This is a genomic window from Bradyrhizobium sp. USDA 336 (assembly GCF_044908355.1).
GTDB lineage: Bacteria > Pseudomonadota > Alphaproteobacteria > Rhizobiales > Xanthobacteraceae > Bradyrhizobium > Bradyrhizobium yuanmingense.
The window spans coordinates 5,470,161-5,527,020 of the sequence record NZ_JBIYDC010000002.1 but is presented as its reverse complement, the minus strand read 5'-3'; the positions used below and the strand labels follow the sequence as shown (position 1 = coordinate 5,527,020).

Below are 56,860 nucleotides of genomic sequence, written 5' to 3'. Positions count from 1 at the left end.
GGTGGTGCGCGGGCGCAGGCCGGGCTGACGAAGATCATCTTCCCGTTTGCGGCCGGAGCCGGCGGCGACACGCTGTGCCGGCTGCTCGCGCAGGAGATGGCCCCGCTGCTGCAGCGGACCGTCGTGGTCGAGAACCGCACCGGCGGCGACGGCCTGATCGGCATCAAGGCGGTGAAAGGCGCGAGCCCCGACGGCAGCATGGTGCTGGTGACGACAGGGCCGACCATGTATCTGCTGCCAATGGTGGAGGCGACGCCGAGCTTCGACACGGCCAAGGATTTCCTGCCGGTGTCGCTGCTGGCGCGCTTCGAGTTTGCGCTCGTGATCGGCCCGGGCATTGATGCTGCCGATTTCAAAGCGTTCGTAGCGTGGCTGAAATCGCATCCGGACAAGACCTCGTTCGGAGTGCCGAGCAACGGCACCATTCCGCATTTCACCGGCTCCAAGCTCGAGAAGGATCTCGGCATTCCCCTGACCCGCGTGCCCTATCGCGGTAGCGCGCCGATCCTCAACGATCTCGTCGGCGGCCATATCTCGTTCGGCATCACGACACTGGCGGACGCGCTGCCGCAACATCGCGCCAAGGGCGTGAAAATCATCGCGGTCGCGAGCGCGGAACGTTCACCCTTCGCGCCTGACGTGCCCACGCTGAAGGAGAGCGGCATCGATCTCGTTGCCGACGCCTGGTACGGCATGTGGCTTCCCGCCGGCAGCCCGCCGGAGTTTGCGAGCAAGCTCGGGGCGGCGGCGAGCGCGGCGCTTGCCAAGCCGGAGGTGAAGGAGAAGTTGACGGCGATCGGGCTGATTCCGATCGGCAGCAATGCGGATGGATTGACGAAGGAGCTCGCCGCGAACATCGCGTTGTGGCAGCCGATCGTGAAGGCGACGGGCTACAAGATCACGAATTGAAGGCTGCCTCTTCTCCCTCTCCCCGTTCTTACGGGGAGAGGGTTGGGGTGAGGGGCTGTCTCCGTGAAACCGCTGGCAATTGGACTCGCGGAGAGTCCCCCTCACCCGGAATTTGCTCTCGCAAATTCCGGCCTCTCCCCGCAAGCGGGGAGAGGCGAAGTGCTTCACATCTTCGCGCGCTGGGCGATGCCGTCCTTGATCGCCGCAAGCTCTTTCTCGTCCCAGATGCCGATCAAGACCCCACCCTTCACCTGGAGCTGATTATCCGCATAGGCGGCGATCTTCTCGCGCGGCGTGGTGATGTGATCGTTCGGATGCAGCGCCCACTCGAACAATTCGGCCTGGAGCCGTGCGATAATGCCGGCGCATTCCGGATCGTCGCCGCGATCGACGTACTCCTCCGGATCGGTTTCGAGATCGTACAGCATCGGGCGGAAGCCGGAGGCGTGGATGTATTTCCAGCGGCCGTCGAACACCATGAACAGGCGGCAGCGCTCGATCGGCTGGTTCAGCTTCAGCCGCACGTCCTGCATGGAATAGTCGTATTCGGAGAACGCCACCTTGCGCCAATCTGATGGCGTGGGCCCGCGCAGCAGCGGCAGCAGCGAACGTCCTTCGAGAATGTGGCCCGGCACCTTGCCGCCGAAATAATCGACGAAGGTCGGCGCGAGATCGATTGCCTCGACCAGCGCGTCGCTGCGTGTGCCGCGCGTGGCGTCGGCTTCCCTGGAGGGATCAATGATGATCAGCGGGATCTTCGCCGATTGTTCGTGGAACAGGTCCTTCTCGCCCATCCAGTGATCGCCGAGATAGTCGCCATGATCGGAGGTGAACACGATCATGGTCGTGTCCAGGAGATCGCGGTCCTCCAGGAACTTCATCAGCACGCCCATCTGATCGTCGATCTGCGTGATCAGGCCCATATAGGTCGGGATCACCTTCTCGCGGGCCTCATCGCGCGCCATGTTGCGGGAGTAGCGCATGTCCATGTAGGCGCCGAACACCGGATGCGGATTCTGCCGTTCGCGCTCCGAGCGGATCACCGGGATCATGTCATCCGTCGAATACATGCTGGCATAGGGCTCCGGCGCGATATAGGGCCAGTGCGGCTTGATGTAGGACAGATGCAGGCACCACGGCCGGCCGTCGGTCTCGGCCTCGCTGATGAAGTCCATCGCGCGCCGCGTCATGTAGGGCGTCTCGGAATGCTCTTCTGGCACGCGCGCGACCTTGTCGGCGTGCACCAGCAGCCAGCCGTTCTGCAAGCTGCCATCCTCGGCAGCGCCGGAATTGGCCCAATGCTCCCAGGGGTTGGCGGCTTCAAAGCCGTGCTTTCGCAGATATTCGTCGTATTTCGGCCGCGGCCGTCCGGTCGGGTGCAGGCCGTCGTCACGCTCATATGGCTCGAAGCCGCATTCGGCGACATGCACGCCGATCACCGATTCCGGAGGAATGCCGAGCGCCTTCATGCCTTCGATATCAGGGGCCATGTGGGTCTTGCCGACCAGCACGTTGCGCACGCCGATCTTCTTGAGGTGATCGCCGAGTGTCGGCTCGCCGACCCGCAGCGGCCAGCCGTTCCAGTGCGAGCCGTGCGAGCGCATGTAGCGGCCGGTGTAGAACGACATCCGCGACGGGCCGCAGATCGGCGATTGCACATAGGCCTTACTGAACAGCACGCCGCGCCTGGCCATGGCGTCGATGTTCGGTGTCTTCAGCGTGGGATGACCGGTGCAGCCGAGATAATCGTAGCGAAGCTGGTCGCACATGATCCAGAGAACGTTCTTCGCGCGCGCCATGCCTTGCCCTTTCCGCACATTCGCCGTTCGATGCTGCGATATAGAAGCGGCGATGACAACCTCTCCCGTAGCAGGGCTATCGCATATGGGATGTGGCTATGGGCACCGACTATCCCCACAGCGTCATGGCCGGGCTTGTCCCGGCCATCCACGCCTTTCCACGCAGCACAAAGAACGTGGATGCGCGGGACAAGCCCGGGCATGACGACCTCTGCAACATTCAAATGCGATTGCCCTGCTACGGGAGAGGTGTCAGGATTGGCGCTGCGTTGTCACATTATCCGAATCAAGCCGACCACGGCTCCGCTTCGGCCGCGCTCTTGGCCTTGGCGGAGACCGGGCTTTCGCCGATCACATCGGCCAGCGCGCGCAACGCCTCCTTGACGCCCTGGCCGGTGGCGCCCGACAGCAGCAGCGGCGTCTTCTTCGCGGCGCGCTTCAGCCGGTCCTTCTGCTTCTTCAGCTCGTCCGGCTCGACCGCGTCGATCTTGTTCAGCGCGACGATCTCGATCTTGTCGGTGAGCTGGCCGCCATAGGCGTCGAGCTCCTTGCGCACGGTCTTGTAGGCCTTGCCGGCATGCTCGCAGGTGGCGTCGATCAGGTGCAGCAGCACGCGGCAGCGCTCGACATGGCCGAGGAAGCGGTCGCCGAGGCCGGTGCCTTCATGCGCGCCTTCGATCAGGCCGGGAATGTCGGCGAGCACGAACTCGCGGCCGTCGGCATTCACGACGCCGAGCTGCGGATGCAGCGTGGTGAAGGGATAGTCGGCGATCTTCGGCCGCGCTGCGCTGACCTTGGAGAGGAAGGTCGATTTGCCGGCGTTGGGCATGCCGACGAGGCCGGCATCGGCAATCAGTTTCAGCCGCAGCCAGATCCAGCGCTCCTCGCCGGGCTGGCCGGGATTGGCGTTGCGCGGCGCGCGGTTGGTCGAGGACTTGAAATGCGCATTGCCGAAGCCGCCATTGCCGCCTTCGGCCAGCACGAATTTCTCGCCGACCTTGGTGAAGTCGTGGATCAGCGTCTCGCGGTCCTCGTCGAAGATCTGCGTGCCCACGGGAACCTTCAGCACGATATTCTTGCCGTTGGCGCCGTGACGGTCCGAGCCCATGCCGTTCTCGCCCTTCTGGGCCTTGAAGTGCTGCTGGTAGCGGTAGTCGATCAGCGTGTTGAGGCCGTCGGCGACCTCGATGATGACGTTGCCGCCGCGGCCGCCATTGCCGCCGGAGGGACCGCCGAATTCGATGAACTTCTCGCGGCGGAACGCCACGCAGCCGTTCCCGCCGTCACCGGAGCGGATATAGACCTTTGCTTCGTCGAGGAATTTCATGGGCCATAGGTAGGCCAGCCGGCCCCCTGCGGCAACCCGGATCGGTCCGCAAATCGGCTGAATTCCGCGAATTGGACCCCTTGCTTAACCCGCCGGCCGCCGCCGGATCAGGAATTTCTGCGTGCCCTCCAGCACCAGCTCCTTGCGCTGGTTGAACACGGTGCTGCGCAGCGTCACCACGCCGGTGCTGCGCCCCGGCACCAGCTCGGTGACTTCGAGCGCGGGATAGATGGTGTCGTCGGCGAACACCGGCTTGAGGAACCGGCTCGACTGCTCGAGGAAGCCGACCAGGGAGTCCTCGACCATGAACGGAAACAGGCCGGCGCCGGGCGCGGTATGGATCAGGGTCTGGAAGCCGTGGGCGAGCAGATGCGGCATGCCGCGGGCGCGGCAATATTCCAAGTCGTAATGCACGGGATGGGTGTCGCCGCTCGCGGTCTGGAATGCGGCGAACACTGCCGAGGTTTGGGTGCGGCTCGGCAGCACGAAACGTTCGCCAACGACGAAATCCTCAAACCAGCGTTGCGTCGGGATCATGCGATGCCGGGTGGGATCGAAGTCGGTCATGTCAAAGCTCTCTTTTCGTCGCTGGGCGCTTATCGCTACCGCGATGCAAACAATGCGACAATCCGTTCAATTCGGCTTGCGCGGGCTTGCCGCGGCGGCTGCCGTCATTAAAACGACTGCAAGCGACTCTATTCGCCTGCTTTCGCCGCTCTCTCCCCGTCATTGCGAGCGCAGCGAAGCAATCCAGAATCCCTCCCCGGAAAGATTCTGGATTGCTTCGTCGCAAGAGCTCCTCGCAATGACGAGCCCCCGAACCTGCAACTCGTCGCAATGCCCCTGTTCAAGAATCTCTCCACCTATGACGATCGCTCCGCGCGCCTCGCCGGCATCGGGCTCATGGTGCTGTCGATCTTCATGTTCTCGTTCGGCGATGCCATGGGCAAGTTCCTGGTCGGGACCTATTCGGTGGGGCAGCTCTTGTTCCTGCGCGCCTGCGCTGCGCTGCTGCTGCTGTCGCCGCTAATCTGGACGCAGCGTCACCTGTTCCTGCATCTGGAGCGGCCGGGGCTGCAGCTGGTTCGCGTCGTGCTGTCGACGCTGGAAGTCGCGGCCTTCTTTCTCGCAACCGTCTATCTGCCGCTCGCCGACGTCATCACCTATTATCTCGCCGGCCCGATCTTCGTCACCGCGATGTCGGCAATCTTTCTGGGCGAGAAGGTCGGCTGGCGGCGCTGGACCGCGATCCTGATCGGCTTCTGCGGCGTCTTGATCGCGCTGCGGCCGTCGGCGCAGACCGTCAGCCTGCCGGCGTTGATCGCGCTCGGCGGCAGCCTCTCCTTTGCAACCCTGATGCTGATCACGCGCAGCCTGCGCAAGACGCCCGACATCGTGATGGCGTCCTCGCAATTCGTCGGCACCTTTTCGCTGGGCGCGGTGCTGTCGGCGTTCAACTGGGTGCCGCCGACGCCCGGCAGCCTCGTGATCTTCGCGCTCGCCGGATGCGTTTCGGTGACGGCGCTGTTCTGCGTCAACCGCTCGCTCAAGCTGGCGCCGGCCAGCGTCGTGGTGCCCTATCAATATTCGATGATCGTATGGGCGGTGATCTTCGGCTTCGTCGTGTTCGGCGACGTCCCATCCATCGCAACACTCGTCGGCGCCGCAATCATCATCGGCGCCGGGTTCTACATCTATCTTCGGGAGCGCGATCTGGGACGTGAGAGCGACGAGGTCAATCCGCCGGCGTAGCCACCCTCACAACGTCATCCCGGGGCGCGCAAAGCGCGAGCCCGGGATCCATACCCACAGGGAGCAGTTGAACGACGACCGGGAGTGGGCGCTTTGCCCCGCACTGCGCTCCGGGATTATGGATCCCGGGCTCGCGCTACGCGCGCCCCGGGATGACAATTGCGAGTGCGGCGCCTTCGCCTACCGCACCCGCCTCGCACTGCTCCAGCTCTTCAGCGAGGCCCACACGCCGCGCGAGAGGCGGAAGCAGTCGACGGGCGTCGAGGAGCCCAGCGCCAGGAAGCGGTGCAGCTGCACGCCGCTCCACTGGAAGCCGCACTTCTCCAGCACCTTGCGCGAGGCCGGATTGGTGACGCGCGCGCCGGCATAGAGATGCTCGTCCTCGAACTCCTCGAAGAAGAAATCGATCGCGCCGCGCGCCGCCTCGGTGGCAAAGCCCCGGCCCCAATGCTCGACGCCGAGCCAGTAGCCGAGCTCGGCATTGCCGGGCTTGGAGCAATCGATGCCGACCATGCCGACCGGCCCGCTGTCGTGCTCGATCAGGAACACGGTCTCAGCTCCGAGTTCGGCGGTGGCGCGGATGAATTCGGCGGCGTCGTCCTGCGAATAGGGATGCGGCAGGCGGCGCGTGTTCTCGGCGACACGGCGGTCGTTGGCGAGCCGGGCGATGGTCCTGACGTCGGCCAGCGTCGGCCGCCGCAAGGTCAGCCGCTCGGTGGCGACGACGCTGGGTCTCGCCTCGGCCAAGGTCACGCTCGAGAAATCCTGCAACATGTCCGGCTCCGTGAAAGTCACTAAGTCAAAGTGCAAAGAACAAAGTGAGCAAAGAAAAGGGGAGGCTGGTTTCCCGCCTCCCCTTGGAGCCTTCGATCTCTTGCGATCTCTAGGACTCCGCCGGTTCAGTCGGGACCGGCGGACTCCGTTTTTGTCCACCGTCTATTCAGCAGCCTCGGCAAGCGGGAGCACCGATACGAAGGTGCGGCCGTTGGCTTTGGCTTGGAACGCAACGCGGCCCTCGATCTTGGCGAACAGAGTGTGGTCCGTACCCATGCCGACATTGAGGCCGGGGTGCCAGGTCGTGCCGCGCTGACGCGCAATGATGTTGCCGGGCGTGACGATCTCGCCGCCGAACGCCTTGATACCGAGGCGCTTGCCCTTGGAATCGCGACCGTTGCGCGATGAACCGCCTGCTTTTTTGTGAGCCATGGCTCGTCTCCGAAATCCTGCGTAGTTCTAGGTCAATTCCTTGACGGAATCATTTCAAAACGTCGCACGCATCAATTCGTGAATTGGCGTGATCGATTTCCGTTACTCGGCGGCTTCCGCTGCCGGCTCCTTCGCCGCCTTTTCCTTCTTCGGACGCGGGCCCTTGGTGGGCTTGGCGCCGTCCGTCAGAATCTCGCTGATGCGCAGAACCGTGATCTCGTCGCGATAGCCGCGCTTGCGGCGCGAGTTCTTGCGGCGGCGCTTCTTGAAGGCGATGACCTTCGGTCCGCGCTTGTGGTCGAGCACCTCGACCGCGACGGACGCGCCTGCGACCGTCGGGACGCCCAGCACCGGCGTGTCGCCGCCGACCACGAGCACTTCATTCAGCTGCACGATCGAGCCGACTTCGCCTTCGATCTTGCCTACTTCGAGAACATCATCCGGCACGACGCGGTATTGCTTGCCGCCGGTTTTGATGACTGCGAACATCGTTCTTTCTCCGTGTTCAATCCCGGCCTCGGGACGAGCGTCGTCCGGGCCGGCTTTTTGTCAGTCGCTATGGTTTATGCGAGTCTGCGTGGGCGGGAATTATCCCTTTGAAAACCCAAGCAAAAACAAGCGGCGCGAGAAACGCCCCGCGCCGGCTGTGGGACTTATAGCGGCCAACAGCCGCAAGTCAAGGAAAACTGGGCGAAAACCGCCCGGATTTGAAGGCTTTGGCCGCGCTGAAAGCGCGCAGCCGAATCTCGGGTGGGCTTTGCAACAAACGGGTTCCCCCGCAGTTGTCCCGGCCGGAACAAGCAAGCGGGGCAAGGGCTCTCATGGCAACAGACGAACTGGTCAAAACAACGGGCATCGCCCAGCATGGCGCCGAACGGCTGCCGTCGGTCGACGTCGACAGCTTCAACATCGAGATCAAGGACGAGGACGGCTTTCTCGGCGACCGCGCCAGCAAGGGCGCCTTTCGCGACATCCTCGAGGAATGGCGCAAGCCGTTGCGCAAGAGCGGCGAGGATCCGTTCGGCGACGAGCCGTCCGACAAGATCAGCAAGAAGGTCTTGGATGCCGTTCTGGTCGGCGACGATACCGAGGCGACCGCCGTCGTGCACAGCGCGATCGAGGACTTTGCGCAGGAGCTCGCCTACGTCACGCGGCGGTTTCTCAAGACCAAAGCCTGGGCCAAGACCGAATGCATCGTGGTCGGGGGCGGCTTTCGCGCTAGCCGGCTCGGCGAGATCGCCATTGCCCGGGCCGAGATCATCCTGAAATCGGAAGGCTTCAAGGTCGACCTGGTGCCGATCCGCTTCGATCCTGACGATGCCGGCCTGATCGGAGCCCTGCACCTCGCGCCGTCCTGGATTTTCGAGGCCTATGACAGCATTCTCGCTGTTGACATCGGCGGGACCAACATCCGCTGCGGCGTCGTCGAGACCGGCTGGAAAAAGGCCCAGGACCTGTCGAAGGCCAAGGTGGTGCATTCGGAGCTGTGGCGTCATGCCGACGACGAGCCGACCCGCGAAGGCGCGGTGAAGCGGCTCACCAAGATGCTGAAGGGGCTGGTCACGCAAGCCGAAAACGAAGGCTTCAAGCTCGCACCCTTCATCGGCATCGCCTGTCCCGGTGTGATCGCTGCCAACGGCTCGATCGAGAAGGGCGCGCAGAACTTGCCCGGCAATTGGGAAAGCAGCAAGTTCAACCTGCCGGCGAGCCTCGTGGAGGCGATTCCCCAGATTGGCGGGCACGACACCGCGATCCTGATGCACAATGACGGCGTGGTGCAGGGTCTGTCGGAAGTGCCGTTCATGCAGCATGTCCAGCGCTGGGGCGTGCTCACTATCGGCACCGGACTTGGCAACGCGCGCTTCACCAACCGCCGCAAGGAAGGCAACGGCAAGGACCGGGATTCCACGGAGAACGGGAAGAAAAAAGGTAAAGCGGACAAGGAGTAACCTTGACCGGTTAGGTTAAGGACCGGATTGCGTTGCGGACCGCCCGCCGCACGCTAGGGTCGAATCGTCGCTTCCACTCGGCCGGCGAAGCCGCCCTTCACGGCCAGTATTTCAATGAGCGGCACGGGACCGCCAGTGTTTACCGCGTCTGGCGGTCCCACCCCGTTTTGCTCCTCAGCTCCACCCCACACGCTGAAAGAACGCGGCGATCTCGCGTGCCGCGCGATCCGGATTTTCCCGATGCGGGAAGTGGCCGACACCGGGAAACATCTCGAGGTCGAGATCGCTGAAGGTTTCGGACAGCCGGTCGGTCCAGCCAACGGGAAACAGCGGATCGTGCTCGGCCCAGCGCACGCAGGTCGGCACCGCGATCGGCGGCAGCCTGGGCGCCTCGCCTTTCATCATCGCCACGCGCCCGGCATGCGAGGCGCGGTAATGCGCAAAGCCGCCGGCGAGGTTGCCGTCTTTCAGGAAATTGTCCGTGAAGGCGTCCAGCACGTCGTCGAAGGCGTTTGTCCGGTGCGCCCAGCCTTTGAGGAAATGGCTGATATAGAGCCGGCAGCTCTCCCGGCTCGCACCGATGAGCTGTGGGGCCATCTCCATCTGGTGAAAGGACTGGTACCAGATGTGGTTGAGCCGATCGGGTGCCGCCATCCGCGCTCCGATCCCGGGATAGACGAAATCGAAGAAGAAGAGGCCCGTGAGCCGCTCTGGCGCCTGCCGGGCCAGCGGCTGCATGACAGCGCCGCCGACATCGTGGCCGACCACGCCGAATTGGTCGATGCCGAGCCGGTCCATCAGCGCCAGCATGTCGGCGGCATGGCCGTCCGGCCCGTAAGGTCCACCGGGCTTGTCGCTGTCGCCGAAGCCGCGGAGGTCGGGCGCGACAAGCGTGAACCGGTCCGAAAGCCTCGATATCACCGGCTCCCAGGTCAGCCAGAATTCGGGCCAACCATGCAGCAAAAGCAGCGGTTTTCCCTGTCCGGCGCGGACCAGGTGGAAATCGGCGCCATTGGCCGTGACAGTCAGGTGCTCCATGGCGGTTCCTCATCGCTTGAAAGGCCAAGGGGACGACAGGCGGGACGACAAGGGCTGAACCAGGCAGCGGATTTTGCTCTTTCGCGCCTTGTCTGGCCCGCAATCCTCGCCTATTAACGCCCCCAACCACAGGGGCCCAGCTCCTAATACGGCGCCTTCAGGAGAGGTGGCAGAGTGGTTGAATGCACCGCACTCGAAATGCGGCATAGGTGCAAGCCTATCGGGGGTTCGAATCCCTCCCTCTCCGCCAGCTCAACGACCAGCTTCCCGCAATAGCTCCGTCAAGTCAGCCTGATGCCGGTGCCGTTCGGCCCGCCAGCACCATCCGCGCCGTCGCCACGAAGGCCTGCGCCGCCGGCGACAGCGTCCGGCCCTGGCGCTGTAGCAGCGACACGGGCCGGGTGAGGGCGGGGCGCACGAGCGGTCTTGCGATCAGTGTCGGGAACTGGTCGGCTGGCAGCATCGTCGCGGGAAGGATGGCGAGGCCGAGGCCCTGCGCCGTCATGGCGAGCGCGGTGTTGATCAGGGTCACTTCATAGGTCGGATCGAGGCGCTTGCCCTGCGCGCTCAGGGCCTGATCGATCTGCATGCGGATGCGTGTCTCGCTGCGCATCGCGATGGTCGGCAGTTGCACCAGCTCGTCCCAGGTCAGGGAACGCCGCGCGGCGAAGTCCGCGGTGCGACGGCCGATTGCGCTGAGGCGGCCGCTCGTCAGCGTCTCGATCGTCATGTCCGCGAATTCGCCTTCCACGCTGCCGATCGCGAATTCGGCATCGGTCGTGCTCAGCCGTGGCACGAGATCGTCGGCGGCGACATCGCGCATGTCGATCTCGATGTCGGGATATGCGGCGCGGAATTTCGCCAGCACCGGGGGCAGCAGCGCCGATGCGGTGCCGGCCGAGGCGAGAAACACCACCCGGCCGGCACGGGCCTGCGCGAGATCGCGCATGCGGCGCGACAGGCCTTGCGCATCGCTCAGCATGCGCTCGGCGGCGGCGAACGCCTCGTCGGCGGCCAGCGTCGGCTGCACCGAACGCGTGGAGCGGTCGAACAGCTTGACGCTGACCTCGGCCTCGAGCTGCTGGATCAACAGGCTCGCCGCCGATTGCGTGATGCCGAGCTCGCGGGCGGCCCGCGTGATGCTCCGCGTCCGATACACGCCGGTGAAGACCCGCAACTGGCGCAAGGTGACATTCATAGGGAGATCTCATGAATTGATGAGTTCTTTCCGACTTATCGCATAAACGGACCTGCAATAAAATGCATGCTGTGCGGGCAACGAATCCCGCGGCGATGAAGGAAACAAGCATGAGAGCGCAAGTGCTGGTGGTGGGCGCCGGGCCCGTCGGATTGACCGCCGCGATGGATCTCGCATCGCGCGGAATCGACGTCGTCGTCGCGGAAATCCGCCACGCCGGCGATCCGCCCAGCGTCAAGTGCAATCACGTGTCGGCGCGCTCGATGGAGATTTTTCGGCGGCTCGGAATTGCCGCCCGCTTACGCGATGCGGGGCTCCCTGCGGACTTTCCCAACGATTGCTCCTATCGGACCACGGCGACCGGGATCGAGCTTTGCCGCATCGACATTCCCTCCCGCGCGCGCCGCTACAGCGCGACCGGCGGCCCCGACACCTGGTGGCCGACGCCCGAGCCGCCGCACCGGATCAACCAGGTCTATCTCGAGCCGATCCTGTTCAGCCATGCCGCGGCGCAATCACGCATCAAGATCCTGGCGCGCACGGAAATCACAGACATCGCGCAGCACGACGACCATGTCGTCGCGCTGGCGCGCGATCTCGACAGCGGAAATTCGCTCCGCATCGAAGCCAGCTTCGTGATCGGCTGCGACGGCAGCCGATCCCTCGTCAGAAAAGCCATCGGTGCCAGCCTGTCCGGCACGCCGGTGATCCAGCGCGTGCAGTCGACCTTCATCGAAGCGCCGCAGCTGAAAGAGCTGATGGGGGCGCACAAGCCGGCCTGGATGGTGCTCTCGCTCAATCCGCGCCGCTCCGGCACCGTTGTTGCCATCGACGGCCACGACCGCTGGCTGATCCACAATCATCTGAAGCCGGACGAGCCCGAGTTCGACTCGGTCGATCGCGACTGGGCCATCCGTGCCATCCTCGGCGTCGACGAGCGCTTCGAATACCGCGTGCTCAGCAAGGAGGATTGGGTCGGACGGCGCCTCGTGGCCGACCGCTTCCGCGACCGCAGGGTCTTCATCTGCGGCGACGCCGCGCATCTGTGGATGCCCTATGCCGGCTACGGCATGAATGCCGGCATTGCGGACGCCGTCGATCTCTGCTGGCAATTGGCGGCGCATCTGAACGGCTGGGCGCCGGCTGCGATTCTCGATGCCTATGAGGCGGAGCGCCAGCCCATCACCGAGCAGGTGTCGCGCTTTGCGATGGACCATGCGATGAAGATGATGGCGCAGCGCGGCGGCGTGTCCGCCGAGATCGAGGATGACACGCCGCGCGGCCACGCGGCGCGCGCGGCACTGGCGAAAGCCGCCTACGATCTCAACGTGCAGCAATATTGCTGCGCCGGCCTCAACTTCGGCTACTATTACGACGCCTCGCCGATCATCGCCTATGACGGCGAGACGCCGCCGCCTTACGCGATGGGCAGCTTCACGCCCTCAACCGTGCCGGGCGCCCGCGCGCCGCATTTGTTCCTGCGCGACGGACGCTCGCTCTACGACGCCTTCGGCCCCGGCTACACATTGCTGCGCTTCGATCCGGCAATCGATGTGACGCAGCTGCAAGACGCTGCAAGGGCGCGCGGCGTGCCGCTCGCGCTGGTCGACATTGCGCCGGAGGAGGCGAACGGCGCCTATGCCGAGAAGCTCGTGCTGGCGCGGCCCGACCAGCACATCGCCTGGCGCGGGCAGTCCGCGCCGGAGAACCCGGTTGGCCTGCTGACGCGCATCACTGGCGCTGCGGCGTAAGACGACGAACAAACCGACTTACAAGAACAGAATCGCAAGGAGGAGACCGTGTTTCACGTTGCAAGACGCCGCATCCTGGCCGCGCTGACGGCCGCTTCTTTCGCGATGTTGCCGCTGGCGGCCCAAGCCGCCTATCCCGAGCAATTGATCAAGATCATCGTGACCTTCCCGCCCGGCGGCAGCGCCGACACGGTCATCCGCGCGCTCGAGCCGCTGGTCACCGCCGAGCTCAAGCAGGGCCTCGTCATCGAGAACCGCGCCGGCGCCGGCGGCAACATCGGCATGGCCGCGGTCGCACAGTCAAAGCCCGACGGCTATACGCTCGGCGTGGCGCCGGCCGGCGCGCTGACGGTGAATCCGCACCTCAATGCCGCGATGCCGTTCGCGCTGAAGGATCTCGCGCCCATCACCCTGCTCGCGGAAATCCCCTTCGTGCTGGTCGCATCCGCGAACATCCCGGCGCGCACACCTGCGGAGACCATCGCGCTCGCCAAGGCGAAGCCGGGTGGGCTGTCGATCGGGCATGGCGGCAACTCGACGGCGATGCATTTGACCGCCGCGCTGTTCACGCACAGAAGCGGGATTGCGATGGAGCTGGTGCCGTATCGGGGGACGGCGCCCGCGGCGGTCGATGTTCTCGCGGGCCACGTCCCCTTCGCGGTGCTGGATATTCCGGCATCGCGACAATTGATCCTCGAGGGCAAGCTCAACGCGATCGGCGTGTCCTCGGCGCGCCGCCTTGCGTCGCTGCCCGATGTGCCGACTCTGGCCGAGAGCGGCCTTGCCGGTTTCGAATCCGTCGGCTGGTTCGGGCTCGTTGCTCCCGCCGGCACGCCTGCGGATGTCATCGCCCGGCTGAACGATGCCTTCACCAAGGCGCTGAAGGATCCTGTCGTGGCGGAAAAGATCCGGACTCTCGGCGCGGAGCCTGCGCCGACCTCGCCCGAGCAGTTCGGCCGCTTCATTCAGGACGAAAGCGCGAAATGGGGCAAGCTGATCAGCGAGGCCGGCATCAAGGCAAACTAGAGCTGACTGGCCTTAGGAATCGATCGCCACCGGCTCGGTGCAACCTCTCCCGCTTGCGGGAGAGGTCGCGCCGCAGGCGCGGGTGAGGGCTTTCTCCTCTTGGGGGCTATCCCATTGCGGAAACACCCTCTCCCCGGCCCTCTCCCGCAAGCGGGAGAGGGAGCGCACCTTCGTCCTTGCAGCGATCGAGCCTCGCTTCATCCAGACGCTAGCGCTTTCCGCCCGGCCGATAACGCACGTGATCGACCAGCGCGCGCAGCTTCGGCGGAAGATTCCGCCGATCCGGAAAGTAGAGGAAGAAGCCGGGGAAGAACGGGCAGTATTCCTCCAGCACGGATACCAGCTCTCCTCGCTCGATATACGGCTTGAACGTCTCTTCCATGCCGAATGTCAGGCCGCCTCCCGCGCAGGCGGTCCGCACCATGACCCACATGTCGTTCGTCGTGATCCTCGGCTCCACCGCGACGTCGAACTCGCGCCCCCCTTCCGCAAATTCCCAGCGGTAGGGAGCGACGTGCGGCGCCGGCCGCCAGCCGATGCAGCAATGCTGTGAGAGCTCGCGCGGGTGCGAGGGCGCGCCGAACCGCTCCAGATAGGCGGGAGCTGCCACGACCAGCTGGCGCTGGTCGCCCGAGACAGGCACGGCGATCATGTCCTGCTCGATCACTTCGCCGAGCCGGACGCCGGCATCAAAGCCCTCGGCCACGATGTCGAATTCCTCATCGGTCACGGTGACGTCGACCTGCACGCCGGGATGAGCCTGCGTGAATTCAGCCAGCAACGGGCCGCGGATGAATCGCTCGGCGATCGATGAGACGGCGAGGCGGAGCTGCCCGGTCGGCTGCGCGTCCCGGTCGCGGGCGCCATTGATCGCCTGTTCGACCTCGGCGACCGCCGGCGCCACACGCGCGTGCAAGCGCATGCCGGCTTCGGTCAGACTGACGCTGCGCGTCGTTCGCTGCACGAGAGCTACGCCCAGCTGGTCTTCCATGCGCCGGATGGCCTGGCTCACGGCGGATCGGGTCACCCCCAGCCGCTCGGCGGCGCCACGGAAGCTCTTGGCTTCCGCGACCGCGATGAAAACGGCGACGAGGTTCAGGTCGGTGGTCATTGGTTAGTTATGTTTACCACCCCAGTCATCATTGGCCAACTTCTCCTACCCCTCACCGGGGACTATCTCCGGGCCATACGAAGGAGGCTCTGATGACGTCGCTGGATCAATACCGCCTGCTCGGCCGCTCCGGCCTGCGCATATCTCCCCTTGCCCTGGGCACGATGACCTTCGGGACCGAGTGGGGATGGGGCGCCGATGCCGCCGAGGCACGGCGGATCTTCGACCTCTATGTCGACCGCGGCGGCAATTTCATCGACACCGCGGTGAACTACACCAACGGCGCGTCCGAGCGCCTGGTCGGTGAATTCGCCCGCGGCAAGCGCGAGCGTCTCGTGCTCGCCACCAAATTCACCATGGCGCGCGACCCCGGCAATCCCAATTCCGGCGGCAACCACCGGCTCAACATGGTTCGTTCCGTGGAGCAGAGCCTGCGGCAGCTCGAGACCGACCGCATCGACCTGCTCTACCTCCACGCCTGGGACGCGACGACGCAGCCCGATGAGGTGATGCGCGGCCTCGACGATCTCGTGCGCAGCGGGAAGGTCCAATACGTCGGCATCTGCAACACGCCGGCTTGGCGCATTGCGCAGCTGCAGACGATGGCAGACCTGCGCGGCTGCTCGCCCTTCGTTGCCCTGCAGATCGAATACAATCTGGTCGAGCGCACCGTCGAGCACGAGCTCATCCCGCTCGCGGCGTCTCTTGGCCTCGGCGTGCTGCCCTGGTCGCCGCTCGGCGGCGGCGTGCTCACCGGCAAGTACACAAGGGCCGATCTCAGGGATTCCCAGGAGAGCGCCGTCGGAACGACACGCGCCTCGATCATCGCGTCATCAGGCCTGCTCAACGAGCGGTCGCTGGAGGCGGCCGAGACGGTGCGATCCGTCGCCTGGGAGCTCGGCGCGACGTCGTCGCAGGTGGCGATCGCCTGGACGCTGGCCAATCCCGCGGTCACTGCGCCGGTGATCGGGGCCCGCACGCTGGAGCAGGCGGAAGACAATTTTGGCGCGGTCGGAATCACGCTGTCGCCTGAGCACATGGCGCGCCTCGACCAGGCCACCGCGCCCGATCCTATTTTTCCCGGCCGTTTCCTGCGCCGCCCGATGGTCGAGCAGCTCATCTTCGGCGGCGCCGCCGTCGCGCGGCGCGGCTAGGCCGAGCGACAACGCGACCAATGGCGCGTGCATCACTTCGGGGCAGACGACATGTTGCACCAGAAAGGGAGACACCAATGGCAACCCTGCTTAATCGCGCACTTGCGTCCTGCGTCTACGCGGTCATCGTCACGGCTTCCACCCTGACGACGGCCGCACCTTGCGGACAGGCCAATTCGGTGCAGGACGACAACAAGCGGATCGTCACCGACGCCTTCGATCGCTGGGCGGCGGGAGGAACCACCTTCTTCAACGACCTGCTGCACGACAACGTGGTCTGGCGCATCAGGGGATCCGGTCCAAGCGCCGGCGAATTCCGAGGCCGCGATGTCTTCATTGATCGCGCGGTCCGCCCGTTCGCCAGCCGGTTGTCGACACCGGTCCGTCCCACAGCCGTGAGGATTTTTGCTGATGGCGACCACGTCATCGCGCATTGGGAAGGCAGCGGCGTGGCGCGCGACGGCAAGCCTTACGCGAACAGCTATGCGTGGATCCTGCTCATGCAGGACGGCAAGGCGGCGGAGGTCACCGCCTATCTCGACCTCGCACCCTATGACGACGTCCTGCGGCGCATTCCTGCGCCGGCGCAATAGCCCGGCTGCGGGGAGGGGAGTCATCGCAAACGAGAGTGATATCGCTTGTGGCCATCCTTCGAGACGCCCGCCGTTGGCGGGCCCTCAGGATGAGGACCGAGTGCGTGGCGCTGGTTTCAGCGGGCTCCGATGCCCGCTTAGCCTCATCCTGAGGAGGCGCGTCAGCGCCGTCTCGAAGGACGAGGCGCGCGCTCAGCTCGCGCAAGGAGCCCTATGCGATAGCCCCGCCGCGAGCAGGAGCTTGAACCCATCGCCCGCACGATCCGACCTAGCATTGCCCCGCCATCCGGCGGGCGCCAGGTGATCCCAGGACGATGTTCGACAAATCCTACCGGCAGCGCCTCGAAGCCGATCTTGCGCGATGGGAAGCCGACGGCGTGATCGCGCCGGCGGCGGCCGCCGCCATCCGCACTGCGCTGCCGCCGCTTCCGCCCGGCATCAGCATCGCCGTGGTCGTCGGCATCCTCGGCGGTCTCCTGATCGCCGCCGCGTTCCTCGCCTTCGTGGCGGCGCATTGGACCGAGATCGCGCGCCTCGTGCGGTTTGCGATCCTGATCGCCGGCATGGTCCTCGCCGGCGGCCTCGGCGCCTGGTTTGCCACGCGCGGCCGCAGCGTTCTCGCCGATCTCTGCGCCAGCGTCGGTGCCATTATCTTCGGCGCCGGCATCGCGCTGGTCGGCCAGATGTATCATCTCGGCGAGGATTTTGCCGGCGGCATGCTCTTGTGGTCGATCGGCGCGTTTGCCGCGGCCCTGCTGACCGGCTCGCGCGGCGCGCTCGCGGTCGGCCTCGTCGCGGCCTCGATCTGGACCTGCATGCGGACCTATGATGCGCCCGACATCCTGCATCTTCCGTTCCTCATCGTCTGGCTCGTCGCCGCCGCAACGGCCTTCGCCTGGAATTCGCGCGTCGCGGCCCATCTCGTCGCGCTCGCGCTGCTGCCGTGGTGGATCGCGACCTCGCTTCGCTTCGAACTGGATGGCGCCCAGCCGTCGTTCCTGCTCGCCAACGGCGCGGCGCTGGTGTTCGGCGCGGGCCTTGCGATCGCCGCGTCGTCGTCGCCGCGGGCGTTCCGCCTCGGCAGCGTGCTGTCGGTCTATGGCGCGCTGTCGCTGGCTGCCGCCGCCTTCCTCGAGGTGACGACGGTCGACGACATCATCCGCTTGCGGACCGCGAAGGCATCGGCCCAGCCGCTATGGGCGATCCTGTGCGGCGCTGCCGGCGTGATCCTTGCGCTTGCGTCCGCCGCGTTCACCCGGCGCCCCGGTGAAGTGCTGGCGGCCGGCGCGATCGCCCTGGTGCTGCTCGCCGCGCCGCTGTGGCCGGCGCCTGCGGCGGGCGAGCCCTGGCTCGCCTATGCCGCGCTGCTCTGCGCCATGCTGTGCCTCGTCGTATCAGGCATGCTCGACGATGTGCGCCCGCGCATCGTCGCCGGCTGGCTCGGCATCGCCGGCGTGGTCGCGGGCATCACCTGGGCCGTGAAGGGCTCGCTGCTGCACCGCTCGGCCTTCCTGGCCGTGGCGGGCGTCGCGGCCGTCGCCTTTGCCACCGCGCTCAACCGCATGCTGCCGAGGGCCGCGCGATGAAAGGGCTGATCACTTCGCTCACCGCGTTCTGGCAGCGCATCCCGAAAGCCGTGCTGTTCGGCACCGCCGTCCTGCTGCAATCTGCCTTGCTGGCGCTGATGGTGGCCGACCGCATGCAGATCCTGCGCGAAGGCGTCGAGGTCACCTTGCAGACGCAGCCGGTCGATCCCCGCGATCTCCTGCGCGGCGACTATGTCGTCCTCAGCTACGACATCTCGCAAGTGGCGGCCGGCAGCCTCAAAGGCAAGGTCGCGGACGCGCGCCATCCTGATGTCTTCGTCAAGCTCGCGCCCAATGCGAACGGGCTCTATCAGGCCGTCTCGGTGCATGCCGAGCCCGTCCCCGTCACCGCGCCCGAAGTGCTGATCCGCGGCCGCGTCGGAAATTACGGCGGATCCTGTGGCGACGACCGGCGCCGCTTCTGCGACAAGCTGCCGATCAAATACGGCCTCGAAAGCTATTTCGTGCCCGAAGGCGAGGGCAAGAAGCTCGAGGACGCCCGCAACCAGCAGAAGCTCCGCATCGTCGCCGCCGTGCTGCCCTCGGGACGGGCGGCGATCAAGCGGCTGCTGCTCGACGGCGAGCCGGTGTACGAGGAGCCGTTGTATTAGGGCGGGATGCAATTGGCGCCGGGCGCCTCTTCATCTGTCGGGTTCCCTTAAGCGCCTCTAGAATGCTGTTGTAAATTGCCCTCTTCGACATTTACAGAGAGGCCTTGTCATCGCAGATTCGTAGCCCTCGATCGGTGACGTTTAGAAAGCCTTGGTATTTCCGATGCATGATCCGAATTGCAAGCGCTTTACCTCCAATTCTGAGAAAGCCGTGCTGCTGAAAGAAGCCCATCTGAAGTGCGCTTTCCTAGAGCACCTTCGTCGTTTGGGACGGCTCAATGCCTCTTCAGTGCTAGCTTCAGAGTTCGCACTCGGCGGCGCCGGCCGCAGGATCGACCTAGCCATTTGGAGCGGCGAGTTCGTCGGCGTAGAGTTCAAAAGCAAGTTTGACACGCTAAGACGGTTGTCTTGGCAGCTCGAGGCCTACTTGAAGTGCTTCGACCGCGTCGTCTTTGTCGTGGACCAAAAACACGCCTCTAAGGTCGCGGCGCTCCTTCCAGCCCAAGTCGAATTGTGGGTGGTTGAGCCGACGGGCAATTTCGTTCTGAAAAGCGCTGCCGGCGTGTTGCGTGGCCAGACAACAGAAGCGTTGGCAAATCTCTGCACGCTAGCCCGGCTACGCCAACTCTCTAATGCGGGAAGATCTGATGGCGCCTACAGGGGAAGGCGCAGCGTGTTGGCTAGCGGCCTGAAGCTTGAGGACGTTTATGAGTCCGCAGTCGCAAGATTCAGGAAAAATTTCGCCGCCTCAAGCCGCGCATTCTGGGACGCGGTGGGGGATCAGGCTATCCATCAGGATGCACTTCCCAGCCTAAGCCGATTCACCAAACAGAGAACGCGGCTTGCTTCCATCCAAGAAGCCGAAGAAAACTTTTGGCGAGATTGGGTCATGCCGATATCGAACAGCGCAGGGACCCCGACGGAACCAATGTTTTAGTCTGTCCAATCATCCTCGACGTCTGGCGCCGGAAGCGCGCCAAAGTTGGCTTGTTGATGTAGGTGGATGTTTATTCGTGCAGCCGTAGAGCGTTGTGGCGAGATGATTGCTGCGGCCCCGTTTGCAGTGTTTATTATTTGGGTCGTGCCCCAAATTCCCAGGTTCGCCCACCCATCCGAGCGTATCGCGCGTGCAGCTGCTCGCTGGTATGCCGCATCACGATCAAGATCATCGTCGTCCACTCTAAAGAATGCCCATTCACGTGGCATTGCATTGTCGATGCGCGGGGGAGGTGGGCCGCTCGCGCCCGTTTGCCGCTCTTTCCTCACTGAGCCTGTGTCAGAATAAATCACTTTGCGTGCTTGAACATGTCGGATCACTTCTTCGTAGAAGAGGCGTTCAAAGATCTCTTGGCGATGAATGCCAACAAAGCTTGACGGGAATGTTGAAGCCGAAACTGAGACAAAGCATTCAGGCAGAATTCTTCGAATCCCGTTGATTAGCCCAATTGCTCCGGCGGCGCGGCCCAAGAGTTCGCGATTCTGCCGCTGATAGTCGAGGATGAAATAAACCTCCTCCTGATCCATGCCGGCGAGCAGCTCGGCAATTTCAGCCGAGGCGCCGAAACCTGGCTCCGTCAATCTGACTACGATCCCTCGACCAAGCGCACGAGCTCTCAGAATCTGCGCCGGCATTTCTCTTCGAGAGGCTAGCTGAAGTGTGGGCACGAAGTTTTCGTGGTCCTCGACGAAGGCGTAAAAACTTGCGTAACCATCCGTTGGATCGCGCAAAGCCTCGAGTGAGTCGTGAACGGGCTTGCGGCCGTCGCCCGAAACGAAAGGATCACGAGTTACATCAACGATCACTGCCCTATGCCCGACCGCAGCTTCAATCTTGGCGATCACGGGCTCAATGTGATGAGCTGACAACCAAGGCCTCAGCGTAATATGAGGCAAGAGACGATCTTTGTCGGCGGGGACAAGCTCCTCCATCGCCGTCATCTCCGACGGGCGGACCTCTAGGATTGGCACATACGAGAATTCGCTAAAATCGACCAACCGTCTCCCCCCAAAAAACGTTTACTCAATTCCTAGGCGGATTTTCATCGCGGCAGCTGAAACATTGAATTTGTCGGCGAGAAACGAAACAACATCTTCTTCGCCAAGTTTAGCTGCTCTATCCTTCCAGAACGCGAGCAGGCGATCTGGCATCAGTAAGTCGGCAGCCAGCCGATTAGCTTGCGCTTCTCGACTGTCTGACAGCGACGATCGATATAATACATCGTCTGTAATACCATCGCCGATCTCATCGCGGTGCAGCAGATAGTGGCCGATCTCGTGCGCCACCGTGAACCTTTGGCGTCGGGCTGGATCATTCTTGTTAACGCGAATGGAAAAGCCTGCTGGCGTTTGGGGATCGGGTCGGATTTCCCCGGAGATGCCGCTCGGTAGTTGGGCTGAGATGACGCGCAAACCGAGAGCCGAGGCGAGCGCCGACAAGCGCACAGGCGCATCGCTCAAGAACGGATCAATGATTGCGCGTTCCGCTCCAGCCACGCGTGAAAGCTCATAGCTCACCATATCTTCGAATCGCCTTTTCGGTTCAACGGCTTGGGCTCAGACATCTTCGCCAGCTCGCTCTTGCGCGTTGGTCAACAACTGCCGATCTACGCGCTCTTCCAGTATCTCTCGTAGTGATCCGGCTCTCAGCTGTGCGGACACGTGTTTGATAATTATCTCCTCGACCTCTTTGCGGAGAGGGCCATCCTTGAGCAGTTTCTCTAAATGCTCGGCGGATGCCATTCGTGTCATCGATTGAAACTGAGCATAACCCCAAACTGCAAGGGCGCCGATGAAGAGCGCCAGCGTGGCAAGTATGACGCCGATTCCCGTAAGGAGGACGGAAATCAGTTCGTGATAGGCCATTTTAACTTGGCCCCCCTCGGGCACCAGTTTCCATTCGGCCATGGCGGAGACGATGCACATGATGCCGAAAAGCGCGCCGACGCCGAATATCAATATCCAAGCTGGCGATCCGCGGTTCATCATTTTTGATTCGGGCGAAATAGATACTCGAATAGGGGCATACCATAGCGACGGGAACCCTCCGCGCAATCTTATACGGCGGACAAGGTTCTGCTACCTTAGACCCATGCAAGCAAGGAGCACACTATAAGGATGCAACGCGATTGTGTAGCAACGAATTGGCAGTACTGGAAAAACGCTATAATAATCAGTAAGTTGTGAATCGATCCATCCTATCCTTTCCTGGGCACTAGTCGTTGAAGTTTCGGGGGAAACAAACTCCATAGCATCCGATCTGCGCAAGCGTTCGCGCGCTATGTGTCAATCGACTTGCAGATCTGAAAGCCAATTGTCGTTCAACTCTGGCAATAACGTCTGCTAACAAAGAGAGCTCAACCGCCGAGCTCGAGCTGAGGATAGGCCCCAGCCTAACGTTCATTCGATCGTCAGAGTTACGGTGAAAGTCCATTAGGACCGGCAGTGTCCAGCGGCAAAAATTCGAACCTGCGTAGGCCGCGCAACTGGTGTTACGGTGACAGTGCACTCTATCAGCGCCGCAGCATCGCAATCATTGCGTGTCACCAGCGTCAGATCGTGCGCCAACGCGGTTGCCACGAGCAGGCCGTCGTGCCGTAATCGCCCTCCCGCAGATCTTGTCAACACGCGAATTCATCAGGATGATCGCTGCGTCGTAGCATCGCTCGCGAGGCCTTCATGCGAAAATGCGAAGTCGCCGTGCTGGGTCTGGGGCTCATGGGCGGAGCAGCGCTTAACGCATTGCTGGATGCCGGCGTCGATGCGCTCGGCTTCGACCCTGTCGCAGCAGGTTCGGATCGCGGCTCGTCACATGGGTCATGTCGCATTTTCCGTCGCTTCAATTTCGAAAACCCCAACTACACCAGTCTGAGCGACGAGGCTCATGCCGGCTGGATCCGGCTGCAGAGCGAAAGCGGTCAAACGGTTCTGACGGAAACCCCTGTTTTGGAGGCCGGCCGCCCCGGCTCCGCCATGGTGGCGTCCTCGCGCGCGGCCGCGATCGCGAAAGGGCGGCCGGATCCGATGTTGACCGCGGCTCAAGCGAACAAGGAATTTCCGGCTTTCACCCTGCCTGACGACTGGGACGTCGTCGTGCAGGACGGCGGCGCGATCCTGCACACCGAGGTCGTCATGAAACTGATGCGCGCACGCGCCGGGAACCGCGTGATTCCGGAACGCGCGAGCTTCACGCCGCACCCCAACGGCGTGTCGATCCGCACGGCGACCCAGGAGTTCTTCGCCGAGCGCGCGATTCTGGCGCTGGGCCCATGGCTCGGTCGCGCACTCCCGCGACTAGGCGCGCTGCTTAACGTGACCCGACAGGCGGTCGGCTGGTTCGATCCGGCCCGCCCCGACACTGTGGCGCTCGGTCGTTTCCCGATCTTCATTCTGGACCGAGGTCCTGATGACATCGTCTACGGCTTTCCGGACTTCGAACAGCGCGGCGTCAAAGCTGCGCCTCACAACCACGGGCCCCTGGTCGGCCCCGACGACTGGGGTCCGCAGGCCACCGATGCCGAGCTCCGCCCGATCGGCGAAGCCTTGGCCGCCCTCGTCCCCGGCGCGGCCGGGCCGATCATCGATCGCGACGTCTGCCTCTACACCAATAGTGCGCCCGCCGACCGCCTGCTAGACGCGGGCGAGGAATTCATCATCGATCGCTGGCCGGATTCCCGCCTGATCGTCTGCTCCGCGTGTTCGGGCCACGGTGCGAAATTCGCGCCCGCCATCGGGCAAAGGCTTGCTCGCCTTGCCACCGATCCGTCCTATCAGGCAGAACCCTTCTTTCAGCTTTCGCGCTATTCTCAATTCGCCTGAGCGGGTGCTGGATGTTGCGGTGACAGTGCACAAAACGCGCACCGTCCGGCGGCAAACGCCTTCAAGAGACCCGGGCTAAAGCTCTGCCTGTCCGACCTCCTGCGATGATGCCACTATGCTCCTGTTTTGCCCGACGAAGCAAATGACAGGAGACGTCATTCGGAATGGGCGACACCGCTCGCCACCAATCTCGTCGGCTCGCCAAGGCGCGCCGGACAGGCGCGTCAAACCACGCTCCCTCGACTTTTTGGCTCCCGAAACCCCGTCCGACCAGCACTCCATCCCACCCCCCACCTAACCCATTGATCTTGCAACCCCCGTCTACTGTGCATGGGGTTGTTTTCGCACCTTTGTTATTCCATGCCTTCACGCGGAGCGTTCACCCGCCCCGGCACCAGCTCACCCGCCCCCACCAAGCGAGACCAACATGCACTCTTCGGCCAGCGGCTGGGGCAACGGGCTTCTCGGCGTCATCATCTTCAGCGGCTCGCTGCCGGCGACGCGGGTGGCGGTCGGCGGCTTCTCGGCGCTGTTCCTGACCTCGGCGCGCGCGGTCATCGCGGCGCTGATCGGGGCGGCGGTGCTCGCCGTGCTCCGGCAGGCGCGGCCGCAGCGCCGTGATCTCGCCTCGCTCACCATCGTCGCCATCGGCGTCGTGGTCGGCTTTCCCCTGCTGACGGCGCTCGCGCTCCAGCACATCACGTCGGCGCGCTCCATCGTCTTCATCGGCCTGCTGCCGCTGTCGACCGCGATCTTCGGCGTGCTGCGCGGCGGCGAGCGGCCGCAGCCGCTGTTCTGGCTGTTCGCGGGTCTCGGCAGCGCCACGGTGGCCGGCTTTGCCCTCACAGGCGACAGCGCGGCCTCGCTAAAAGGCGATCTGCTGATGGTCGCGGCGATCGTGCTGTGCGGCCTCGGCTATGCCGAGGGCGCCGCGCTGTCGCGCCGCCTCGGCGGCTGGCAGGTGATCTCCTGGGCGCTGCTGCTCGCGCTGCCCTTGATGCTGGTGCTCGCGGTGTTGACGTGGCCGCCGACCTGGAGCGGCGTCAGTGTGCCCGCCTGGATCGGGCTCGCCTATGTCTCCGTCTTCAGCATGTTCGTCGGCTTCATCTTCTGGTACCGCGGGCTCGCCATCGGCGGCATTGCCCGCGTCGGCCAGCTGCAGCAGCTGCAGCCGTTCTTTGGCTTGGCGCTCGCCGGTCTCCTGCTCGGCGAGCCGGTCGCAGGCAGCATGATCGCCGCGACGGCCATCGTGGTCGCCTGCGTCTTCTTCGCGCGGCGGTTTGCGTGAGGGCAACCGTTCGCTTTACTTCCTGCCGGATTGAGGCCTTTCGATCCCGGGTAATCGCGCGATCTGCTCGGCGAGGAAATCGACCAGGAGGCGCACGCGCGCAATGCCGGACCGCTCCGGCACGATCAGCATGTTCAGCGGCACCGGCGGCGGCGAATAGTCCGGCAGCACGCGTTCGAGGCTGCCGTCCGCGAGCAGGTCGCTGACCAGCCACAGATGCGCCGGCGCAATGCCGCGGCCGGCCGCGAGCGCCTCACGCGCGGCGAGCCCGTGATCAAGGCGCAGCCGCCCCTCGAAGGGGATCGCATGGCGGCCACCGCGGCGCCCCTGCAGCACGAGGACATCGCTGCCGGCGATGTTGGACATCCGAACGCCCTCGTGCTTGGCGAGGTCTTGCGGGCGCGCAGGCCGGCCACGCGCGGCAAGATAGCCGGGTGCGGCCACGAGCAGCCGCCGCGACTGCCCGAGCGACTTCAGCTTCATCGAGCTTTCGGCGAGCGGTCCCAAACGCAATGCGACATCGACGCCCTCTCTGATGAGGTCGATCCGCTCGTCGGTCAGGCTGAGGTCGACCGACACCTCCGGATAAGCGTCCTGGAAGGCGAAGATCAAGCGACTGACGTGGAGCACGCCGAACGCCGCGGTGCAGGAGACCCGCACCGTTCCGGCCGGCGCGCCGCGCGTCGAGCGCGCTTCATCACCGGCCTGCTCGACCAGACGCAGGATATGCACGCAGCCCGCGTAGTAATTGCGGCCCTCCTCCGTCACGGTGACCCTGCGCGTGGTCCTGGTGAGCAGCGGCACGCCGACCGCTTGCTCCAGCTCCCGAATGTGCCGAGTCACCGTGGACTGGCCGACCCCGAGCTCGCGCGCGACCGCAGACAGGCTTCCGCGCTCGGCGACGCGCACGAAGCTGCGCATGCGCTCGAGCGTAACCTCCGACCTATCCATTTTCCGGCACAATCTTATCCATCGGCTACGTCTACCGGATCGCGGGCCACCGCGCTATCTGCCGAGCCACAATCCTCAATCCAATGGTGCCCGAACATGAAAGTGTTGATCGTCTATGCTCATCCTGAACAGCGCTCGCTCAACGGCTCGCTCCAGGATGTCGCCGTCAGAGAGCTCGAGGCGCAGGGGCACGAGGTGCGGGTCTCCGACCTTTATGCCGAGGGCTGGAAGTCCGAGGTCGACCGCGGCGACTTTCCGTCGCTGCCGGTCGATGCGCGTCTCGCGGTCGCCGCGGCATCCAAGCAGGCGTTCGAGGCGGGCACGCTGACCGCCGACGTCAAGGGCGAGATCGAGAAGCTGCTGTGGGCGGATGCTCTGATTCTGCAGTTTCCGCTGTGGTGGTTCAGCATGCCCGCGATCCTCAAGGGCTGGGTCGACCGCGTGTTCGCCTACGGCTTCGGCTATGGTGTCGGCGAGCACAGCGACAAGCGCTGGGGCGACCGTTACGGCGAAGGGACCTTGGCGGGCAAACGCGCGATGCTGATCGTGACGGCCGGCGGCTGGCAGGACCATTATTCCGCTCGCGGGGTCAACGGGCCGATCGACGACCTGCTGTTTCCGATCAATCACGGCATTCTCTATTATCCCGGCTATGACGTCCTGCCGCCGTTCGTGGCCTATCAGGCCGACAGGTTCGATGAAGCCGCTTTCGGCGCGACGGCCGAACGCCTGCGCGAGCGCATGAGAACGCTCGCGACGGCTTTGCCGATTCCCTATCGGCGCCAGAATGGCGGCGATTACGTCATTCCGAGCATGCAGCTCCGCGCCGGGCTCGAGTCTCCCGGAGCGCGCGGCTTCGCGCTCCACCTCGATCAGGCTGACGAAAGCGGCGCGCCCAGCAAGCCAGCGGCGATGCGGTCGACGGCAGATCTCCGCGCGGAAACGGCGTAGCGAACGCGCTCATCCCATCACCGTCCGCGTCAGCGCGGCCTTCGCGAACTTCTTCAGCGGCATCGGCTTGCCGAACAGAAAGCCCTGCACGACATCGAAGCCGATCTCGCTCGCCGCGATGAGGTCGGCGCGACTTTCGACCCCTTGCGCCACAGCGCGCGCGCCAAAGGTCTGCGCCAGCTCGACGATGTGACGGCACACCGTGCGCTTCAGCCGATCGCCACCGCTGCCGGTGACAAACTGCCGATCGGCCTTCAGCTTGACGAAGGGAATCTTGTCGAGGTCCATCAGCGACGGCCAGTTGGCGCCGAGATTGTCGATCGACAGGCCGATATTGTGCAGGCCGACCTCGCGCGCGACCTCGGCCAGGAAATCGAGCTCGCGGATCGCCTCCTCGCTGTCGATCTCGACCGTCAATCCGCCGAAGGCCGGATGCGTCGGCACGCGGCGGCAGAGATCGCGCACCGCCTGCGGCTCCCTGAGATAGGCGGCGGGAAGATTGATCGAGAGATCGACCGGACTTTGTTGCTCCAGAAGATAGTGCCAGTCCTGCATGGCGCGATCGATCACAAACTCCGACAGCTCGCGAAAATGCGGATCGTGCGGCTCCGGGATGAAATAGGCCGGCGGCACCACGCCCCAGGTCGGATGCCTCATCCGCACCAGGGCCTCGGCGCCGTTGCGCACCAGCGTGCGCGCGTCGATCTTGGGCTGGTACCAGAGCTCGAGCCAGCCGGCATGCAAGGCCTCGCCGACATGCACGGCCGGGCTCGGCGCCGGCTCCTCCGGCAGCAGCATCGCAACGCGCTCGCGCAGCGTCTCCGCGGCAAAGGGCGTGGTCAGCGGCGGCAGCATGGCAAGACCATATTCGTCGCCGACCTGCCGCACGGCCTTGACGATGATCGAGTCGCGGGCGCCGACGGCGAGAACCTTGCCGGCAAACGCCTCGCGCACCAGCACTTCGAGGAATCGTCCCGGCTCGATGCCGTCGGCGGCGACGCCGAGCAGGATCAGGTCCGGCAATTCGCTCGCGAGCACCGTCTTCAGCTCCTCGGCGCTGGCACATTCGCAGGTGACGAAGCCGAGATCCTCGAGGATCTCGCTGAGGAACGCGCGCAAGTGACGCTTGCTGTCGGCCACGCAGGCGCGCGGCGTCACCTTTCGCCGTCCGAAGGTCACAGGCCTTCGTCCGACGAGTTCAATCATCCCATCGTTCATCGTACACCACTCCCGTTCCGTGACGGTTTCATAAACGCGGAGCGTGGGTTCAAATAAGGAGAGCTTCACTTCGTTCTTGAATTATCTGAGTAACGTTAAGCCCTGCAATTCGAGCTAATTTGTCGACGAAATCTTCCCCGCGCGTGCGCGGTTGTCGCGAGGCGGCGATGAAGCCGGCGCAACGTGAATCAGCGGCGGCTTTCACGCTTGCGTCTTCCCGCGATGCGCGCACCGCCGCCTTTCGCTCGCGACAGTTCTGCGACAACGGGTCCGCGTCGGCGGCCGAGAATGTGAAGCACATCACACGCGCGTTGCCGCACTCGCGCTAAAGCTCCCCCGAGCCGGTGGAGGGCTGTCGAGGATTACAGCTATGTCGATGCGGCGAATGATGTATTGGTGGTTCAGGTTCGTGCTGTCAGGGCGATTCATGGATCGCTTCCTGTGCCTGCCGCGCTAGTCGCGCGGCGCAGCGTGGTTTTTCGCGGCCGAACCGGATTTAGGTTTGCCCGATCAATTTGCGGAACGCCGCCGCACCGTCCTGCATCGCGTCGCGTCCCTTCCAGGCCAGATAGGACAGCTTGCCGCCGAGCGTATCGTGGCTGCGCAGCCGCCGCGAGCCGAGAATGTGGCCGACATTGGCAGGGAAGCGGCTCACCTCGGCGGAGACCAGCGCCGCGATCGCGTCCATCAATTGCTGGAGGCGGGCGCCCCATTCGCATTGCTCGATGCCGTCGATGCGGACCTTGAGCGCATATTCGGTGTCGTAGATTTCGGCGAGCAGGTCGCGGGCGATCAGCACCCGGTTGTGCCGGAGTGCGACACGAAGCGCGAGGCGCTTGTCGTCGAGCCGGTCGAGCACCATGTGAACGACGCAGGCATAGGGGGTGGCGGCGACGTCTGCGGCGGCCTTGCTCGCAGCGGCTCGGGTGGCAAGCCGCACCAATTGCCAGGACGTCCTGAGGCGTCGCGCCACCAGCGTCAGCGCGAAGGGCAGCGCCTGGGGATGGGCCTTTTTGAAGGCGTCGAGCTGCGCGGTGATCTGAGCGACCTGGCCGTCGTCGAACTTCGCGATCTTGTCGGGCAGCTTCTCGTTGAACTTCGGCAGTGCATCGCCGGCGCGCAACACATGCAGCATCTTCAAGACGTCGTCGAAGGCGGTGCGCGAGGCCGTGTATTGCCCGAGCTTGGCGCGCGCGGCATCAGTGCTCTCGGGCGAGGCGAGGGTGCTCTCGAGGACCTTGACGACCTTGATCTGGAAGGTCGAGGCGATCTTCTGGACCTCCTTCGGGTTGTTGGCCGCGACCTGGTCGCCGATCGCCTTGATGTAGTCGCGCGCCATCGTCGGCAGCAGGTCGCGGCAGATCCATTCCCAGATCGGGATGAGGGTATTGCGCGAGATGCGCCCCATATTGGCATGCTCGGGCGCGCCGTCGATCAGCAGCAGCTCGAGCGGCGCGAAGAAATAGCGCGACGGGCTGGTGGCGCGCACCTGGGTCGATCCGTCCTTGCGGAATTCGGCGCGCAAGCGGGCCTGGATGTCGGCCGAACCCGGCATGTCGATGCCGCACAGCTCGAGCCGTTCGAGCTCGCTGAGCAGACAGCTGCGCGACAGCGGCGTCAGCCTCTGCAGAAATTCCGATAGCCGGTCGATCTCGTCCATGGCACGCAATCTTTCGCAGCGTGGCCCGCGGGCTTGCGGACCCAATGCGTGGAGGCATTTGCGCGCTCTCAACCTCCCTAGAGAAGCAAGTCGCCGTTAATTAATCCGTAAAATCCGGGGGATGGATGTCGGAGCAAGGCGGCCGCCGACGAGCTTTTCCCCTTCCCAGCCCAGGATTTTGGCAGAAAACTCAACCGTTGCATGGTCGCGGGCGACGCCGCGCAAGCACAAATTGTGCCGAAGTCGTCATTTCAGCGTAAAAGAGCCTAAATCACCGTAGTCATACGGAGCAGAAAGTTAATCACAGACCCGCCCCGGTTCCGCTAAACGAGTGACATGGGGTCACAGAATGATACGGCCACCGATTCGCGGCCGTCGGCATGGCACGAGAGCAGCGCTGCTTCAGCTGAAGAGCCCGATTTCGCCCGCCTGAGCGCCTTGCGTGCCAATGCGGCCGACGAAATGGCGGCTGCCATCGCCCGCGAGCTCAATGGCCCCCTGACCGCGCTGCTGCTCTACATGGGCGAGATCAAGCACCACAGCGATCAGCTCGTCCCCGCGACCGGCGATCGCGCCTATTTGCAGCGGGTGGTGGAGAATGCGCTGGCCCAGACCGAGCGCGTTTGCGGCCTGGTCAAGCAGCTCGCCGGCCCGCCCAAGGGCGGCTCCAAGGGCGGCTTGCCGAGCCCGTCCGAAGAAGCAGAATCGAAGGCCGCCCGTGTGCTGCAGCCGCGGCCGCCGAGCGCCGATCTGCTCGGCCCGTCGGGCCAGAAGCGGCTGACCAGGCGCGAGCGCGAGGTGCTGAGGCTGATCAGCGAAGGCTACTCGAACAAGCAGGGTGCGCTTCGCATGCAGATCAGTCCGCGCACCTTCGAGAGCCATCGCGCCGAGGCGATGCGCAAGCTCGGTGCGCGCAACACCGCGGACCTCGTCCGTGCGGCACTGCTGCATTCGATCGACTGAGCCGGGTCGGTTGGCCGCCGCCGGGCAAGAAAATTTGGAAATCCGTGGCGCTCAGAAATAGTCTTCCGCGAACGGACGTGCGCGCGAGACGGGACGCAGCGGCTTGATCTCTTCCTTCGGCGCGCTCGGAATGATGGTGATGGTCCAGCGGGGAGGCATGCTCGATTCCTGCTCCAGCACCGAGCGCACGAAACCGGTCACGGTCGACTCGCCGGCCTGCACCGTCGCCATTCGGCCGTTGAACTGTGCGATCCGGAAGCGACGAACCTCCTTCTGGTCTGCGGTCTCGTAGGTGAACATGGAAAACCCTCCTGGTTTTCCGGGACTATCGCCAGCTATGATTAGCCTTCTGTGAAAATCGCAAACCGTAGAAGTACGGCGGGAGTGCACGCGCCGGTAGTTCGGGGCGCTTTTCACGCGAAGTTGCACGTCTAACGCGAGCTAGCCTTGCGGCTCCTGCGCGTGCGCGGCGGCGTAGGCCGCATCCATCAGATCCAGGAGCGCGCGGAATTCGGCCTCGCCGAGGCTTTCCACGGTTTTCTCCAGCCGCAGCGACAGTGCGGCGAGCCTGAGATAGCCGAACGTTCCGGCCGCGCTCTTCAACGAATGCGCTTCGCGCGCGATCCTGGCGTGGTGCTGCGCAGGCGAGAGCGTTCGGAACGATTGCAGGCGCGCGCAGGTCTCGCTCCAGAACACGTCGCGCACTTCGCCGGCACCATCCTCGCCGATCTCGCGCACCAGCGCTTCGTACGCGCGCGGCTCGCGCGCGGGTTCGGCATCGAGTGCCTTTGCGAGCGCGACGGTGACGTCAAACATGGCCTTGCCTGCCTTGATCCGGTTCGTTGTCGCGCGGCACGTCGCGGCGCGAGGCATGTCGCGTGTGTACGGCCTTCGAATTTCAGTTCCGGTAGCAGGATGGCCGGTGTTTGCAGGCCGGCGTTAGCCTGCGGTTTACCAGGCGAGCGCGGCGTTCAGGGCGGGCCGAGCAGCCGGTCGTACTGGGCCTTCACGGCGGCGTAGCATTCGCACGCCGTCTGTCGCAGCCCGTCGAGGTTGGTGATCTGGATGTGTCCGCGGCTGTAGTGGATGACATTGGCTTGTTGCAAGGAATTGGCGACCAGCGAAACGCTGTTGCGCCGGGCCCCGATCATCTGCGCCATGGTCTCCTGGGTCAGCACCAGGCGCGACTCGCCCGACAGGTCATGAGTGTGCAACAGGCAGCGCGACAGCCGCGACTCCACCGGATGGGCGGCATTGCAGCCCGCGGTCTGCTGCACCTGGGCGTAGACCGCCAACCCGTGACGCGTGAGCCGCGTGCGCAGGACGCTGCTCTGGTCGGCGGCCATGCGCAGGCGGTCCAGATCCACCGCCGAGGCGACGCCGGGAACCAGCACGATCGCGGTGTTCAACGCACACGCATCGCCCACGATGGCGAGCGTTCCGAGCAGGCTGTCGCGGCCGATCATGGCGACTTGCACATGCCCGCCTTTGGCCAGTTCAACCACCAGCGAGATGACGCCGCGGTGAGGAAAATAGGCGCGCCTGAGCGTCTCGCCGGTCTCGACCAGCACCGCTCCGTGGGGCAGATCCACAGTTCGCAGGTGCGGGCGGATCAATTCATAATCGTCCGCCGACAATGCCGACAGGAAGCCGTTGGACGGACGCGCCATGCTTTCCAAAGCTGCCTCCCCCGTACCTTGCACGTGGGAATCGCAACGCGCGGATTTACGTCGTGCGCGGGTAAATTCCATCATCTTCGCGGCGGGACATATTGGCAATTGAGACAAGTTGTCCGGCCCTGGCGATGCGTCGACGCCGCGTGCCGTCGGCATACAGGGATCGCATCGTGCTCCCGTCACGCCGCGGCTCCGTCGGCGAGCGCCGCGCCAGCCCGCACGACGCTGTCGCGGACCAGCATCGCAATTTCCATCGTCTGTCCTTCGGAAGCACTATGCGGGAAGTAGACATGTCTCGGCGCAGTGCCGACCTCGCCCAGGACAGACTTGCTGACCATTCAACCGTCGCGAGGTGCGGACGCAGCAGATCGAAATCCGCCGCATCGAGCAGTTGCAGCAGTTGGTTGGGCTGGTGGCCGCTCACGGTCATGCAGGTCAATCCGGCGGGTTCGATGGACGCTGGGCGCCGCCCTCGTCACTCAGTTGCACGGCGCGAACATGCTACCCTAAAGGTTGTGGCATCGTCCATATACCCGTTAGAGGGCAGACAGCCTGTCTCATTTGCGGCGGAATTAAGAAGCGCACACTGGTTCGCTGACGAGGCGGCTGTCCTGAAACGATTGCGCAGGAACAAGCGGCAAGGGGGCCTCAGGAGCCGGACGGCGTTGCAGTCGCGCTGGCCATCGGGCCAGCGCGCGTCGCCTCGACTGCTTCCGCAAGAATGTTCGTTTCACCTCTCATCGAAAGCAAAGGGGAAAGGATGCCCCACGATTCAATTGATGAATCGCCGAAACTGGAAGGACAATTAGGGCGAGACGATGTGCGCCATATTCTCGTCGTCGACGATGACGCGATGGTGTGCATGGCCATCGAGGTCTACCTCCAGCGCAACAATTTTCGGGTGACGATCGCCGAGGGCGGTGAAGCCGGACTGCGCGCCCTCGAGCACAAGCAATTCGATCTGATGATCATCGACATCTTCATGCCGCACATGCGCGGGTTCGAATCGATCCGGATCTTCCACGAGCTGGCTCCGGTCATTCCGCTGATCGCGATGTCCGGCTACGCCTTCGCGAATTTGAACTCGCCCGCGCCGGACTTCCTGCGGATGGCGCTGGAGCTCGGCGCCGCGCGCTGTCTGCGCAAGCCGTTCACGCCGCACGCGCTGCTCGCCGCCATCAACGATTGCCGGGCAGAGCATCGCTCCCGCTCCGACATTGTCACGGCCGTGCAGCTCGGTTAGCGCGACACGAGCCGCTTTCCCCGCGGGGTAACGCTTCGTTTACCTCGAGCGTAGACGCGCAAATCGCGGCAACGTCCAAGAACGCGCGCGACGAGAGCGCCGCCGGTTGCGCGCGGCTCGCCCCAACCGCCTGCGGGCCGGCTCTATCGTTCTTCACGAGCAGACCTTTCCCACGCGTCTCGTCGCGCGATTAGTGGCTCGTTTACCGCGCGGCTCCGCCGTTGCGGCGCGGGGATGGTTTTGCCGAACAGCGCTGCAACACGCGGCAGAACTGCAAACTTCTCTTCAAAATCCGTAGTAGCACGGAGGATGAAATTAACGGGACTGTGAAAGGGGATGTCTAACGATCCAAAATAGGGGCGTCCGTCCGTGCCAAGGGTGGCTCGGACGTCGCGTTTGCGACCCGGATCAGTAAGGCGTAGCTCATGGATGATCTGTTGCGGGAGTTTCTGACGGAGACCAGCGAGAGCCTGGACACCGTGGACAATCAGCTGGTGAAGTTCGAGCAGGAGCCGAACAACGCCAAGATCCTGGATAACATCTTCCGCCTGGTCCACACCATCAAGGGCACCTGTGGCTTCCTCGGCCTGCCGCGGCTGGAAGCGCTGGCCCATGCCGGCGAGACCCTCATGGGCAAGTTCCGCGACGGCATGCCTGTGACTGCCGAGGCGGTGACGGTGATCCTCTCCTCGATCGACCGCATCAAGGAGATTTTGGCTGGCTTGGAGGCGACCGAGGCCGAGCCGGAGGGGAACGACCGCGATCTCATCGACAAGCTGGAAGCAATGGTCGAGCAGGGCATGGCCGCCATGTCAGGCTCGGCGCAGCCGATGCCGACTGCCGGCACTGCTGCTCCCGTCGCCGATGCGCCGCCGCTGGCGCCGGAAGCGCCCGCCACTGCAGCCGCCCCCGCCAAGGAGATGACCATGGGCACGCTGGTCGATCAGACCCTGGAGCGTCCCTTGCGTCCGGGCGAGGTCTCGCTCGACGAGCTCGAGCGCGCCTTCCGCGAGACCGCGATCGAAGCGCCGGTGCCCGCGCCCGTGGCCAAGGCTGAGGTCAAGGCCGAGCCCGCGCCGGCTGCTGAAGCGCCCGTTGCCGCAAAGCCCGCCAAGGAGAAGGCCGCGCCGAAGAAGTCGATGGCCGACGAGATGGCGGGCGAGGGCGACCGCATCGCCAACCAGTCGATCCGCGTCAACGTGGATACGCTGGAGCACCTGATGACCATGGTCTCCGAGCTGGTCCTGACCCGCAACCAGCTGCTGGAGATCTCCCGCCGCAACGAGGACACCGAGTTCAAGGTGCCCTTGCAGCGCCTTTCCAACGTCACCGCCGAGCTGCAGGAAGGCGTCATGAAGACGCGCATGCAGCCGATCGGCAATGCCTGGCAGAAGCTGCCCCGCATCGTCCGCGACCTCTCATCCGAACTCGGCAAGCAGATCGAGCTCGAGATGCACGGCGCCGACACCGAGCTCGACCGCCAGGTGCTCGACCTGATCAAGGACCCGCTCACCCACATGGTGCGCAACTCCGCCGATCACGGCCTCGAGACCCCCGCCGAGCGCCTCGCCAGCGGCAAGGGCGAGCAGGGCACCATTCGCCTGTCCGCCTATCACGAGGGCGGCCACATCATCATCTGCATCGCCGACAACGGCCGCGGCCTCAACACCGAGAAGATCAAGGCCAAGGCGCTCTCGTCCGGTCTCGTCACCGAGGCCGAGCTCGAGAAGATGAGCGAAGCCCAGATCCACAAGTTCATCTTCGCGCCGGGCTTCTCCACTGCCGCTGCCATCACCTCGGTGTCGGGCCGCGGCGTCGGCATGGACGTGGTCCGCACCAATATCGACCAGATCGGCGGCACCATCGACATCAAGAGCGTGGCCGGCGAAGGAAGCTCCGTCACCATCAAGATCCCGCTGACGCTCGCCATCGTCTCGGCGCTGATCGTCGAAGCCGCCGGCGACCGCTTTGCGATCCCGCAGCTCTCGGTCGTGGAATTGGTCCGCGCCCGCGCCAACTCCGAGCACCGCATCGAGCGCATCAAGGACACCGCGGTGCTCAGGTTGCGCAACAAGCTGCTGCCGCTGATCCATCTGAAGAAGCTCCTGAAGATCGACGACGGCGCGGCCTCCGATCCCGAGAACGGCTTCATCGTGGTGACGCAAGTCGGCAGCCAGACCTTTGGCATCGTCGTCGACGGCGTGTTCCACACCGAAGAAATCGTGGTCAAGCCGATGTCGACAAAACTGCGCCACATCGACATGTTCTCCGGCAACACCATTCTGGGCGATGGCGCGGTCATCATGATCATCGATCCCAACGGCATCGCCAAGGCGCTCGGCGCCGCCGGCTCCTCGGCCCATGGCATGGGCGACGAAGCGGCCGGCCATCACATCGGAAGTGGCGAGCAGACCACCTCGCTCTTGGTGTTCCGCGCCGGCTCGTCGCAGCCCAAGGCGGTCCCGCTCGGCCTCGTCACGCGCCTGGAGGAGCTGCCGGCCGACAAGATCGAGTTCTCGAACGGCCGCTACATGGTGCAGTACCGCGAGCAGCTGATGCCGCTGGTGGCCATGGAAGGCGTCACCATCGCTTCCCAGGGCGCCCAGCCGATCCTGGTGTTCGCCGACGACGGCCGCTCCATGGGCCTCGTCGTCGACGAGATCATCGACATCGTCGAGGAACGGCTCAACATCGAGGTCGGCGGCTCCTCCTCCGGCATTCTCGGCTCGGCCGTGATCAAGGGCCAGGCCACCGAGGTGATCGACGTCGGCCACTTCCTGCCGATGGCGTTCGCCGACTGGTTCACCCGCAAGGAGATGAAGCCGTCGCTGCATTCGCAGTCGGTGCTACTGGTCGACGACTCGGCCTTCTTCCGCAACATGCTGGCGCCGGTGCTGAAGGCCGCCGGCTACCGCGTCCGCACCGCGCCGACCGCGCAGGAGGGCCTGGCAGCACTGCGCGCCCAAAACTTCGATGTGATCCTGACCGACATCGAGATGCCCGACATGAACGGGTTCGAGTTCGCGGAAGTCGTCCGCTCCGACAACAACCTCGCCGCGACGCCGATCATCGGCCTGTCGGCGCTGGTGTCGCCGGCGGCGATCGAGCGCGGCCGTCAGGCCGGCTTCCACGATTACGTCGCCAAGTTCGACCGTCCCGGCCTGATCGCGGCGCTGAAGGAGCAGACCGCGGGCGCCGCCGGCGCCTCCGAGCTGAGCCGGGCGGCCGCGGCTTAAACCGTAAGCGGCATGGACCAGGAGACACTGAAATGAGCAAGAAGACCCAGTCCGCTGAAGGCGCCATGGTCGAGTACGTCACCGCGATGATCGGCGGCCAGCTGTTCGGCCTGCCGATCTCCCGCGTCCAGGACGTGTTCATGCCCGAGCGCGTCACCCGCGTGCCGCTGGCCTCGCGCGAGATCGCCGGCGTTTTGAACCTGCGCGGCCGCATCGTCACCGTGGTCGACATGCGCTCGCGCCTCGGCCTGCCCAAGGACGAGGACGGCAAGACCGCGATGGCGGTCGGCGTCGACCTGCGCGGCGAATCCTATGGCCTCCTGATCGACCAGATCGGCGAGGTGCTGCGCCTGCCCGAGGACGGCAAGGAAGAAAACCCCGTCAACCTCGACCCCCGCATGGCCAAGCTCGCCGGTGGCGTCCACCGCCTCGACGGACAGCTCATGGTCGTCCTCGACGTCGACCGCGTCCTCGAGCTCGAAACTAAGACGCAAATGGCCGCCTGAGCCAACGAAACATCGAAGCCGGAGAACAGAAATGAAGACGTGTTTGGTGGTCGATGATTCCAGCGTGGTGCGCAAGATCGCGCGCCGGATCCTGGAAGGTCTGGAGTTCGAGGTCACCGAGGCCGAGGACGGCTCGAAGGCGCTCGAGATCTGCCAGCGGCAGCTGCCCGACGCGGTGCTGCTCGACTGGAACATGCCGGTGATGGACGGCTTCGAGTTCATGGGCCACATGCGCCGCCTGCCCGGCGGCGACCAGCCGAAGGTGGTGTTCTGCACCACCGAGAACAACGTGGCTCATATCGCTCAGGCGCTCAGCGGCGGCGCCAACGAGTACATCATGAAGCCCTTCGACAAGGACATCATCGCCGACAAGTTCGCTGAAGTTGGTTTGATCCCGGTCGGACAAGCCATGGTCTGAGTGTGTCCGGCCCAAAGCACTTGGGCCAGAGTGTTCCAGTACAGCTTTCGAGAGGCCATCCGTGACCCCGACCGAGTATGAGTATCTGCGTAAGTTCCTGAAGGATAATTCCGGTCTCGACCTGTCCACAGACAAGCAATATCTGATCGAAAGCCGCCTGCTGCCGCTGGCCCGCAAGGCCGGGCTGTCCGGCATCGCCGAGCTCGTGCAGAAGCTGCAAGGCGGTTCGCGCCAGCTGATCACCGACGTGGTCGAGGCCATGACCACCAACGAGACCTTCTTCTTCCGCGACAAGGTCCCGTTCGATCATTTCCGCGACCACATCATGCCGGAGATCATCAAGGCGCGTGCGGCCAAGCGCAGCGTGCGCATCTGGTGTGCTGCCGGCTCGACCGGGCAGGAGCCCTATTCGCTGGCGATGTGCCTGAAGGAGATGGGCGCGGCCCTCACCGGCTGGCGCGTCGAGATCATCGCGACCGACCTGTCGCAAGAGGTGCTGGAGAAGGCCAAGGCCGGCGTCTACAGCCAGTTCGAGGTGCAGCGCGGCCTGCCGATCCAGATGCTGGTGAAATATTTCAGGCAGACCGGCGAGACCTGGCAGATCAATCCCGAATTGCGGGCGATGATCCAGCACCGCCAGCTCAACCTGCTGCACGATTTCGCCCAGCTCGGCACCTTCGACGTGATCTTTTGCCGCAACGTGCTGATCTATTTCGATCAGGACACCAAGATCAACATCTTCAACCGCCTGGCGCGCCAGATCGAGCCCGACGGCTTCCTGGTGCTCGGCGCCGCCGAGACCGTGGTTGGACTGACCGACACGTTCCGGCCGATTCCGGAGCGGCGCGGCCTCTACAAGCCGAATGATCCGCGCGTGGCAGCGGCCAAGCCGGTTCTCGCCGGTGCGGCGCCGCGCATGGCGGCGATGGCGGGACGATAATCATGGCCGAGGATGGCAAGGGCGCGGAGCGTGTGACCTTCAGCCGCGGCTATGATGTCTGCATCATGGCGATCGACGGCACCTGGCGGCGCGACTGCAAGCTCAACGCGATCTCCGACACCGACGCGGTTCTCACGGTGGAGGGCTCGATCCAGGGCTTGAACCTGAAGGAGTTCTTCCTGCTGCTGTCGTCCACGGGTCTTGCCTATCGTCGCTGCGAGCTGGTCCGTGTCAACGGCGCCGAAATGGACATCCAGTTCCTGCGCGGCAAGAACCGGAAGAAGCGCGGTGCGGCCGGCGGCCACGACGCCGCGGCCTGATCTCGCCGCCGCCGTCGCTGCGCTTTCCGGCACTTTGCTTCACATTTGCTGAACGTTTCCGAGTCAATTGCCCGCGGCAGCTTTACGCGGCTTCAGCGCGAGCCGTGTATCCATTGACGCTCTCAATCTCAGGATCCGGTAATGCCCAGAAGTTCTCTTTCCCCGATCTCGTCAAACCTGCCCGACGGCTCCGAGCGGCGTGCACTTCAGCTCCTGGTGGTTGATGACGACGCCACGCAGCGCCGCCTGATCACGGTCGCGGCCAAGCAGGCGGGCCACGAGATCACCGTGGCGCCATCGGTGGCGGACGCGATCGAGAAGCTGCGCGCCGCGCGCTTCGACTGCGTGACGCTCGATCTCGTGCTGGAGGATGGCGACGGCGTCGACGTGCTGCGCGAGATGGCGAGCGCGAAGTTTGCAGGCTCCGTGATCGTCATCAGCGGCATGGACGGCAAGCGCCGCAGTGCCGCCCGCAGCTTCGCCCGTTCCGTCGGGATCGAGCTCCAGAGCCTGCCGAAGCCGCTGGATCTCGCGGCGCTGCGCATCAGCCTCGCCAACCTCGGCAAGACCGCGATGGGTCTGCCGGCGATTCACACCTGGGGTGGTGTCGCCACCGACGCGATCGTGGAACGGCACCGCGCTTGAGCTTGCGGAGCTGCGATGCGGTCAGATGCGGCCGCCCGCCGTGTTGCCGGATTCCGACAGACATTGGAGGGCGTGGCTGAGGCCCGCCCGACAGGCATTGAGGGCCGCGCTTGCGCTGGCGTAGCGGGGCGTGACGTCGTCGAGCAAGACGATATCGGCGGAACCTTCCGGATCGCTGCCGTGTTCTTGATCCATGGCTGCGGCGATCCGGCGCATGCTGGTCTCGATCTGTGCGATCAGCAAACGAAGGTCCGCCGCAATCAGCTCACGGCTCTCGACTTCGGACGTTGCGACGGGAGGCGGCGTGTCGGCCAAATTTAGCATGGATATTCTCCGTCCACCGCAAATAGGCGCCATGCCGCTACTTGTGCGTTAAGTCCATGTCCCGTACAAATACGGGTGGGCCGAATCCGCGCCGAGCGCCGTAACGATTGGCGCGGACGCGAGTCCTTCATGCCAACCGGATGTGGCACATGGCCGAACAAAGCTCTCGCGGTGAAATCTTCGTAGTCGATGACGACCCTGCCGTTCGCGACACCTTGTCGATGGTGTTGAAGGCGGCGGGCTATGAGGTGATCTGTTTCGCGGACGGTGCAGCGCTGCTTTCCGTGGCGCGAAACCGCACGCCGGCTGCAATCCTGCTCGACGTGAATATTCCCGGGAAGTCGGGTCTCGACATCCTGAAGGAGCTGCACGGCGAGGACTATCCGGCTCCGATCTTCATGATCTCCGGGCAGGGCGACATCGCGATGGCGGTGGGCGCGATCAAGAGCGGCGCGCTCGACTTCATCGAGAAGCCGTTCCGCGGCAGCGAGATCGTCGGCCGTCTCGACGAGGCGATCGGTGCGTATGCACGCAGGCAGGCGGAGAACGCGTCGCCGAAATTCGGCTCGCTGCATTTCCCCGGCCGCGAGCCGCTGACGCGCAGGGAGCGCGAGGTGCTGGAGCAGTTCGCCTCCGGCGCCTCCAACAAGGAGGCCGGCCGCACGCTCGACATCAGTCCGCGCACCATCGAGGACCACCGTGCCAACATCATGAAGAAGCTCGGCGCGCGCAATGCCGCCGACCTGATCCGCATCGTGATGACCGCGGCCCAGCGCGCGTCGTAAGGCTATCAGCACGTTTCGTAGCCCGGATGGAGCGTAGCGTAATCCGGGACGGACTTGCGGCATGCACGATCCCCGGATTGCGCTACGCTCCATCCGGGCTACGGGTTATCGCATCACCCGCTCAACGCCTTGCGGATGATCCGCGCCAGATCCGATTTGCGATAGGGCTTGGCCAGCAACATCACGCCGGAATCCAGCCGGCCGTGATGGATGATCGCGTTCTCTGTATAGCCTGACGTGTAGACCACCTTGAGATCCGGGCGCGTCTTCATCAGCTCGTCCGCGAGCTGCCGTCCGTTCATCTTGCCGGGCATGATGACGTCGGTGAACAGAAGGTCGAACGGCTTGCCGGCCGCGACGATCGCGAGCGCCTCCGCGGCGTTCGCGGCCTGCAACGTGACGTAACCCAGCGAATGCAACTGCGCCAGGACGTAGTCGCGCACCAGCCGGTCGTCCTCGACCACCAGGATCGTCTCGTGTCCGCCCTCGATCGTCGCCGGCGTCACGCCCTCGCCGACCGCCGTCGGCGTCTTGCCGGGCGGCAGATACATCTTGATCGTGGTGCCGTGCCCCTCCTCGCTGTAGATCTTGATGTGACCTGCGGACTGCTTGATGAAGCCGTAAACCATCGAAAGCCCGAGTCCGGTGCCCTTGCCGGGTCCCTTCGAGGTGAAGAAGGGATCGAACACCCGGGGCAGCATGTGCGCAGGGATTCCGGTGCCGGTGTCGCTCACGGCGATCAGCACGTAGTGCCCCGGCGGCACGTCGTTGGCGCTGGCATAGACCTCGTCGAGATAGGCGGCGCCGGTCTCCACGATCAGCTTGCCGCCGCCGGGCATGGCGTCGCGCGCATTGAGCGCGAGGTTGAGGATCGCGGTGGTGAGCTGGTTGGGATCGACGATGGCGACGCAATTCTCGTCCTCGAACACCGATTCGATCTGGATCTGCTCGCCGAGCGTCGGACGCAATAATTTCGCGGTGTCGACGATCAGCGAGTTGATGTCGATCTCGCGCGGCTGGAGCGGCTGCTTGCGTGCGAAGGCGAGCAGGTGCTGGGTCAGATCGGCGCCGCGCGCGGCCGCCTCGTCGATCATCTTGGTGATCGCCGCGAGCTGCGGCTCCTTGGCGACCGCCTCCGCGAGAATTTCGATCGTCCCGGTGATGACGGTGAGAATGTTGTTGAAGTCATGCGCCACGCCGCCGGTCAGCTGGCCGACGGCCTCCATCTTCTCGGCATGGCGGATGCGCTCCTCGGCGGCGATCTTGTCGGTGAGGTCGCGGTAGAAGACGTTGAACAGCAGGCCCTCGCGCCGCTTCAGCGCTGTGACGCTCAACTCGGCCTTGAATTCCTTGCCGTCGCGCCGGCAGCACATCAGCTCGCGGCGGCGGTTCAGCGTCCGGCCACCCTCGTCTTCGAGGAAGCGTTTCAGGCCGGCTCGGACCCGGTCACGTTCGCTCTCGGCGACGATGAGGTCGATCGTGCTCTTGCCGAGCACCTCGTCGCGGCGCCAGCCGAACAGCCGTTCGGCCTGCGAGTTCCAGTTCAGGATGCTTCCGGTCTCGTCGGTCTGGACGAAGGCGTCAAGCGAAGTCTCGACGATGTTGCGGGCGAGCCGCTCGCTCTCGCGCAGCGATTCCTGTGCGAGCCGCGCTTCGGTCATGTCGCGCCCGACAAAGAAGAAGCGATGTGCCTGCTCGGACCAACTGCCGAGCCAGGATAGCCACACCTCGTGCCCGTTCTTGTGCAAGCAGCGGGTGTCGGCCAGCTTGACGCGCTCGCCGCGGCGCATCGCCCGCATCTCGGCACGGGACTGCTCCAGATGAGCGGGATGAATGAAGTCGGCGCCGCTGCGGCCGATCATCTCGACCGGCCGATAGCCGAGAATGGTCTCGCTGCTCGGGCTGATCTGCGCGACATGGCCGTGCGCGTCCATGATCATGATCAGGTCCTGCGACGTCTCGAAGATCTGCCGCCGCTCCTCAAGCTGGTGCTGCAGTGCCCGCTCCGCGCGCCGCGCCTCGGTCAGGCTGCGCGCGCTTCCGGACGCGCCGATGATTTCGCCCGACGGTCCCTTGATCGGCGACAGGCCGAGCGAAATCTCGACCGGCGTGCCGTCCTTGCGCAGGCGGACCGTCTCGAAGCGTTCAATCGGCTCGCCCCGCGCGATCCGCCGCAGATAGTCCTTGCCCTGTTCGCGGCGGTCGGACGGGACGATGATCGAGGTGGGCTTGCCGATCGCCTCCTCCGCCGTATAGCCGTAAAGGCGTTCGGCGGCCGGATTCCAGCCGGTGATGATGGCATCGAGCGTCTGCATGACGATCGCATCGTCGGACGATTCCACCGCGGCGCTGAACAGGTTCTCGCGCGCCGCGTGGTGGCTTCGCGCGGCCTCGGTGCGGCGATGCTCCTCGATCTCGCGCTCGAGCGCGGCCGTTTTCGCGCGCATCTCCTCCACCATCCGCGCAAAGGCCCGTGCCAGCACGCCGGTCTCGCCGCTGGCATCGACGGGGATGTCCGCGGGACGTCCGCTGCCGATGGCCTGCACCGCCTCCGTCAGACGCCCGATCGGGCGGGTCAACGAACGCGCCAGCAGCACCGCGAGCGCAGCCGCGGCGAGAACGGCCAGCACGCCGACGAGCACGGACGTTCTTTGAATGGCGGCCGGTACGCGGCCGAACACCGACGGGGGAACGGTCACGACGATGGCGACCCATTCCTTGCCCGCAAGCGATAACGGCACGAATGCCGCGCCGCTCGTCCGGCCCGACTCGTCGGTCGTGACGCGTGTGACCACGTCCGACGTGCCGGCCAGGGCTGAGAGGAACGGAAGGTCCTTGCGCCAATCGGCCGGATGGCCCCGCGATGACCCGAACTCCCGCGTTCGGTCGGGATGGACGAGATAGTCGCCGCGCGCATTCACGACGTAGATCTCTCCGCCCGAGGTCGTCGTCGCGCGGATCCGGTCGAGGGCCGGGCGCATGTCGATATTGGCCACGATGATGCCGAACGGCTTGTCGTCGGCTGTGAACAGCGGCAATCGCCGCGCGCATGGTCGGCGCGCGAGGCGCCGTCGTTCCCCCCTGACGGGTCGCGAGCTCGATGGGAGACACATAGATCTCGCCGGGCCCGAGCCGTATGGCTTCCTGGAAGTAGGCGCGGCCACTCTTGCGCTCCAATTCGCTGTCCGGAGCGATCCGGGCTGCTCCGTTGGGCCCCGATCGATCGACGTGGACCAGTTCGCGCTGGTCGTCATCGACGCCGATGATCCTGAACTGCCCGTAGATGGGCTTGGCGTCGATCTCGGCCGCGAGCCGCGCCGCGATACGCTCGCGCCAGGTCTGCTCCGAGACGCCGTCCGCCGGATCGATCCCGCCGCCGGCATGAGCCCGGATGAGGCCGTTGATTGCCGCTGCGGCGCGATAGCCGATCAGATCGCCGCGCACGCCGGCGACATAGGATTCAAGGTTGGTCGCGAGCAGGCGCGATTGGGCTTCGACCCGCTCCAGCACCCGCGGAATGACGGCCTGTGTGGTGTTGCGATAGCCCAACCATCCGACTGCGGCCACGGTGACCGCAACCAGCAGGATCATCGCGATGGCCAGCCGCGTGGCCAGCGTCGTTGCTGCTCGCATGGGGAGTTTCGCCGGACCTGCCGCATCGCTGAGCCACTTCTGGCTTGCAGCAGAGGAGGCGTTCTTGTCATCGGCGGCCGGAACGGACATCGGACCCCTCTGGCGCGTCGGCCTTCAGGCAATCTGCGACCACGGCAAGCAGTGCATCGGGCCGGAACGGCTTTTGCAGGCTGGCCACGGCGCCGAGCTTGGTCGCCATCTTCAGGAAGTCCGGCTCCGCATAGGCATCCGGCGTGAACGAACGGCCGGAGATGACGACGATCGGAACGGCCGGGGCGAGCGCCCGAATGTGACGCATCGTCTCCAGTCCGTCCATGCCGGGCATGAAGATGTCGAGAAACAGCAGGTCGAACCGGCTGGCCTCGAACAGCGCCACCCCCTTGCGGCCATCGCCGGCGACCGTCACGTGATGACCAGCTCGTTCCAGCAGCAGCCGGATGGTGAACTGGACGGCCGGGTCGTCATCCACGATCAGGATGTTGGCCACGTCTGAAACCTCCGGAGTGGGCGGGGTTAGTCCCACCAACCGCAAATCAAGCCAATCAACTCGAAATTGTTGCGCGGATTCTTGCCTGCCGGCAAGCACTTCGGCCGGAGCTGCCGCTGTGTTGCGCTGCACTGCCGCTATGCACGCCTGAGTGCATAGCAGAGGCCCGCCTCCCGCCCGCCCAGCGCCTTGCCCGGGATGGATTGTCTGTGAGAAGAGCAGGACGAATCCTCCGGACGGACAAGGAAAGAGATGACCAACAAGAAGAAGACGCCCGGCCAGCTCCGCAGCGCGCGCTGGTTCGCGCCCGACGATCTGCGCTCGTTCGGCCATCGCTCCCGCGCCATGCAGATGGGCTACGCGCCCGAGGAGTGGAAGGACCGCCCGATCATTGCGATCCTCAACACCTGGTCTGACGCGCAGCCCTGCCACATGCACTTCAAGTCGCGCGTCGAGGACGTCAAGCGGGGCATCCTGATGGCGGGGGGCCTGCCGCTGGAGCTGCCGGCGCTGTCGCTGTCGGAATCGCTGCTCAAGCCCACCACCATGCTCTATCGCAACCTGCTGGCGATGGACGCCGAAGAGTTGCTGCGCAGCCATCCCGTCGACGGCGTGGTGCTGATGGGCGGCTGCGACAAGACCACGCCGGCGCTGCTGCTGGGAGCAACCTCGATGAACATTCCGGCGATCTATCTGCCGGCAGGCCCGATGCTGCGCGGCAATTGGAAGGGCAAGACGCTGGGTTCCGGCTCCGACGGCTGGAAATATTGGGACGAGCGCCGCGCCGGAAAGATCTCCGACAAGGACTGGCTCGACATCGAGGCCGGCATCGCCCGCAGCTACGGCACCTGCATGACCATGGGTACCGCCTCGACCATGACTGCGATTGCGGAAGCGATCGGCATGACGCTGCCCAGCGCTTCCTCGATTCCCGCCGCCGACGCCAACCATATCCGCATGGCCAGCGAATGCGGCCGCCGCATCGTCGAGATGGTGTGGGAGGATCTGACGCCGAAGGCGATCCAGACCCGCAAGGCGTTCGAGAACGCGATCGCGGTGGCGATGGCGATGGGCTGTTCCACAAACGCCATCATCCATCTGATCGCGCAGGCCCGCCGCGCCGGCCAGGACATCGGCCTTGACGATTTCGAGAAGGCGAGCCGCAAGGTGCCCGTCATCGCCAACGTCCGCCCGAGCGGCGATACCTACCTGATGGAGGACTTCTTCTACGCCGGCGGCCTGCCGGCGCTGATGGGCCAGATCAAGCCGCATCTGCATCTCGACTGCATCACGGTCACAGGCAAGACGCTGGGCGAGAACATCGAGGGGGCCGAGGTCCACAATGCCGACGTGATCCGCGGTATCGACAATCCGATCTACAAGGAAGGCGCGCTCGCCGTGCTCAAGGGCAATCTCGCGCCCGACGGCTGCGTCATCAAGCCCTCCGCCTGCGCGCCGCGCTTTCTCAAGCATACCGGCCCCGCGCTGGTGTTCGACGATTATCCCGCGATGAAGAAGGCGGTCGACGATCCCGATCTCGACGTCACCGAGGATCACATCCTGATCCTGCGCAATGCGGGCCCGCAGGGCGGGCCGGGCATGCCGGAATGGGGCATGCTGCCGATCCCGACCAAGCTCGTGAAGCAGGGCGTACGCGACATGGTGCGCATCTCGGATGCGCGCATGAGCGGCACCAGCTACGGCGCCTGCATCCTGCACGTCTCGCCGGAATCCTACATCGGCGGCCCGCTGGCACTGGTGCAGAACGGCGACCGCATCACGCTCGATGTCGCTGCGCGCACCATCAATCTCGATGTCGGCGAAACCGAGCTCGCAAAGCGCCGCGCCGCCTGGAAGCAGCCCGAGCGCCGCTTCGAGCGCGGCTATGGCTGGATGTTCACCAAACACATCAAGCAGGCCAATGACGGCTGCGATTTCGACTTCCTCGAGACCGATTTCGGCGCGCCGATCGGCGAGCCGTCGATTTACTGACCCCCTGTCATTCCGGGGCGCGTCGCTTGGCGCGAGCCCGGAATCCATAACCACAATCGGGAGTATGGATTTCCGGGCCTGCGCCGTTCCGGCGCATCCCGGAATGACGAGATGAGAGAGCACGACATGACCAACCTTTCCGAAGCCACCCGCACAAAACTCAAATCCGTCTCCACCGCCACCGTCGCCACCGCTCTGTTCAAGCGCGGTCTGCGCATCCAGATGATCCAGGATGTCCGCCCCTTGAGCCCGGACCAGCCGACCATGGTCGGCGAGGCCTTCACGCTGCGCTACATGCCGGCGCGCGAGGACCTCAACACCATCGACGTGTTCAGGGACCGCTCCCATCCGCAGCGCAAAGCGGTCGAGGATTGCCCGCCGGGCGCGGTGCTGGTGATGGACAGCCGCAAGGATGCGCGCGCGGCCTCGGCCGGCGCGATCCTGGTGACGCGCCTGATCAAGCGCGGCGTCGCCGGCGTCGTCACCGATGGCGGCTTTCGCGACTCCGCCGAGATATCAAGGCTCGGCTTTCCCGCCTTCCACCATCGTCCCTCGGCGCCGACCAATCTGACGCTGCATCAGGCGATCGAGATCAACGTGCCGATCGGCTGCGGCGATGCGCCGGTGTTTCCCGGCGACGTCATCCTCGGCGATGCCGACGGCGTCATCGTGATCCCCGCGCATTTGGCAGACGAGATCGCCAACGAGACCTTCGAGATGACCGCGTTCGAGGATTTCGTCACCGAGGAAGTCGGCAAGGGCCGCGGCATCTTCGGTCTCTATCCCGCCACCGATCCGCAGACGCTCACCGACTTCGCGGAATGGCGCAAGAAGAACGGGCGGTAGCGCTCTCGTAGCCCGGATGGAGCGGAGCGTAATCCGGGAACAGTCTTGATCTCTGCGCGAATCCCGGATTGCGCTCCGCTCCATCCGGGCTACGACGTCACGCCTCCGCCATCCCCGCCGCCCACAGCGCGAACGCGTACACGATCGCGACTTCGTCGAGCCGGTCGAAGCGGCCCGAGGCGCCGCCGTGGCCGGCGCCCATGTTGGTGCGGAGCAGGACCGGGCCACCCCCACGCATGGTGGCGCGTAGGCGCGCGATCCATTTGGCGGGCTCCCAGTAAGTGACCCGGGGATCAGTAAGTCCGCCCATCGCCAGGATCGCCGGATAGTCCTTCGCCGCGACGTTGTCGTAAGGCGAGTAGGAGAGGATGGTGCGGAAATCCTTCTCGCTCTCGATCGGGTTGCCCCATTCCGGCCATTCCGGCGGCGTCAGCGGCAGCGTGTCGTCGAGCATGGTGTTGAGCACGTCGACGAACGGCACCTCCGCGACGATGCCGGCGAACAATTCGCCGGCGCGGTTGGCGACCGCGCCCATCAGCATGCCGCCGGCCGAGCCGCCATGACCGATGATGCGCTTGGCGCTGGTGTATTTCGCGTGGATCAGTGCCCGCGCGCTGGCGGCGAAATCGTCGAACGAGTTGGTCTTCTTCTCGCGCTTGCCGTCGAGATACCAGCCCCAGCCCTTGTCGGCGCCGCCGCGGATATGGGCGATGGCATAAACGAAGCCGCGATCGACCAGCGACAGGCGGTTGGCGCTGAACGAAGCCGGCATCGCCATGCCGTAGGAGCCGTAGCCGTAGAGCAACAGCGGCGCCGCGCCGTCGAGCTTCAACCCGCGGCGATAGAGGATCGAGACCGGCACCTCGGCGCCGTCATACGATTTCGCCATGATGCGGGTCGTGACGTAGTCGGCCGGGTCATGGCCTGACGGAATCTCCTGCCGCTTGCGCAAGACGCGCGTGCGCTTGACCATGTCGTAATCATAGACTTCCGACGGCGTCGTCATCGACGAATAGGAAAAGCGCAGATTGGTCGTCTCGAACTCGTAGGAGCCCATCGTGTCGAGCGAGTAAGCCGCCTCGTCGAAGGCGATGGCATGCTCCTCGTTTGAGACGAGATCGCGGATCACGACCGACGGCAGCGCATTGGCGCGCTCGAGCCGCACCAGATGGCCAGCATAGAGATCGAGGTCGATGATGTAGATGCCGGGCCGATACGGGATCAAATCGCGCCAGTTCTTGCGCTCGGGCGCGTGAAGCGGCGCGGTGACGATCTTGAAGTCGATGGCGTCGTCGGCATTGGTAAGGATGAACAGTTCGTCGCCGCGATCGGCGAGCGAATATTGCACGCCCTCCTCGCGCGCCGCGACGAGGCGCGGCGGCACCTCGGGATTGGCGAGATCGATCAACCGCTGCTCGCTAGTCTCGTGATCGCCGCCGGCGATGACGCAGAAGCGGCCGCTGGTGCTTTCATGCAGGTGGGTGAACCAGCCGGCATCCTGCTCCTCATAGACCAGCGTGTCGTCGGCCTGCTTGGTGCCGAGCTTGTGCCGCCACACCTGCATCGGCCGATGATTGTCGTCGAGCTTCACATAGAAGAAGGACTTGGCATCCGCGGCCCAGACCACGCCGCCGTCGGTCTCCTCGACGAGATCGTCGAGATCCTTGCCCGTCGCCCAGTCGCGCACGCGGATGGAAAAATATTCGGAGCCCTTGGTGTCGGCGCTCCAGGCCTGCAGCTTGTGATCGTACGAGTGCCGGCTGCCGCCGAACTTGAAGTATTTGTGGTCCTTGGCGAGCGCGTCGCCATCGAGCACGATATGGCCGTCGCCGCCATCGCGCGGCATGCGCCCGAACAACTCGTGCTGCCCGCCCTCGCGAAACCTGCGGAAATAGGCGAACGGGCCGTCGGGCGAGGGCACGCTGGAATCGTCCTCCTTGATCCGCCCGCGCATCTCGCGCACCAGCGTCTTCTGAAGGGACGCGGTATGGCCGAGCAGGCTGTCGGTGTAGGCGTTCTCCTCGTCGAGGTATTTGCGGATATCAGGATCGAGCACTATGGGATCGCGCAGCACCTCCTGCCAGTTCGCGTCCTTCAGCCAGGCATAATCGTCAGTCACGGTGATGCCGTGCCGCGTGAAGGAATGCAGCCGGCGCGGGGCGACGGGGGGCTTCGAAGGCGTCTTGGCTTGGGTCACTCGGTCCTCATTCGTCAGCACATCGTCTTGTCTTAACCTCGCCCCGCTTGCGGGGAGAGGTCGCCGCGAAGCGGCGGGTGAGGGGGTACAGGTCCCTCGACCATCTCGCCTGCGGAGACAGGCCCCTCACCCCAACCCTCTCCCCGTGAGAACGGGGAGAGGGAGAAGAAGGGCCGCCGCTTGTTCGCGCGTTCCCTTATATCGTTCCGATTCCGCGGATTGCCAGCGCGACCGCCCATGCTGCCGGGTTGTTGATCGGCCCCTTGTGTGCTTTGAGGGGCAATATCCCGCCGCCGGTCCAGCCGATGCTGTTCAATTCCTATGCGTTCATCCTGCTGTTCCTGCCGGTCGTGCTCGCCGGCTATTTCCGGCTCGGCCGGCGCAGCAATCTGGCTCCGGTGGTCTGGCTGGCGCTGGCTTCGATCACCTTCTACGCAATCGGCAGCTGGCAGTTCGTCGCCCTGCTGCTGCTCTCGATCGCCTTCAACTACGGCGTCGGCCATCTTCTCATCGTGGCGGAGCTCACGCAGCCGCAACGGAAGGCCGCACTCGCGCTCGGCCTCGCCGGCGATCTCCTCATGCTCGGCATCTTCAAATATGCCGGCTTCGTCGCCGAGAACGTCAACGCGCTGCTCGGCACGCATGTCGCGCTCCACATCCTGCTGCCGGTCGGCATCTCCTTCTACACCTTCACCCAGATCGCGTTCCTGGTCGACGCTTATCGCGGTCAGGTCGCGGCCTATGCGCTGCCGCATTACGCGCTGTTCGTGACTTACTTCCCGCATCTGATCGCGGGGCCCATCCTCCATCACAAGGACATGATCCCGCAATTCGAGCACGAGGAGAGCAAGCGCCCGGACGGGCATCTCATGTTGTGCGGAATCATCATCTTCGCGATCGGCCTGTTCAAGAAGACCTGCCTTGCCGACGGCATCCAGCCGCTGGTCGCGCTCGCTTTCGAGGCGCGCTCGCCGAGCTTCGACCAGGCCTGGCTTGGCGCGCTCGCCTACACCTTCCAGCTCTATTTCGACTTCTCCGGCTATTCCGACATGGCGATCGGCATCTCGCTGATGTTCGGCATCTTCCTGCCCGTCAATTTCAATTCGCCCTACAAGGCCACCAGCATCGTCGAGTTCTGGCGGCGCTGGCACGTGACGCTGTCGCAATTCCTGCGCGACTATCTCTACATCCCGCTCGGCGGCAACCGCCACGGCCGCGTGCTGCGCTACGTCAATCTGCTGATCACGATGCTGCTCGGTGGGCTCTGGCACGGCGCGGCCTGGACTTTTGTCATTTGGGGCGCGCTGCATGGCGTGTATCTCTGCATCAATCATGCCTTCAATGCCTTGGTGCCGAACGGTCCGCCGCTGATTGCACGCCCAGCTCGCATCGCCGGCGCCGTGCTGACCTTCCTCGCCGTCGTCATCGCCTGGGTGTTCTTCCGCGCCGCGAGTGTGGAATGGGCGTTGCGCGTCCTTCACGCGATGGCTGATCCCGCCAACATCGTGCTCGGCCGCGAGGAGATCGCAGCCCTGGTGCAGGTCACAATCTATGCGGCGCTGGTGTGGCTGGCGCCGAACACGCAAGCGCTGATCGGATACGACCACGGCAACCGCGAGGTCGGCGAGGCCTTGCGGGCAGGGCGCACGCGGCCGTTGGTGCTCTATGCGGCCTCGCTGCTGCTCGCCTTCGGCGTCCTGGGCATCCAGAGCCACAGCGAATTCATCTACTTCCGATTCTGATGCAGTGCGCCTTCACCCATCTCAGGCGTCTTCTGCTGGCGAGCGCGGCCTGCGTGCTTGGCGCCGCAGCGCTCACCTTCATCGTCGATCCCCTGCAGCTGTTCCGCCCCTCGCGGCTGGTCCCGGCCTTCTACTCGGAGGACACGCGCGTGCAGAATGCCGGGCTGATCAGCAGCCAGCCGTTCGACACCGCCTTCATGGGCACCTCGCTTGCGATCCATTTCCGCCAGAGCGACATCGATCGCGCGCTTCGTGTCCGCTCGCTCAAGCTGGCCATGACCGGCTCCAACTCGCGTCAGCAGGCCTTCGTGCTGGAGCAGGCGATCGACCGCGGCGCAAGGCGCGTGATCTGGGAAATGGACGATTTCATCTTCATCGATGCCGCGGACATCGAGACCGACCCCTATTTGTCCGTCGATCTTTATCGCCGAACCGCCAAGGGCATCGCCTCCTATCTGTTCAGCGCGGCGATGACGAAGGAATCGGTGTTCGCGCTGCTGCGGTCCGTCCCGCTGCTGCGGGAGCCGCTGACGCGTGCGTCGTCTTATCTGCCGGTCAAGTTCGCGCTGGCGGACATCGACGACATCTACGCCCTGCCGCGTGATTTCGACGTCGCGCGCGACTACAACGCGAAGAAGACGCTCGCCGCCTTTGCCTATATCACCAGCCCCGTACGCAGCCGCTTCCTCGGCGAGGGCTACGTCTACGAAGCCATGGTCCGGCATTTCGAGCACGACGCCGTCGGCCTGATCGCGCGCCACCCCGACGTGACCTTCGACATCTACCTCCCGCCCTATTCGATCCTGCAATTCGTCGCGATGCGCGACGCCTCGCCCGACACGCTGAAGATCGTCACCGCTCTCACGGCGCACATTGCGCAGCGTCTGACGCAACTGCCCAACGTCCGCCTGCACGATTTTCGCGCGATCAAGGTCGTCACGCACGATCTCGACAACTACAGCGACGTCATCCACCATTCCCCGGTGGTGGACGCGAAGGTGTTGAAGTGGCTTGCGAGCGGGGAGCACCGCGTCGACCCGAAAGCGCCGCTCGCGTCGCTGAACGAGCTGAAGGCGCAGGTGGAAGCGTATCGCGCTCCGAGGCCGTAGGGACGTCGCGCAGGACGATTCGAGAATCCCGTGTCCCGGACGCGGTGCGGCGCGAAGTGCCGCTCCGCAGAGCCGGGACCCATCGGAGCCACTGGGCCCCGGCTCAGCAGCGCATCACTCCGTGCTGCGCTGCGTCCGGGGCGCGGCTTTCCTACGCCGCCACCTCGTCCCCGAGATACGACACCGCCGCCTCCAGCCCGCCCTTGCCGTGCGGGATCTTCAGCGCGTTCAGGCCGACCTCGATCACCCCGAGCGTGCCGAGCAGCATCGGCGCATTGACATGGCCCATATGGGCGATGCGGAAGGCCTGTCCGGAGAGATCGCCGATGCCGGTGCCGAGCACGACACCGCACTTGTCCTTGCAATAGCGTTGCAGCACCGCCGGATCGTGGCCGTTGCTCATCGTCACCGTGGTCACGGTGTTGGAGCGCTCGCTGGCTTCGGCCACGTTGAAGCCGAGCACCTGGCCTTCCGACCAGACCGAGACCGCGCGGCGGGCGGCTTCGCCGAGCAGGCTGTGGCGGCGGAAGGCGTTCTCCAGGCCTTCCTCGTGCAGCATGTCGATCGCCTTGCGCAACGCGAACAGCAGATGCACCGGCGCGGTGCCGGCATATTTGCGATAATTCTCGGTGCCCTCGCGCTCGCTCCAGCTCCAATAGGGCGTCGACATGTTGGCCTTCTTGTGCACCTCGAGCGCGCGCGCATTGGCGGCGACGAAGCCGAGGCCGGGCGGCGTCATCAGGCCCTTCTGCGAGCCGGACATCGCAACGTCGATACCCCATTTGTCCATCTCGAACGGCATGCAGCCGAGCGAGGCGACGGTATCGACCATGTAGAGCGCCGGATGGCCGCTGGCCTTGATCGCCTTGCCGATCGCCTCGATGTCGTTCTGCACGCCGGAGGCCGTGTCGACCTGGACCACGACGACGGCCTTGATGCTGTGCTCCTTGTCGCGGCGCAGGCGTTCCTCGACCTCGTGCGGCCGCACCGCGCGGCGCCAGTCGCCCTTGAGCACCTCGACCTCGGCGCCCATCAGCGCCGCCGCGTTGCCCCAGCCGATCGCAAAGCGTCCGCTCTCCAGCACCAGCACCTTGTCGCCGCGCGACAGCACGTTGCTCAGCGCCGCTTCCCAGGCGCCGTGACCGTTGGCGATGTAGATGTAGGACTTGCCCTTGGTCGCGAACAGCTTGGAGATGTCGCTGAGCAAGCTCTCGGTGAGATCCAGCATCTCCTTGGCGTAGATGTCGATCGCCGGACGGTGCATTGCCCGCAGCACCTCGTCGGGCATCGTGGTGGGCCCGGGGATGGCCAGAAACTCCCGGCCCGCGCGAACGGTCATTGCTGTCGGTCCTTATTGCCAGAGAACAGGATGGTGGGTCGCTGAATCATAGTTCTACGCGGCGTCGCGTCTCGAGAAAAGCGCGCAAAACGCAGGTCTGGGGCTCTTATCTCTTGGTCTCCCGGCAACCGGCCGCTTCGGCCTCTTCGACCGAGCAGAACCAGCGGGTGCCCTTGCTGATCTTCATCTTGATCTGGGTGTACCAGCGGCTGGTCGGCTGGTGGTAGATGCACTCGCCCGCGCTGTTCACGTTGCCCTTGATGGTGCAGTCCGGCGACGGCGCGACCGGCCCCGAGGCCGAAGCGAGCAGCACCGCGTGCGCGCCGTCCGGCGGCTTGGTCGCGCCGAGGATCGCGGTCTTCTTGTTGCGCTCGCGCCAGTCCCACGGCGCGATGAAGGCACCCTGCCACATGCCGGCTTTTGCCTCGCGCGCGGCCTTTTCATCCGCCTCATAGTCGCGCGACATGCGGGTGTAGGCCAGCGCCCAGCCGTTGCGCACCAGCCATTTCTGGATGTCCTCGCCGCCAACCTCGCAGCGCGCCACGGTGCGGCCGCGTCGGTCGACCGATCTCGGGTGGCAGATCCAAGTCTTGCCCTCGGCGTATCTGGCGAGCTCATCGCGGGCCGCGACGCCGCAAGTCCAGCGCTCGGTCTTGGTGTTGAGGCAGAGCTGGTCGATTGCAGGCGCGTCGATGCCGCCGAGCCGGATCCGCGTGGTGCCGATCACCACGGCATCGCCAGCGCGGACCTTTGCCGTGCCGGTGATCTCGGCGGCATCCGCCAGCGAAGGGATGGCGAACAAAGACAGCGCAATCAGGACCTTTCGCAACATTCCCCGTCCAGTTGTGATGAAAATCTCGATAGACGGCGCAATTGTGGTCGGCTTTTGGCCGCGCGGCCAGCGCATGCCGAACAGATAGGCTTTCAACTTCCTGTCATTGGGCGGGCGAGTTGCGAATGGTGAGTGGCGAATAGGGCGAGTGCCATTCGCTATTCGCCATTCACCATTCGCCTTCGGGCCACCGCCAGCCCCATCAGCACGAACGCCGAGGTCACCTCGGGCCCACCGACCAGGATCCGCGTCGGCGTCTTCATCTTGTTCCATTCATAGGCGCGGAACGGGCCGCGGCGGCCGCCTTCGCCGAGCCCGGCGACGATCACGTTCAGCGCCGGTGCGAAGGCGCGCGGGTCGGCGCCGAGATGGCCGAGCGCGATCAGCGCCAGCGCGGCGTCGAACACGTTCATCTCGGCCGCCATCAGCTCGCCCTTGACGTAGGACAGCACGCGGTGGCGGATGAAATCGAAATCGCCGGCGGGATCGATCGCGGCCTGCGCCGCCAGCGGCAGCGCCAGGAAGGCGGCATAGCAGCGGCCGAAGTAGGCGCTGTAGAGCTCCGGCAGATAATAGATGTGCGAGCGCGGATTGGCGAAGGCGCCGCTGGCCGCGAGGCGCTTCTGGAATCCGATGATGCGATGGACGGTGGCGAGCCGCGACGGCGTCTCCAAAACCTTCCAGCGCTCAAGGTTGCGGAAGCTGACCTCGAGAATATCGAGATTGAGCGTCGGATCGAGATCGTTGCCGTAAGGGCGCTCGCCCTTAAGATTGTCGATCCAGGTCGCAACCCCGCCCTCATAGTCGATATTGTCGTTGAGCGGCACGGTCACGCGCGGTTCGTTGACGCCGGCGCGCACCTGATAGCCCGCATAGAAGTCCAGGAGCGGCTGGTCGATGATGGCGTCGGTACAGCCGGCCTGCGTCGCCGCGGAGATCGAGCAGGCCGTGGTGTCGCAATCCGGCACGTAGATGCCGAAACCGAGGTCCTGCTTGATCTGCGCGAAGTAACGGGAGAAGCGCGGATGCGGCGCCGGCGCCAGTGCGGTGACGACGTTGAAGCGCGCGCCGCCCAAGCCCTCGACCTCCTCGCGACTGATGTTGACGCAGAAATCGACCATGTCGGCGATCGCGCGCTCCGCCGCGACCTTGTCGGCCGGGGAGGCGAGCCCGGTCTCGACGAAGCCGAGCAGGGCCTCGATGAAGAACGCGTCGTAATAGGCCGAGCGGTGGCGGATCTGCACCGGCTCCCACATCGGCTCGGCAATGCCTTTCCAGGGCGGATTGACCACGGCGCGCGCGGGCGAGCGCGCGATGAAGACGCGGGCGAGGTTGAACAGCAGCGAGGAATTCTTGTAGCCGCGCGCGTTGAGGCCCGTGAGCGCCATGATCAGCTCGCGGCCGCGGACATCAGGATCGCCGATCAGGTTGAAGGCGGCGTAGGTCGGCAGGAAGCCGTTGCGGCGGTACGAGCCGAGCAGATGCTGCGCGCAATCGCGGATCACGCCGTCGATCTCAGCGCTCTGCGGCATGGTGGCGGTGAACGGCACCGGCGGCGGCCTGGGATGGTCGAGCGCGATGCTGTCGACGAGATCGGCGATCGGTTGCCCGACCGCCGCCCAGTCGGGCTCGGCCTGGTCGCGGGCCTGGGTGAGGGCCGCGCGCAGCCGCGTCAGCGCCCCCTCGTCGCGCAGTTCGGGCAGGCCGGCGCGGCGGAGCAGGATCCGCAGCGCG

General features: G+C 64.8%; 51 protein-coding genes, 1 tRNA gene and 1 pseudogene (2 of these 53 only partly in view). 27 read left to right on the top strand and 26 right to left on the bottom strand.

Features of this window, described 5'->3' with window-relative positions; genetic code table 11:
- Positions 1–909 carry the 3' portion of a Bug family tripartite tricarboxylate transporter substrate binding protein gene (locus tag ABIA45_RS26915; protein WP_275503037.1) on the top strand. Its footprint begins 57 nt before the window's first position, so only the last 909 of its 966 coding nucleotides appear in the window; the start codon falls outside the window, past its left edge; it ends in the stop codon at positions 907–909.
- A 164-nt stretch (positions 910–1,073) separates the two neighbouring features.
- Here ABIA45_RS26915 and ABIA45_RS26910 read toward each other — a convergent pair whose 3' ends face one another.
- The 3 genes from ABIA45_RS26910 to ABIA45_RS26900 form a co-directional block, all read right to left on the bottom strand.
- Entirely contained in the window at positions 1,074–2,708 is a 1,635-nt protein-coding gene (locus tag ABIA45_RS26910) for an alkaline phosphatase family protein (RefSeq protein WP_404654424.1), read from the bottom strand.
- A gap of 286 nt (positions 2,709–2,994) precedes the next feature.
- A complete protein-coding gene (obgE, locus tag ABIA45_RS26905; protein ID WP_057026545.1) occupies positions 2,995–4,035 on the bottom strand; it encodes a GTPase ObgE in 1,041 nt (346 codons plus the stop codon).
- Between the two features lie 84 nt (positions 4,036–4,119).
- Positions 4,120–4,602, bottom strand: coding sequence for a MaoC family dehydratase (locus tag ABIA45_RS26900; protein WP_157286465.1), 483 nt, complete (start codon positions 4,600–4,602; stop codon positions 4,120–4,122).
- 270 nt (positions 4,603–4,872) lie between these two features.
- Between ABIA45_RS26900 and ABIA45_RS26895 the strand changes: the two genes are divergently transcribed.
- Entirely contained in the window at positions 4,873–5,787 is a 915-nt protein-coding gene (locus tag ABIA45_RS26895; protein ID WP_157286464.1) for a DMT family transporter, read from the top strand.
- A gap of 180 nt (positions 5,788–5,967) precedes the next feature.
- On the opposite strand, the gene ABIA45_RS26890 is transcribed toward ABIA45_RS26895, so the two are convergent.
- The 3 genes from ABIA45_RS26890 to rplU form a co-directional block, all read right to left on the bottom strand.
- Entirely contained in the window at positions 5,968–6,561 is a 594-nt protein-coding gene (locus ABIA45_RS26890; protein WP_225130783.1) for a GNAT family N-acetyltransferase, read from the bottom strand.
- Between the two features lie 162 nt (positions 6,562–6,723).
- Complete coding sequence (rpmA, locus tag ABIA45_RS26885) at positions 6,724–6,993, bottom strand: 50S ribosomal protein L27 (protein WP_025032812.1); 270 nt, start codon at positions 6,991–6,993, stop codon at positions 6,724–6,726.
- Positions 6,994–7,095: 102 nt separating this feature from the next.
- Positions 7,096–7,482 (bottom strand): 50S ribosomal protein L21, encoded by a 387-nt coding sequence (gene rplU, locus ABIA45_RS26880; RefSeq protein WP_157286462.1) that lies wholly within the window; start codon positions 7,480–7,482, stop codon positions 7,096–7,098.
- A 332-nt stretch (positions 7,483–7,814) separates the two neighbouring features.
- Between rplU and ABIA45_RS26875 the strand changes: the two genes are divergently transcribed.
- Complete coding sequence (locus tag ABIA45_RS26875; protein WP_157286461.1) at positions 7,815–8,942, top strand: ROK family protein; 1,128 nt, start codon at positions 7,815–7,817, stop codon at positions 8,940–8,942.
- Positions 8,943–9,116: 174 nt separating this feature from the next.
- Here the strand turns inward: ABIA45_RS26875 and ABIA45_RS26870 are convergent, their stop codons facing one another.
- Entirely contained in the window at positions 9,117–9,980 is an 864-nt protein-coding gene (locus tag ABIA45_RS26870; RefSeq protein WP_404654423.1) for an alpha/beta fold hydrolase, read from the bottom strand.
- A 160-nt stretch (positions 9,981–10,140) separates the two neighbouring features.
- On the opposite strand from ABIA45_RS26870, the gene ABIA45_RS26865 reads away from it, so the two are divergent.
- Positions 10,141–10,230 (top strand) — tRNA-Ser (locus tag ABIA45_RS26865).
- A 36-nt stretch (positions 10,231–10,266) separates the two neighbouring features.
- On the opposite strand, the gene ABIA45_RS26860 is transcribed toward ABIA45_RS26865, so the two are convergent.
- Positions 10,267–11,178, bottom strand: coding sequence for a LysR family transcriptional regulator (locus tag ABIA45_RS26860; protein WP_404654422.1), 912 nt, complete (start codon positions 11,176–11,178; stop codon positions 10,267–10,269).
- A gap of 110 nt (positions 11,179–11,288) precedes the next feature.
- On the opposite strand from ABIA45_RS26860, the gene ABIA45_RS26855 reads away from it, so the two are divergent.
- Together ABIA45_RS26855 and ABIA45_RS26850 are read left to right on the top strand one after the other, a co-directional pair.
- A complete protein-coding gene (locus tag ABIA45_RS26855) occupies positions 11,289–12,929 on the top strand; it encodes an FAD-dependent oxidoreductase (protein ID WP_404654421.1) in 1,641 nt (546 codons plus the stop codon).
- Positions 12,930–12,977: 48 nt separating this feature from the next.
- The gene (locus ABIA45_RS26850; protein WP_404654420.1) at positions 12,978–13,955 is read left to right on the top strand and encodes a Bug family tripartite tricarboxylate transporter substrate binding protein; all 978 of its coding nucleotides are present in this window, start codon (positions 12,978–12,980) and stop codon (positions 13,953–13,955) included.
- A gap of 208 nt (positions 13,956–14,163) precedes the next feature.
- Here the strand turns inward: ABIA45_RS26850 and ABIA45_RS26845 are convergent, their stop codons facing one another.
- Entirely contained in the window at positions 14,164–15,066 is a 903-nt protein-coding gene (locus tag ABIA45_RS26845) for a LysR family transcriptional regulator (protein WP_404654419.1), read from the bottom strand.
- Between the two features lie 92 nt (positions 15,067–15,158).
- Between ABIA45_RS26845 and ABIA45_RS26840 the strand changes: the two genes are divergently transcribed.
- From ABIA45_RS26840 to ABIA45_RS26820, 5 genes are all read left to right on the top strand, one after another.
- Complete coding sequence (locus tag ABIA45_RS26840) at positions 15,159–16,220, top strand: aldo/keto reductase (protein WP_404654418.1); 1,062 nt, start codon at positions 15,159–15,161, stop codon at positions 16,218–16,220.
- Between the two features lie 77 nt (positions 16,221–16,297).
- Positions 16,298–16,813 (top strand): nuclear transport factor 2 family protein, encoded by a 516-nt coding sequence (locus tag ABIA45_RS26835; protein ID WP_404654417.1) that lies wholly within the window; start codon positions 16,298–16,300, stop codon positions 16,811–16,813.
- 314 nt (positions 16,814–17,127) lie between these two features.
- Positions 17,128–18,399, top strand: a complete 1,272-nt coding sequence (locus ABIA45_RS26830) for a DUF2157 domain-containing protein (RefSeq protein WP_404654416.1) — start codon at positions 17,128–17,130, stop codon at positions 18,397–18,399.
- Positions 18,396–19,010: a GDYXXLXY domain-containing protein gene (locus ABIA45_RS26825; RefSeq protein ID WP_404654415.1), complete on the top strand. Its 615-nt coding sequence runs from the start codon at positions 18,396–18,398 to the stop codon at positions 19,008–19,010. The genes ABIA45_RS26830 and ABIA45_RS26825 overlap by 4 nt, the downstream gene beginning before the upstream one ends.
- Positions 19,011–19,173: 163 nt before the next feature.
- Complete coding sequence (locus ABIA45_RS26820) at positions 19,174–19,947, top strand: sce7726 family protein (RefSeq protein WP_404654414.1); 774 nt, start codon at positions 19,174–19,176, stop codon at positions 19,945–19,947.
- Here the strand turns inward: ABIA45_RS26820 and ABIA45_RS26815 are convergent.
- The 3 genes from ABIA45_RS26815 to ABIA45_RS26805 are packed head-to-tail and all read right to left on the bottom strand — an operon-like array spanning position 19,944 to position 21,995.
- A complete protein-coding gene (locus ABIA45_RS26815; protein ID WP_404655759.1) occupies positions 19,944–20,978 on the bottom strand; it encodes a hypothetical protein in 1,035 nt (344 codons plus the stop codon). The genes ABIA45_RS26820 and ABIA45_RS26815 overlap by 4 nt on opposite strands.
- Positions 20,979–21,026: 48 nt before the next feature.
- Positions 21,027–21,527, bottom strand: a complete 501-nt coding sequence (locus ABIA45_RS26810; protein WP_404654413.1) for an ImmA/IrrE family metallo-endopeptidase — start codon at positions 21,525–21,527, stop codon at positions 21,027–21,029.
- Positions 21,528–21,563: 36 nt separating this feature from the next.
- Entirely contained in the window at positions 21,564–21,995 is a 432-nt protein-coding gene (locus tag ABIA45_RS26805) for a hypothetical protein (protein ID WP_404654412.1), read from the bottom strand.
- Between the two features lie 711 nt (positions 21,996–22,706).
- Between ABIA45_RS26805 and ABIA45_RS26800 the strand changes: the two genes are divergently transcribed.
- Positions 22,707–23,825 (top strand): FAD-dependent oxidoreductase, encoded by a 1,119-nt coding sequence (locus ABIA45_RS26800; RefSeq protein WP_404654411.1) that lies wholly within the window; start codon positions 22,707–22,709, stop codon positions 23,823–23,825.
- Positions 23,826–24,252: 427 nt separating this feature from the next.
- Positions 24,253–25,113 (top strand): DMT family transporter, encoded by an 861-nt coding sequence (locus ABIA45_RS26795; RefSeq protein ID WP_404654410.1) that lies wholly within the window; start codon positions 24,253–24,255, stop codon positions 25,111–25,113.
- 15 nt (positions 25,114–25,128) lie between these two features.
- On the opposite strand, the gene ABIA45_RS26790 is transcribed toward ABIA45_RS26795, so the two are convergent.
- Complete coding sequence (locus ABIA45_RS26790; protein WP_404654409.1) at positions 25,129–26,064, bottom strand: LysR family transcriptional regulator; 936 nt, start codon at positions 26,062–26,064, stop codon at positions 25,129–25,131.
- 96 nt (positions 26,065–26,160) lie between these two features.
- Between ABIA45_RS26790 and ABIA45_RS26785 the strand changes: the two genes are divergently transcribed.
- Complete coding sequence (locus ABIA45_RS26785) at positions 26,161–27,015, top strand: NAD(P)H-dependent oxidoreductase (RefSeq protein ID WP_404654407.1); 855 nt, start codon at positions 26,161–26,163, stop codon at positions 27,013–27,015.
- A 9-nt stretch (positions 27,016–27,024) separates the two neighbouring features.
- On the opposite strand, the gene ABIA45_RS26780 is transcribed toward ABIA45_RS26785, so the two are convergent.
- Positions 27,025–28,233, bottom strand: a complete 1,209-nt coding sequence (locus ABIA45_RS26780) for an EAL domain-containing protein (protein WP_404654405.1) — start codon at positions 28,231–28,233, stop codon at positions 27,025–27,027.
- Positions 28,234–28,729: 496 nt separating this feature from the next.
- The gene (locus tag ABIA45_RS26775; protein WP_404654404.1) at positions 28,730–29,893 is read right to left on the bottom strand and encodes a hypothetical protein; all 1,164 of its coding nucleotides are present in this window, start codon (positions 29,891–29,893) and stop codon (positions 28,730–28,732) included.
- 336 nt (positions 29,894–30,229) lie between these two features.
- Between ABIA45_RS26775 and ABIA45_RS26770 the strand changes: the two genes are divergently transcribed.
- Entirely contained in the window at positions 30,230–30,856 is a 627-nt protein-coding gene (locus ABIA45_RS26770) for a LuxR C-terminal-related transcriptional regulator (RefSeq protein WP_404654402.1), read from the top strand.
- A 51-nt stretch (positions 30,857–30,907) separates the two neighbouring features.
- Here the strand turns inward: ABIA45_RS26770 and ABIA45_RS26765 are convergent, their stop codons facing one another.
- The 4 genes from ABIA45_RS26765 to ABIA45_RS26750 form a co-directional block, all read right to left on the bottom strand.
- Positions 30,908–31,156, bottom strand: coding sequence for a hypothetical protein (locus tag ABIA45_RS26765; RefSeq protein WP_157286442.1), 249 nt, complete (start codon positions 31,154–31,156; stop codon positions 30,908–30,910).
- A gap of 141 nt (positions 31,157–31,297) precedes the next feature.
- The gene (locus ABIA45_RS26760) at positions 31,298–31,672 is read right to left on the bottom strand and encodes an Hpt domain-containing protein (RefSeq protein WP_271543674.1); all 375 of its coding nucleotides are present in this window, start codon (positions 31,670–31,672) and stop codon (positions 31,298–31,300) included.
- Between the two features lie 155 nt (positions 31,673–31,827).
- Entirely contained in the window at positions 31,828–32,526 is a 699-nt protein-coding gene (locus ABIA45_RS26755) for a Crp/Fnr family transcriptional regulator (protein ID WP_404546389.1), read from the bottom strand.
- A gap of 185 nt (positions 32,527–32,711) precedes the next feature.
- Positions 32,712–32,870, bottom strand: coding sequence for a hypothetical protein (locus ABIA45_RS26750; RefSeq protein WP_271543676.1), 159 nt, complete (start codon positions 32,868–32,870; stop codon positions 32,712–32,714).
- Between the two features lie 422 nt (positions 32,871–33,292).
- On the opposite strand from ABIA45_RS26750, the gene ABIA45_RS26745 reads away from it, so the two are divergent.
- From ABIA45_RS26745 to ABIA45_RS26715, 7 genes are all read left to right on the top strand, one after another.
- Positions 33,293–33,775 carry a response regulator gene (locus tag ABIA45_RS26745; protein WP_404654400.1) on the top strand — a complete coding sequence of 161 codons (483 nt, stop codon included), beginning with the start codon at positions 33,293–33,295 and terminating at the stop codon, positions 33,773–33,775.
- A gap of 425 nt (positions 33,776–34,200) precedes the next feature.
- Entirely contained in the window at positions 34,201–37,011 is a 2,811-nt protein-coding gene (locus ABIA45_RS26740; protein ID WP_404654399.1) for a chemotaxis protein CheW, read from the top strand.
- A 32-nt stretch (positions 37,012–37,043) separates the two neighbouring features.
- Entirely contained in the window at positions 37,044–37,517 is a 474-nt protein-coding gene (locus ABIA45_RS26735) for a chemotaxis protein CheW (RefSeq protein WP_057030291.1), read from the top strand.
- A gap of 31 nt (positions 37,518–37,548) precedes the next feature.
- Positions 37,549–37,935: a response regulator gene (locus ABIA45_RS26730; protein ID WP_018321619.1), complete on the top strand. Its 387-nt coding sequence runs from the start codon at positions 37,549–37,551 to the stop codon at positions 37,933–37,935.
- Positions 37,936–37,996: 61 nt separating this feature from the next.
- Positions 37,997–38,875 carry a protein-glutamate O-methyltransferase CheR gene (locus ABIA45_RS26725; RefSeq protein ID WP_275503367.1) on the top strand — a complete coding sequence of 293 codons (879 nt, stop codon included), beginning with the start codon at positions 37,997–37,999 and terminating at the stop codon, positions 38,873–38,875.
- 2 nt (positions 38,876–38,877) lie between these two features.
- Entirely contained in the window at positions 38,878–39,195 is a 318-nt protein-coding gene (locus ABIA45_RS26720; RefSeq protein WP_036015908.1) for a hypothetical protein, read from the top strand.
- Between the two features lie 141 nt (positions 39,196–39,336).
- Complete coding sequence (locus ABIA45_RS26715; RefSeq protein ID WP_404654396.1) at positions 39,337–39,840, top strand: response regulator; 504 nt, start codon at positions 39,337–39,339, stop codon at positions 39,838–39,840.
- A gap of 21 nt (positions 39,841–39,861) precedes the next feature.
- On the opposite strand, the gene ABIA45_RS26710 is transcribed toward ABIA45_RS26715, so the two are convergent.
- On the bottom strand, positions 39,862–40,164 hold the full coding sequence (locus ABIA45_RS26710) for a hypothetical protein (protein ID WP_275503366.1): 303 nt from the start codon (positions 40,162–40,164) through the stop codon (positions 39,862–39,864).
- Positions 40,165–40,313: 149 nt separating this feature from the next.
- On the opposite strand from ABIA45_RS26710, the gene ABIA45_RS26705 reads away from it, so the two are divergent.
- A complete protein-coding gene (locus tag ABIA45_RS26705) occupies positions 40,314–40,949 on the top strand; it encodes a response regulator transcription factor (RefSeq protein ID WP_404654394.1) in 636 nt (211 codons plus the stop codon).
- Between the two features lie 113 nt (positions 40,950–41,062).
- On the opposite strand, the pseudogene ABIA45_RS26700 reads toward ABIA45_RS26705, so the two are convergent.
- Both ABIA45_RS26700 and ABIA45_RS26695 read right to left on the bottom strand, forming a co-directional pair.
- Positions 41,063–44,672: pseudogene (locus ABIA45_RS26700) on the bottom strand (PAS domain S-box protein).
- Positions 44,650–45,069, bottom strand: a complete 420-nt coding sequence (locus ABIA45_RS26695; RefSeq protein WP_404654392.1) for a response regulator — start codon at positions 45,067–45,069, stop codon at positions 44,650–44,652. Before ABIA45_RS26695 ends, ABIA45_RS26700 begins: the two are co-directional and overlap by 23 nt.
- Positions 45,070–45,321: 252 nt before the next feature.
- Between ABIA45_RS26695 and araD the strand changes: the two genes are divergently transcribed.
- Positions 45,322–47,061 (top strand): L-arabinonate dehydratase, encoded by a 1,740-nt coding sequence (gene araD, locus ABIA45_RS26690; RefSeq protein WP_404654390.1) that lies wholly within the window; start codon positions 45,322–45,324, stop codon positions 47,059–47,061.
- A 126-nt stretch (positions 47,062–47,187) separates the two neighbouring features.
- Positions 47,188–47,907 (top strand): ribonuclease activity regulator RraA, encoded by a 720-nt coding sequence (locus ABIA45_RS26685; protein ID WP_404654389.1) that lies wholly within the window; start codon positions 47,188–47,190, stop codon positions 47,905–47,907.
- Positions 47,908–48,004: 97 nt separating this feature from the next.
- Here the strand turns inward: ABIA45_RS26685 and ABIA45_RS26680 are convergent, their stop codons facing one another.
- Complete coding sequence (locus tag ABIA45_RS26680; protein WP_404654387.1) at positions 48,005–50,104, bottom strand: S9 family peptidase; 2,100 nt, start codon at positions 50,102–50,104, stop codon at positions 48,005–48,007.
- Positions 50,105–50,409: 305 nt separating this feature from the next.
- Between ABIA45_RS26680 and ABIA45_RS26675 the strand changes: the two genes are divergently transcribed.
- Together ABIA45_RS26675 and ABIA45_RS26670 are read left to right on the top strand one after the other, a co-directional pair.
- Positions 50,410–51,846 carry an MBOAT family O-acyltransferase gene (locus tag ABIA45_RS26675; RefSeq protein WP_404655758.1) on the top strand — a complete coding sequence of 479 codons (1,437 nt, stop codon included), beginning with the start codon at positions 50,410–50,412 and terminating at the stop codon, positions 51,844–51,846.
- The gene (locus tag ABIA45_RS26670) at positions 51,846–52,955 is read left to right on the top strand and encodes a hypothetical protein (protein ID WP_404654386.1); all 1,110 of its coding nucleotides are present in this window, start codon (positions 51,846–51,848) and stop codon (positions 52,953–52,955) included. The genes ABIA45_RS26675 and ABIA45_RS26670 overlap by 1 nt, the downstream gene beginning before the upstream one ends.
- 151 nt (positions 52,956–53,106) lie before the next feature.
- Here ABIA45_RS26670 and ABIA45_RS26665 read toward each other — a convergent pair whose 3' ends face one another.
- The 3 genes from ABIA45_RS26665 to ABIA45_RS26655 all read right to left on the bottom strand — a co-directional run.
- Positions 53,107–54,294 carry an alanine--glyoxylate aminotransferase family protein gene (locus ABIA45_RS26665; protein ID WP_271539804.1) on the bottom strand — a complete coding sequence of 396 codons (1,188 nt, stop codon included), beginning with the start codon at positions 54,292–54,294 and terminating at the stop codon, positions 53,107–53,109.
- Between the two features lie 106 nt (positions 54,295–54,400).
- Positions 54,401–55,126, bottom strand: coding sequence for a thermonuclease family protein (locus tag ABIA45_RS26660; RefSeq protein WP_275503353.1), 726 nt, complete (start codon positions 55,124–55,126; stop codon positions 54,401–54,403).
- Between the two features lie 158 nt (positions 55,127–55,284).
- On the bottom strand, positions 55,285–56,860 hold the 3' portion of the coding sequence (locus ABIA45_RS26655; protein ID WP_404654383.1) for a hypothetical protein. Its footprint extends 155 nt past the window's final position; the window shows 1,576 of its 1,731 coding nt (coding positions 156–1,731); the start codon falls outside the window, past its right edge — the gene reads right to left on this strand; its stop codon occupies positions 55,285–55,287.

Coding starts and splice junctions, on each gene's coding strand:
- ABIA45_RS26670 (WP_404654386.1), top strand. CDS start 51,846: ATGCAGTGCGCCTTCACCCATCTCAGGCGTCTTCTGCTGGCGAGCGCG.
- ABIA45_RS26870 (WP_404654423.1), bottom strand. CDS start 9,980: ATGGAGCACCTGACTGTCACGGCCAATGGCGCCGATTTCCACCTGGTC.
- ABIA45_RS26685 (WP_404654389.1), top strand. CDS start 47,188: ATGACCAACCTTTCCGAAGCCACCCGCACAAAACTCAAATCCGTCTCC.
- ABIA45_RS26760 (WP_271543674.1), bottom strand. CDS start 31,672: ATGTTTGACGTCACCGTCGCGCTCGCAAAGGCACTCGATGCCGAACCC.
- rplU (WP_157286462.1), bottom strand. CDS start 7,482: ATGTTCGCAGTCATCAAAACCGGCGGCAAGCAATACCGCGTCGTGCCG.
- ABIA45_RS26835 (WP_404654417.1), top strand. CDS start 16,298: ATGGCAACCCTGCTTAATCGCGCACTTGCGTCCTGCGTCTACGCGGTC.
- ABIA45_RS26675 (WP_404655758.1), top strand. CDS start 50,410: ATGCTGTTCAATTCCTATGCGTTCATCCTGCTGTTCCTGCCGGTCGTG.
- ABIA45_RS26730 (WP_018321619.1), top strand. CDS start 37,549: ATGAAGACGTGTTTGGTGGTCGATGATTCCAGCGTGGTGCGCAAGATC.
- rpmA (WP_025032812.1), bottom strand. CDS start 6,993: ATGGCTCACAAAAAAGCAGGCGGTTCATCGCGCAACGGTCGCGATTCC.
- ABIA45_RS26875 (WP_157286461.1), top strand. CDS start 7,815: ATGGCAACAGACGAACTGGTCAAAACAACGGGCATCGCCCAGCATGGC.
- ABIA45_RS26890 (WP_225130783.1), bottom strand. CDS start 6,561: ATGTTGCAGGATTTCTCGAGCGTGACCTTGGCCGAGGCGAGACCCAGC.
- ABIA45_RS26755 (WP_404546389.1), bottom strand. CDS start 32,526: ATGGCGCGTCCGTCCAACGGCTTCCTGTCGGCATTGTCGGCGGACGAT.
- ABIA45_RS26900 (WP_157286465.1), bottom strand. CDS start 4,602: ATGACCGACTTCGATCCCACCCGGCATCGCATGATCCCGACGCAACGC.
- ABIA45_RS26735 (WP_057030291.1), top strand. CDS start 37,044: ATGAGCAAGAAGACCCAGTCCGCTGAAGGCGCCATGGTCGAGTACGTC.
- ABIA45_RS26855 (WP_404654421.1), top strand. CDS start 11,289: ATGAGAGCGCAAGTGCTGGTGGTGGGCGCCGGGCCCGTCGGATTGACC.
- ABIA45_RS26715 (WP_404654396.1), top strand. CDS start 39,337: ATGCCCAGAAGTTCTCTTTCCCCGATCTCGTCAAACCTGCCCGACGGC.
- ABIA45_RS26820 (WP_404654414.1), top strand. CDS start 19,174: ATGCATGATCCGAATTGCAAGCGCTTTACCTCCAATTCTGAGAAAGCC.
- ABIA45_RS26790 (WP_404654409.1), bottom strand. CDS start 26,064: ATGGATAGGTCGGAGGTTACGCTCGAGCGCATGCGCAGCTTCGTGCGC.
- ABIA45_RS26830 (WP_404654416.1), top strand. CDS start 17,128: ATGTTCGACAAATCCTACCGGCAGCGCCTCGAAGCCGATCTTGCGCGA.
- ABIA45_RS26810 (WP_404654413.1), bottom strand. CDS start 21,527: ATGGTGAGCTATGAGCTTTCACGCGTGGCTGGAGCGGAACGCGCAATC.
- araD (WP_404654390.1), top strand. CDS start 45,322: ATGACCAACAAGAAGAAGACGCCCGGCCAGCTCCGCAGCGCGCGCTGG.
- ABIA45_RS26710 (WP_275503366.1), bottom strand. CDS start 40,164: ATGCTAAATTTGGCCGACACGCCGCCTCCCGTCGCAACGTCCGAAGTC.
- obgE (WP_057026545.1), bottom strand. CDS start 4,035: ATGAAATTCCTCGACGAAGCAAAGGTCTATATCCGCTCCGGTGACGGC.
- ABIA45_RS26845 (WP_404654419.1), bottom strand. CDS start 15,066: ATGACCACCGACCTGAACCTCGTCGCCGTTTTCATCGCGGTCGCGGAA.
- ABIA45_RS26665 (WP_271539804.1), bottom strand. CDS start 54,294: ATGACCGTTCGCGCGGGCCGGGAGTTTCTGGCCATCCCCGGGCCCACC.
- ABIA45_RS26795 (WP_404654410.1), top strand. CDS start 24,253: ATGCACTCTTCGGCCAGCGGCTGGGGCAACGGGCTTCTCGGCGTCATC.
- ABIA45_RS26895 (WP_157286464.1), top strand. CDS start 4,873: ATGCCCCTGTTCAAGAATCTCTCCACCTATGACGATCGCTCCGCGCGC.
- ABIA45_RS26805 (WP_404654412.1), bottom strand. CDS start 21,995: ATGATGAACCGCGGATCGCCAGCTTGGATATTGATATTCGGCGTCGGC.
- ABIA45_RS26745 (WP_404654400.1), top strand. CDS start 33,293: ATGCCCCACGATTCAATTGATGAATCGCCGAAACTGGAAGGACAATTA.
- ABIA45_RS26765 (WP_157286442.1), bottom strand. CDS start 31,156: ATGTTCACCTACGAGACCGCAGACCAGAAGGAGGTTCGTCGCTTCCGG.
- ABIA45_RS26840 (WP_404654418.1), top strand. CDS start 15,159: ATGACGTCGCTGGATCAATACCGCCTGCTCGGCCGCTCCGGCCTGCGC.
- ABIA45_RS26775 (WP_404654404.1), bottom strand. CDS start 29,893: ATGGACGAGATCGACCGGCTATCGGAATTTCTGCAGAGGCTGACGCCG.
- ABIA45_RS26705 (WP_404654394.1), top strand. CDS start 40,314: ATGGCCGAACAAAGCTCTCGCGGTGAAATCTTCGTAGTCGATGACGAC.
- ABIA45_RS26720 (WP_036015908.1), top strand. CDS start 38,878: ATGGCCGAGGATGGCAAGGGCGCGGAGCGTGTGACCTTCAGCCGCGGC.
- ABIA45_RS26860 (WP_404654422.1), bottom strand. CDS start 11,178: ATGAATGTCACCTTGCGCCAGTTGCGGGTCTTCACCGGCGTGTATCGG.
- ABIA45_RS26770 (WP_404654402.1), top strand. CDS start 30,230: ATGGGGTCACAGAATGATACGGCCACCGATTCGCGGCCGTCGGCATGG.
- ABIA45_RS26910 (WP_404654424.1), bottom strand. CDS start 2,708: ATGGCGCGCGCGAAGAACGTTCTCTGGATCATGTGCGACCAGCTTCGC.
- ABIA45_RS26780 (WP_404654405.1), bottom strand. CDS start 28,233: ATGAACGATGGGATGATTGAACTCGTCGGACGAAGGCCTGTGACCTTC.
- ABIA45_RS26750 (WP_271543676.1), bottom strand. CDS start 32,870: ATGGTCAGCAAGTCTGTCCTGGGCGAGGTCGGCACTGCGCCGAGACAT.
- ABIA45_RS26785 (WP_404654407.1), top strand. CDS start 26,161: ATGAAAGTGTTGATCGTCTATGCTCATCCTGAACAGCGCTCGCTCAAC.
- ABIA45_RS26740 (WP_404654399.1), top strand. CDS start 34,201: ATGGATGATCTGTTGCGGGAGTTTCTGACGGAGACCAGCGAGAGCCTG.
- ABIA45_RS26825 (WP_404654415.1), top strand. CDS start 18,396: ATGAAAGGGCTGATCACTTCGCTCACCGCGTTCTGGCAGCGCATCCCG.
- ABIA45_RS26660 (WP_275503353.1), bottom strand. CDS start 55,126: ATGTTGCGAAAGGTCCTGATTGCGCTGTCTTTGTTCGCCATCCCTTCG.